This is a genomic window from Bacillus sp. FSL P2-0099 (genome assembly GCF_038007445.1).
Lineage (GTDB): Bacteria > Bacillota > Bacilli > Bacillales > Bacillaceae_G > Bacillus_A > Bacillus_A mycoides.
In genome coordinates this window covers 2,673,987-2,731,657 of sequence record NZ_JBBOXE010000001.1, presented here as the reverse complement: position 1 = coordinate 2,731,657, position 57,671 = coordinate 2,673,987, and the positions used below count along the sequence as shown (strand labels likewise).

The 57,671-nt window shown below is 32.5% G+C and carries 52 protein-coding genes, 6 pseudogenes, 2 riboswitches and 1 other annotated feature (2 of these 61 cut by a window edge); of the genes and pseudogenes, 47 read left to right on the top strand and 11 right to left on the bottom strand.

Annotated features, from left to right (window positions below):
• The 4 genes and pseudogenes from MKY90_RS13830 to MKY90_RS13815 all read left to right on the top strand — a co-directional run.
• Positions 1-64: the final stretch of a YhcN/YlaJ family sporulation lipoprotein gene (locus MKY90_RS13830; protein WP_341091604.1), read on the top strand. The gene continues 533 nt to the left of window position 1, outside the view; the window shows 64 of its 597 coding nt (coding positions 534-597); its start codon lies beyond the left edge, outside the window; it ends in the stop codon at positions 62-64.
• A 104-nt stretch (positions 65-168) separates the two neighbouring features.
• Positions 169-525 (top strand): hypothetical protein, encoded by a 357-nt coding sequence (locus MKY90_RS13825; protein ID WP_215599565.1) that lies wholly within the window; start codon positions 169-171, stop codon positions 523-525.
• Positions 526-552: 27 nt separating this feature from the next.
• Positions 553-1,050: pseudogene (locus MKY90_RS13820) on the top strand (GNAT family N-acetyltransferase).
• Between the two features lie 164 nt (positions 1,051-1,214).
• Positions 1,215-1,751, top strand: a complete 537-nt coding sequence (locus MKY90_RS13815) for a DUF1697 domain-containing protein (RefSeq protein WP_002013095.1) — start codon at positions 1,215-1,217, stop codon at positions 1,749-1,751.
• A 41-nt stretch (positions 1,752-1,792) separates the two neighbouring features.
• Here MKY90_RS13815 and MKY90_RS13810 read toward each other — a convergent pair whose 3' ends face one another.
• On the bottom strand, positions 1,793-2,197 hold the full coding sequence (locus MKY90_RS13810) for a hypothetical protein (RefSeq protein WP_016120322.1): 405 nt from the start codon (positions 2,195-2,197) through the stop codon (positions 1,793-1,795).
• Positions 2,198-2,406: 209 nt separating this feature from the next.
• Between MKY90_RS13810 and MKY90_RS13805 the strand changes: the two genes are divergently transcribed.
• Positions 2,407-3,576: a ParM/StbA family protein gene (locus MKY90_RS13805; protein WP_002013097.1), complete on the top strand. Its 1,170-nt coding sequence runs from the start codon at positions 2,407-2,409 to the stop codon at positions 3,574-3,576.
• Positions 3,577-3,587: 11 nt separating this feature from the next.
• Positions 3,588-3,923, top strand: a complete 336-nt coding sequence (locus MKY90_RS13800) for a hypothetical protein (RefSeq protein ID WP_002085171.1) — start codon at positions 3,588-3,590, stop codon at positions 3,921-3,923.
• 279 nt (positions 3,924-4,202) lie between these two features.
• Here the strand turns inward: MKY90_RS13800 and MKY90_RS13795 are convergent, their stop codons facing one another.
• Positions 4,203-5,060: an alpha/beta fold hydrolase gene (locus tag MKY90_RS13795; RefSeq protein ID WP_002127689.1), complete on the bottom strand. Its 858-nt coding sequence runs from the start codon at positions 5,058-5,060 to the stop codon at positions 4,203-4,205.
• Between the two features lie 236 nt (positions 5,061-5,296).
• Between MKY90_RS13795 and MKY90_RS13790 the strand changes: the two genes are divergently transcribed.
• Positions 5,297-6,223, top strand: a complete 927-nt coding sequence (locus MKY90_RS13790) for an NADP-dependent oxidoreductase (protein WP_002168245.1) — start codon at positions 5,297-5,299, stop codon at positions 6,221-6,223.
• A 55-nt stretch (positions 6,224-6,278) separates the two neighbouring features.
• On the opposite strand, the gene MKY90_RS13785 is transcribed toward MKY90_RS13790, so the two are convergent.
• Entirely contained in the window at positions 6,279-6,983 is a 705-nt protein-coding gene (locus MKY90_RS13785; RefSeq protein ID WP_341091601.1) for a class I SAM-dependent methyltransferase, read from the bottom strand.
• Positions 6,980-7,882, bottom strand: coding sequence for an SMP-30/gluconolactonase/LRE family protein (locus MKY90_RS13780; RefSeq protein ID WP_341091599.1), 903 nt, complete (start codon positions 7,880-7,882; stop codon positions 6,980-6,982). Before MKY90_RS13780 ends, MKY90_RS13785 begins: the two co-directional genes overlap by 4 nt.
• A gap of 149 nt (positions 7,883-8,031) precedes the next feature.
• On the opposite strand from MKY90_RS13780, the gene MKY90_RS13775 reads away from it, so the two are divergent.
• On the top strand, positions 8,032-8,202 hold the full coding sequence (locus MKY90_RS13775) for a DUF2197 domain-containing protein (protein WP_341091598.1): 171 nt from the start codon (positions 8,032-8,034) through the stop codon (positions 8,200-8,202).
• A gap of 78 nt (positions 8,203-8,280) precedes the next feature.
• Positions 8,281-8,537: a binding site (T-box leader), on the top strand.
• Positions 8,538-8,620: 83 nt separating this feature from the next.
• Positions 8,621-10,174, top strand: a complete 1,554-nt coding sequence (gene lysS / locus MKY90_RS13770; RefSeq protein ID WP_341091596.1) for a lysine--tRNA ligase — start codon at positions 8,621-8,623, stop codon at positions 10,172-10,174.
• A gap of 59 nt (positions 10,175-10,233) precedes the next feature.
• On the opposite strand, the gene MKY90_RS13765 is transcribed toward lysS, so the two are convergent.
• Entirely contained in the window at positions 10,234-10,662 is a 429-nt protein-coding gene (locus MKY90_RS13765) for a cell wall hydrolase (protein ID WP_001128405.1), read from the bottom strand.
• A 159-nt stretch (positions 10,663-10,821) separates the two neighbouring features.
• Here MKY90_RS13765 and MKY90_RS13760 point away from each other — a divergent pair, with 159 nt between their 5' ends.
• The 4 genes from MKY90_RS13760 to MKY90_RS13745 all read left to right on the top strand — a co-directional run bounded on the left by MKY90_RS13760 (position 10,822) and on the right by MKY90_RS13745 (position 14,649).
• Complete coding sequence (locus MKY90_RS13760) at positions 10,822-11,736, top strand: acetamidase/formamidase family protein (RefSeq protein WP_341091594.1); 915 nt, start codon at positions 10,822-10,824, stop codon at positions 11,734-11,736.
• Positions 11,737-11,861: 125 nt separating this feature from the next.
• On the top strand, positions 11,862-12,569 hold the full coding sequence (locus MKY90_RS13755) for a response regulator transcription factor (RefSeq protein WP_341091592.1): 708 nt from the start codon (positions 11,862-11,864) through the stop codon (positions 12,567-12,569).
• Positions 12,566-13,549 (top strand): sensor histidine kinase, encoded by a 984-nt coding sequence (locus MKY90_RS13750; protein WP_341093259.1) that lies wholly within the window; start codon positions 12,566-12,568, stop codon positions 13,547-13,549. Before MKY90_RS13755 ends, MKY90_RS13750 begins: the two co-directional genes overlap by 4 nt.
• 200 nt (positions 13,550-13,749) lie before the next feature.
• Positions 13,750-14,649: a LysR substrate-binding domain-containing protein gene (locus MKY90_RS13745; RefSeq protein WP_341091590.1), complete on the top strand. Its 900-nt coding sequence runs from the start codon at positions 13,750-13,752 to the stop codon at positions 14,647-14,649.
• Positions 14,650-14,723: 74 nt separating this feature from the next.
• Here the strand turns inward: MKY90_RS13745 and MKY90_RS13740 are convergent, their stop codons facing one another.
• Positions 14,724-15,713 carry an aldo/keto reductase family protein gene (locus MKY90_RS13740; protein ID WP_341091588.1) on the bottom strand — a complete coding sequence of 330 codons (990 nt, stop codon included), beginning with the start codon at positions 15,711-15,713 and terminating at the stop codon, positions 14,724-14,726.
• Positions 15,714-16,211: 498 nt separating this feature from the next.
• Between MKY90_RS13740 and abc-f the strand changes: the two genes are divergently transcribed.
• From abc-f to MKY90_RS13710, 6 genes are all read left to right on the top strand, one after another.
• On the top strand, positions 16,212-17,840 hold the full coding sequence (gene abc-f, locus MKY90_RS13735; RefSeq protein ID WP_341091586.1) for a ribosomal protection-like ABC-F family protein: 1,629 nt from the start codon (positions 16,212-16,214) through the stop codon (positions 17,838-17,840).
• A 20-nt stretch (positions 17,841-17,860) separates the two neighbouring features.
• Entirely contained in the window at positions 17,861-18,454 is a 594-nt protein-coding gene (locus MKY90_RS13730; RefSeq protein ID WP_341091584.1) for a GNAT family N-acetyltransferase, read from the top strand.
• Positions 18,455-18,888: 434 nt separating this feature from the next.
• Positions 18,889-19,383: a DUF3267 domain-containing protein gene (locus MKY90_RS13725; RefSeq protein ID WP_002032490.1), complete on the top strand. Its 495-nt coding sequence runs from the start codon at positions 18,889-18,891 to the stop codon at positions 19,381-19,383.
• A gap of 320 nt (positions 19,384-19,703) precedes the next feature.
• Positions 19,704-20,474 (top strand): ABC transporter ATP-binding protein, encoded by a 771-nt coding sequence (locus tag MKY90_RS13720; protein WP_002013124.1) that lies wholly within the window; start codon positions 19,704-19,706, stop codon positions 20,472-20,474.
• Positions 20,449-22,380: an ABC transporter permease gene (locus MKY90_RS13715; RefSeq protein ID WP_341091582.1), complete on the top strand. Its 1,932-nt coding sequence runs from the start codon at positions 20,449-20,451 to the stop codon at positions 22,378-22,380. The genes MKY90_RS13720 and MKY90_RS13715 overlap by 26 nt, the downstream gene beginning before the upstream one ends.
• A 69-nt stretch (positions 22,381-22,449) precedes the next feature.
• Positions 22,450-23,121: a lipoprotein BA_5634 family protein gene (locus MKY90_RS13710; protein ID WP_341091579.1), complete on the top strand. Its 672-nt coding sequence runs from the start codon at positions 22,450-22,452 to the stop codon at positions 23,119-23,121.
• A 75-nt stretch (positions 23,122-23,196) separates the two neighbouring features.
• Here the strand turns inward: MKY90_RS13710 and MKY90_RS13705 are convergent, their stop codons facing one another.
• Positions 23,197-23,538: a DUF3914 domain-containing protein gene (locus MKY90_RS13705; RefSeq protein ID WP_341091577.1), complete on the bottom strand. Its 342-nt coding sequence runs from the start codon at positions 23,536-23,538 to the stop codon at positions 23,197-23,199.
• A gap of 279 nt (positions 23,539-23,817) precedes the next feature.
• Between MKY90_RS13705 and MKY90_RS13700 the strand changes: the two genes are divergently transcribed.
• From MKY90_RS13700 to MKY90_RS13655, 10 genes and pseudogenes are all read left to right on the top strand, one after another.
• A complete protein-coding gene (locus tag MKY90_RS13700) occupies positions 23,818-25,059 on the top strand; it encodes an esterase/lipase family protein (protein WP_002085203.1) in 1,242 nt (413 codons plus the stop codon).
• Between the two features lie 88 nt (positions 25,060-25,147).
• Positions 25,148-26,173, top strand: a complete 1,026-nt coding sequence (locus tag MKY90_RS13695; protein ID WP_341091574.1) for a homoserine dehydrogenase — start codon at positions 25,148-25,150, stop codon at positions 26,171-26,173.
• A 96-nt stretch (positions 26,174-26,269) separates the two neighbouring features.
• Positions 26,270-27,718 (top strand): MocR-like pyridoxine biosynthesis transcription factor PdxR, encoded by a 1,449-nt coding sequence (pdxR, locus tag MKY90_RS13690; RefSeq protein WP_341091572.1) that lies wholly within the window; start codon positions 26,270-26,272, stop codon positions 27,716-27,718.
• Positions 27,719-27,722: 4 nt separating this feature from the next.
• Positions 27,723-28,637, top strand: a complete 915-nt coding sequence (ddlB, locus tag MKY90_RS13685) for a D-alanine--D-alanine ligase (protein WP_002013134.1) — start codon at positions 27,723-27,725, stop codon at positions 28,635-28,637.
• Positions 28,638-28,710: 73 nt separating this feature from the next.
• Positions 28,711-28,816, top strand: a riboswitch (TPP riboswitch).
• Positions 28,817-28,940: 124 nt separating this feature from the next.
• Complete coding sequence (tenA, locus tag MKY90_RS13680; RefSeq protein ID WP_002032475.1) at positions 28,941-29,627, top strand: thiaminase II; 687 nt, start codon at positions 28,941-28,943, stop codon at positions 29,625-29,627.
• A gap of 331 nt (positions 29,628-29,958) precedes the next feature.
• A complete protein-coding gene (locus MKY90_RS13675) occupies positions 29,959-32,340 on the top strand; it encodes a pPIWI_RE module domain-containing protein (protein ID WP_341091570.1) in 2,382 nt (793 codons plus the stop codon).
• Positions 32,341-32,550: 210 nt separating this feature from the next.
• Positions 32,551-33,318 (top strand): DUF3959 family protein, encoded by a 768-nt coding sequence (locus MKY90_RS13670; RefSeq protein WP_002070031.1) that lies wholly within the window; start codon positions 32,551-32,553, stop codon positions 33,316-33,318.
• Between the two features lie 144 nt (positions 33,319-33,462).
• Positions 33,463-33,879 carry a DUF3995 domain-containing protein gene (locus MKY90_RS13665; RefSeq protein ID WP_341091568.1) on the top strand — a complete coding sequence of 139 codons (417 nt, stop codon included), beginning with the start codon at positions 33,463-33,465 and terminating at the stop codon, positions 33,877-33,879.
• Between the two features lie 70 nt (positions 33,880-33,949).
• Positions 33,950-34,240, top strand: a pseudogene (locus tag MKY90_RS13660) (homoserine dehydrogenase); the annotation flags it as partial.
• 1,076 nt (positions 34,241-35,316) lie between these two features.
• Positions 35,317-35,520: a hypothetical protein gene (locus MKY90_RS13655; RefSeq protein ID WP_002085220.1), complete on the top strand. Its 204-nt coding sequence runs from the start codon at positions 35,317-35,319 to the stop codon at positions 35,518-35,520.
• 352 nt (positions 35,521-35,872) lie between these two features.
• Here MKY90_RS13655 and MKY90_RS13650 read toward each other — a convergent pair whose 3' ends face one another.
• Positions 35,873-36,076, bottom strand: coding sequence for a hypothetical protein (locus tag MKY90_RS13650; protein WP_002085221.1), 204 nt, complete (start codon positions 36,074-36,076; stop codon positions 35,873-35,875).
• A 298-nt stretch (positions 36,077-36,374) separates the two neighbouring features.
• Here MKY90_RS13650 and MKY90_RS13645 point away from each other — a divergent pair, with 298 nt between their 5' ends.
• The 6 genes from MKY90_RS13645 (at position 36,375) to MKY90_RS13620 (ending at position 41,723) form a co-directional block, all read left to right on the top strand.
• Complete coding sequence (locus tag MKY90_RS13645; protein ID WP_341091567.1) at positions 36,375-37,379, top strand: DUF1835 domain-containing protein; 1,005 nt, start codon at positions 36,375-36,377, stop codon at positions 37,377-37,379.
• Between the two features lie 145 nt (positions 37,380-37,524).
• Complete coding sequence (locus MKY90_RS13640; protein ID WP_088039497.1) at positions 37,525-37,929, top strand: hypothetical protein; 405 nt, start codon at positions 37,525-37,527, stop codon at positions 37,927-37,929.
• 160 nt (positions 37,930-38,089) lie between these two features.
• Entirely contained in the window at positions 38,090-39,325 is a 1,236-nt protein-coding gene (locus MKY90_RS13635; RefSeq protein ID WP_061675033.1) for a cytochrome P450 family protein, read from the top strand.
• 266 nt (positions 39,326-39,591) lie between these two features.
• Positions 39,592-40,875 (top strand): MFS transporter, encoded by a 1,284-nt coding sequence (locus MKY90_RS13630; protein WP_137076915.1) that lies wholly within the window; start codon positions 39,592-39,594, stop codon positions 40,873-40,875.
• Positions 40,865-41,497: a Vat family streptogramin A O-acetyltransferase gene (locus tag MKY90_RS13625; RefSeq protein ID WP_063218988.1), complete on the top strand. Its 633-nt coding sequence runs from the start codon at positions 40,865-40,867 to the stop codon at positions 41,495-41,497. Before MKY90_RS13630 ends, MKY90_RS13625 begins: the two co-directional genes overlap by 11 nt.
• Before the next feature lie 70 nt (positions 41,498-41,567).
• Positions 41,568-41,723 carry a DUF1540 domain-containing protein gene (locus tag MKY90_RS13620; protein WP_000046092.1) on the top strand — a complete coding sequence of 52 codons (156 nt, stop codon included), beginning with the start codon at positions 41,568-41,570 and terminating at the stop codon, positions 41,721-41,723.
• A 103-nt stretch (positions 41,724-41,826) separates the two neighbouring features.
• Here MKY90_RS13620 and MKY90_RS13615 read toward each other — a convergent pair.
• Positions 41,827-42,253: pseudogene (locus MKY90_RS13615) on the bottom strand (PadR family transcriptional regulator).
• 295 nt (positions 42,254-42,548) lie between these two features.
• On the opposite strand from MKY90_RS13615, the gene MKY90_RS13610 reads away from it, so the two are divergent.
• Positions 42,549-43,705, top strand: a protein-coding gene (locus MKY90_RS13610; protein ID WP_215598873.1) for an IS3 family transposase whose coding sequence is annotated in 2 segments (ribosomal slippage) — positions 42,549-42,801 and positions 42,801-43,705 — 1,158 coding nt in all. Because the reading frame shifts where the segments join, the coding sequence is not laid out codon by codon here.
• Positions 43,706-43,755: 50 nt separating this feature from the next.
• Here the strand turns inward: MKY90_RS13610 and MKY90_RS13605 are convergent.
• Positions 43,756-44,277: pseudogene (locus tag MKY90_RS13605) on the bottom strand (DinB family protein).
• A gap of 257 nt (positions 44,278-44,534) precedes the next feature.
• Between MKY90_RS13605 and MKY90_RS13600 the strand changes: the two are divergent.
• The 8 genes and pseudogenes from MKY90_RS13600 to MKY90_RS13565 all read left to right on the top strand — a co-directional run bounded on the left by MKY90_RS13600 (position 44,535) and on the right by MKY90_RS13565 (position 53,974).
• Positions 44,535-44,837 carry a hypothetical protein gene (locus MKY90_RS13600; protein WP_000717614.1) on the top strand — a complete coding sequence of 101 codons (303 nt, stop codon included), beginning with the start codon at positions 44,535-44,537 and terminating at the stop codon, positions 44,835-44,837.
• A gap of 93 nt (positions 44,838-44,930) precedes the next feature.
• Positions 44,931-45,797: pseudogene (locus MKY90_RS13595) on the top strand (cytochrome P450); the annotation flags it as partial.
• A gap of 114 nt (positions 45,798-45,911) precedes the next feature.
• A complete protein-coding gene (locus tag MKY90_RS13590; protein ID WP_341091563.1) occupies positions 45,912-46,490 on the top strand; it encodes a cysteine dioxygenase family protein in 579 nt (192 codons plus the stop codon).
• 177 nt (positions 46,491-46,667) lie between these two features.
• On the top strand, positions 46,668-47,519 hold the full coding sequence (locus MKY90_RS13585; protein ID WP_063218990.1) for a Cof-type HAD-IIB family hydrolase: 852 nt from the start codon (positions 46,668-46,670) through the stop codon (positions 47,517-47,519).
• Positions 47,520-47,870: 351 nt separating this feature from the next.
• Positions 47,871-49,658, top strand: a complete 1,788-nt coding sequence (locus MKY90_RS13580) for a PAS domain-containing sensor histidine kinase (protein ID WP_061675528.1) — start codon at positions 47,871-47,873, stop codon at positions 49,656-49,658.
• Positions 49,659-49,882: 224 nt separating this feature from the next.
• Positions 49,883-52,009, top strand: a complete 2,127-nt coding sequence (locus MKY90_RS13575) for a peptidoglycan D,D-transpeptidase FtsI family protein (protein ID WP_215599611.1) — start codon at positions 49,883-49,885, stop codon at positions 52,007-52,009.
• Between the two features lie 77 nt (positions 52,010-52,086).
• A pseudogene (gene lepB / locus MKY90_RS13570) lies at positions 52,087-52,539 on the top strand (signal peptidase I).
• A 256-nt stretch (positions 52,540-52,795) separates the two neighbouring features.
• Positions 52,796-53,974, top strand: a complete 1,179-nt coding sequence (locus MKY90_RS13565; RefSeq protein ID WP_215599612.1) for a macrolide family glycosyltransferase — start codon at positions 52,796-52,798, stop codon at positions 53,972-53,974.
• A gap of 49 nt (positions 53,975-54,023) precedes the next feature.
• Here MKY90_RS13565 and MKY90_RS13560 read toward each other — a convergent pair whose 3' ends face one another.
• A complete protein-coding gene (locus tag MKY90_RS13560; protein ID WP_316282197.1) occupies positions 54,024-54,707 on the bottom strand; it encodes an aspartate/glutamate racemase family protein in 684 nt (227 codons plus the stop codon).
• 150 nt (positions 54,708-54,857) lie between these two features.
• A riboswitch (SAM riboswitch) is annotated at positions 54,858-54,973 on the top strand.
• 139 nt (positions 54,974-55,112) lie between these two features.
• On the opposite strand from MKY90_RS13560, the gene MKY90_RS13555 reads away from it, so the two are divergent.
• The 3 genes in view from MKY90_RS13555 to MKY90_RS13545 are tightly spaced (at most 10 nt apart) and all read left to right on the top strand, a layout consistent with a single transcriptional unit that may run on beyond the window.
• On the top strand, positions 55,113-55,661 hold the full coding sequence (locus MKY90_RS13555) for an ECF-type riboflavin transporter substrate-binding protein (RefSeq protein ID WP_002127640.1): 549 nt from the start codon (positions 55,113-55,115) through the stop codon (positions 55,659-55,661).
• A 10-nt stretch (positions 55,662-55,671) separates the two neighbouring features.
• Positions 55,672-57,372: an ABC transporter ATP-binding protein gene (locus tag MKY90_RS13550; RefSeq protein ID WP_341091557.1), complete on the top strand. Its 1,701-nt coding sequence runs from the start codon at positions 55,672-55,674 to the stop codon at positions 57,370-57,372.
• On the top strand, positions 57,365-57,671 hold the beginning of the coding sequence (locus MKY90_RS13545) for an energy-coupling factor transporter transmembrane component T family protein (protein ID WP_341091555.1). It continues 494 nt past the right edge of the window; 307 of the gene's 801 nt are visible here — the first part of the coding sequence; its start codon is at positions 57,365-57,367; its stop codon lies beyond the right edge, outside the window. Before MKY90_RS13550 ends, MKY90_RS13545 begins: the two co-directional genes overlap by 8 nt.

Sequence of the window (57,671 nt, the reverse complement as noted above, 5' to 3'; positions counted from 1 at the left end):
AGATGAAGAACAAGAACTACGAAAAGAACAAGAAGATCAGTCAAATAACCATTTGAAAAAATAGTGAAAACCCCGTACTAAATTGTACGGGGTTTTTCTGTAAGATTAAATATTCAGTTTATTTTCAAGGGAATATATGGTTTAATAATGAGGGGAGGGACAGCCGTTATGATTAAAAAAAGCGCACTCATATTAGGTAGTGTATGCATAGGTTTTAGTATGACAGCGTGTGACCAGAGGAAAGAAGTGAAGAAGAAAACAGCTATGTCTTCTACTATAACGGAAAATAAAAAGCAAGAGACCATTAATATAAATCATTTCTCAAATATTAATGAAGGAATGACTTATTTAGAAGTGAAAGATTTAATCGGTTTTGAAGGGGATTTACTCATAGAAGAAGGGGAAGAACATTCTACACGAATTAAGCAAATTTTTGCTTGGAAAGGAAACGATCCAAAATCATTTGCTAAAATAACATTTTTGGATGGAAAAGTGCATTCTAAAACACAGCAAGGTTTAAGTTAATAACTTGAAGGAATGGGAGAGTTAAGCATGAACATACATACAGGGGAAATACAATTAGTGCCGTATAAGGAGCAATATAAAGAGATAATACAATCATTTACTTTACCAAGTGAATAAGTTCAATTTACGGCGAATCCAGGTGAATTACTGGAGAAAGCGAAAAATGATCGAACGAAAAATGTAGTTGTTATTTTAGACTATAACGGAGTACCTGTCGGTGTATTTATATTACAAACAGGTGATAGGATACAGGAGTTTACAGAAAATAAGGATGCCATACTTCTAACTTCTTTTTCCGTTAATCACAATAAACAAAATAAGGGATATGCTAAAAAATCATTGGCGTTATTACAAGAATTTGTAAAATGTTATTATCCAGTAAAAAATGAAGTGATTCTTGCTGTAAATGAAAAAAACATTCCGGCACAAAAGTTATATGAGAAAGTTGGATTTCAAGATAAAGGGTTTAGAAGAATGGGACCAATTGGACAACAATTCATATTACATTTACCTATAACGAGATAATGAGATAACAAAGCTTACTCTTGAAAAAAATCATGTAGTAAGTTTTTTAATTTGAGATATTTTCCGTACATGATATGTTAGATGTATTAAAGTAAGTATTCGAGAAGCATGAAGGTGCAAAACAATTCGATTGTTAAGCATTTAAATACGTGAGGGGTAATCATATGACAATTTATATTGCACTACTACGGGGAATTAATGTAGGTGGACATAAAGTAATCAAAATGGCAGATTTGAAAATAATGTTTGAATCAATAGGGTTAAAAAGAGTGAAAACATATATTCAAAGTGGAAATGTAGTGTTTGAGTCAGAAGAAGAGATAAGTTTTTTAAAGGAACGAATTGAATGTGAAATTAAGAACGTTTTTGATTTCAATGTTCCAGTCATGTTACGAGCAAATGATGAATTTATTAATATTATTAAAAAGTGTCCTTACGAGACCCATTCGTTATTAGAAGGAGAAAGTGTACATGTGGCCTTTTTAGCTAATCCACTTTCTGAAGAAGACAGTAAGCGGTTACTTATGTACAAAAGTGACATAGAAGATTGCCATATCGAAGGAAGAGTAGTGTATTTATTTTTCAAAAAAAGCATTCGTAATTCTAAACTAATGAACCAGTTTCAAAAATTACATACGCCAGCTACAGTAAGGAACTGGCGGACTGTGAATAAGCTGAAAGCAATAGCAGAAGGTATTTAAACATAAAAAAGTGGTTTTCTGCATTTAGAAAACCACTTTTTTTATTTATATTGTTTGGCGACAATGAGTTCAACAATAGGGAAAATAAGAAAGGAAGAACAGAGTGCAATAAAGAGTGGAAGGTTTTTTACACCATCCAAATTGGAACCCATAGAAAATCCTTCCGAGCAGAGTAATATAAGGAACATAACACCTACAAGCACAAAATACGCGATTTTAAAGCTTTTATATGTAATTTGTTGTCCCATCTCATCTTGACTTTCTTTCGATACTCCGTTTGGATCTCCCCATGTAATATGATTAATTAAATTACTAAGTATTAAAGAAGAAGCGAAAATAGTCCCACCCAAAATTGAACCTTCAGTTATGTATTTGTATGTGCCATGTACAAGTATAGCGATTAAAGATAAAGTTATGATTACAAAAATAATTTTTTTAGTATTCAATATATAATTGCACCTCCACTTTTGTAAAAAACTCTTTACATCCATAGTATAAAATTGGAAAAGTTTTATGTCAAACATTTTTTACATATGAAGTGAATGTTTATGATATTTTGTTTAAAGGATGAAGAAAAAATTACATTACATTTGAATGTAAAAGAATGGGCTCGCATATATTTGGAAGGGATGTCAGATTAATTTAGGGGGTAGTTATGTCTATTCTTTTAAAAGCTGGTGCAGATGCAGGAAATAATGGTTTGAAGTTAATGGTGAAAGGGCAGGAACCTATTTTTATTCCGAGTATTTATTCCTTATATATAGGTGAGTCTACGGGGTTGTTAGATGAGGGTGAAGTTTCATCGTCAGAATTAGAGAATCACATTGATGTGACCATTAGTTCTCCATCGCTAATGTTAAATAATGTACGATACATCGTTGGAGAAAAAGTGATTCAAGATCAATTAAAAGGTACTGAAGTGGAGAAAAAATCAAATAAATCTACTGATGAGTTAATGGTCATTACAATCCTTTCAGGTTTAGCGATAAGTGCTATGCGTCAAAGCCCTACTTCAAGTCATATTAATATTCGTTATGATTTATCTGTTGCTCTTCCAATGCAACTTATTACACAGGAAATTGCTGCTGAAAATGCGAAACGGTATATGGGTAATCACAAGGTCATATTCCATTATCCAAATGGACGCGATGTTACGATTAATGTTTCTATTGAGTTTTGTAAATGTCTACCTGAAGGCGCTTCTGGGACGTGGGGGATTGTATATGATGAGGAAGGAAATGTTGTGAAACATAAAATAGAATGTGAACAAAATCAAGTTTCAGAAATTGATTTTGTAGATAAAACTTTATTGTCTTTTGATATTGGCGCGGGGACAACGGAAGAAGTTGTTTCATTAGGGGTAAATTTCCGTCCGCAATTAAGTAAAGGATTATCGTACGGTGTAAAAGAAACGTTACTACAAATTATTACGAGATGGAATCGGAAATATCCTACAAAAACAATTGATAGCATTACAGAATTTAACCAAATTTATTTAAATGAAAAGCACCCAAGAAATGCATTGTTAGTTGAGGAATCGCAGCCAGCATTTTTAGGTTTAGCAGCACGTGTCGCAACGGATATTATTAACAAAATTGATGATATGAAAGACGATCCATATGTATTTATTTATGGTGGGGGCGCAGTTATTATTAAAAATAGCTTAAAAATGATTTTGAAACAAAAAGGACGCTTGAAAAATGTGATCTTTGTAGATAACCCGTTATTCACCAATGCTCGTGGGTTATTAGTATATACATGCTCGCCAAAATATAGAGAGCATAAGCAAAAAGAGTTAGGGTTTACAAACTTAACGATAAGTTAGTTGGTGGAAGTATGCGATCTAGGCGATATAAACGTGGTGATCGAGTGAAAATTAACATTAATAAATCAGTATCGCCTGAAATGATTGCTTGGCTTAATAAACAATCTAATCCAACTAATTTCTTTTTCTTTGCGGCCCAGCAATTATTTAAACAAGTAGGAGATATTGATGTATCAAAAACCTTGCCAAGTAGCCATGTTTTTTCTTTATATATAGAACCATCATCTCTATTAAAAGTTGAAATGAATCCATTTAAACACGTACCACTAGAAAATAGTAAATCCACCGAAAATGTAAAAAAAAAATCGTGGGAATCTGTTGACCAGTTAGATTGTCCATTTTTTTAAGCATAGAAAAATATAGGTAGAGCCCATCACTATACATACGAATGCAGTGATGGGTTTTTGATATTGTATCGTAATCTTTATAAAGTGAAACTATAATCAGTGGGGGTTTTGTTCATCCCCCACTGATTATTAGTTGAACCAATCGGGCGTTTACGGGCAGTTTATCTCCCACCTAATTTCTTTGCTTCAGCTGAATTTTGAGGTGGGAGTTTTACTGCCCACAAATAGCGGGATAAATAGAAGGGGCAAAACAATTTGTACCCCTTCTAATAGTTGTTCTTATCTTATACAGGATATATGTTCTGAAACTGCTTTAATAATTTTATCCCAGTCATCGGGATGAATCTCGTGCCCTGTACCTTCAAGGGATAATAGCTTTGAGTTCGGAATTTCATCAATAAGTGCGAGTCCATGTTCAAGTGGAAGAGCTGTATCGTCCGTACCATGAATTACTAAAGTAGGTACTAGTAACGACTTTAGTATACCTTCATAAGAATCATCACCTGTAAGGAGGGCGTGATTAAACATACTTAATAGATTGTTAGCACGTTCTATTTCTTGCTTTACTTGTTTTAAAGTTCTTGCTTCATCAAATATACGCTTTGATCCACAGAGTAGACGTGATCCTGTAATTAAATATTTCGCTATAACATCTTTATTTGTCCAATCTAAATTTGCACCATTAGCATGATGTGTCAAAATTCTTTCATCCATTGGAGGCAAATCACGAGTATTGTTATCAGATCCAATAACGCTTGTTGCTAGTAATGTTAAGGTCAAAATTCTTTCTGGGTGTTTTACTGCAGCAATTTGAGCAATCATACCTCCTAATGACATGCCAAAAAGGTGTGCCTTGTCAATATGATACGCATCGAGTACTCCGATTGCATCTTCAGCCATATCTGCTACAGTGTAATTGGAAGTCCCAGGCTCATATGTAACAGAACGCCCAACATCACGGTTATCATAGCGAATGACAAACCTTCCTGTGCTAGCTAACCTTTCACAAAATTCTTCATCCCAATAAACCATTGAACACGTAGCTCCCATAATTAATAATATTGCTGGGTTATTAGGATTTCCAAAGCTTTCTGTACATATATCAATACCGTTTACTTTGAAAACTTGTTCACTCATAGCACACTCTCCGTTTCATTTAAAGGTCATTAATAAATAAAGAGAAATATAACTTTGGGTGTTTCTTAGGCGTAAATTAGATTGTATTTAAGTGAAATAAATGTTTTTTGCACTCATGATGCTTAATTAGTAGAGTAGCATAAATATCACCTCCTAACATATTTATTGTCATCCAAGGCGGAAAATTTTGAAAAATAATTGTTTGTTATTACAATAAACAACAAGGAGGAGAGGAAATGAAAGCAATTGTTATTAATCAATATGGTAGTGTTGAAGCATTACAAGAAAGACAAGTTCCTAAACCAGTTGTTAAATGTAATGAAGTATTAATACGTATACACGCAACATCTGTCAATCCTGTTGATTGGAAAATAAGAAAGGGAGACTTACAAGAAAAGTTGCGATTTTCATTTCCAATTACATTAGGATTAGATGTTGCTGGAATAGTTGAAGAAGTTGGAGAAGATGTGAATCATTTTAAAATAGGAGATAAAGTGTTTACGAAACCTGAAAATACAGGGAAAGGTTCTTATTCTGAATACATTACAGTGAAATCAAATTTAGTAGCGCAAATGCCTAATAATCTTAATTTTGAAGAAGCAGCATCTATACCTCTTGCAGGACTTACAGCTTGGCAAAGTCTTGTCGATTATGCACAAATAAAAGAAAATGACCGAGTATTAATTCATGCTGGAGCGGGCGGAGTAGGGAGTTTTGCAATTCAAATCGCAAAATCATTTGGGGCTTTTGTCGCAACAACTGCAAGTAGTAAAAATGAAGAGTTTTTAAAGTCTTTAGGTGCTGACCTTGTTATTGATTATAAAAAAGATAAATTTGAAGAGCTACTATCAGATTATGATATTGTGTTAGATACAATCGGCGGAGAAGTACAAGAAAAAAGTTTTCAAATTATTAAATCTGGTGGTGTTCTAGTTTCTATCGTTCATGAACCACTTCATGAAGTAAAGGGTATAAGATCAGGATTTTTATGGTTAAAACCAAGTGGAAAGCAATTAGACGAATTAACTAGTTTGATCCAAGCTGAAAAAATCAAACCAATCATTAGTAAAGTTGTGCCGTTTAATGAAAAAGGCGTTAGAGAAGCTCATATTTTGAGTGAAAGTCAGCATACTAGAGGGAAAATTGTAATTACGATGGAATGATATTTACATAAATATACGAGTGGTGACTTAAAAAAATTGTCACCACTCATATAAACTACAATTTTTGCATGACAAAAGTAATCGCATTCGTATTTAATTGAATGTGTGTACCGTTTCGTACAATATTATACGCTAAATTTTTTATTTCAACTTTTACTTCTTGCCATTCGGTATAAACGCCTTTTAGTGTCCGTATCATTTCTTCCATAGAAAGGTTAATTTCAATTAAAGCATCTAATTCTTGATTCGTTTCCAAGTCAATTTCTTGAATGTTAGAGTTAACTATTAAACAATTGATACCACCACTCTTTGTCCCATTTTTCATAGAGTGAAGCACTTTTTTAAAATCGTCTATTGATCTGACATGTTCTAAACTTGATACTGCAACGATGTAGTCATAAGTATTAGGAGCAATATAGTAGTTTTCAATTGCTGCTTGTTCCGTTTTTATGTATTCAAATACACCATATTCTTTGCTATAAACTTGTAACTTCATTAAAGCCGAATCAAGTAGATCAATACAAGTAACAGTGCCGCCACTATTCATAATTTTTTGTGCAATCGGGATACTGTTTCTACCGACACCAGAGCCAAGGTCCAGTATTTGTAGGTCTTTCTGTTCTTCAAGATAGTTCAGCATGTCCATAACTGTTTTAACAGGTTTATAAAGCCAAGATCCCACTTCGAATAATTTATATTGTTCATAGCAAAGATCGTGATACTTTTTCTCTTCTTGTCTTATGTAATCGATTCTGTTCATAGTGTTTCAGCTCCAATAGTTTCATGGCGAAATGAATAGGTTGGACAACATTTAACATTCATTTGAATTCGAAATATACCACCAGCATGTGGGTACAGTTTTAATTCCGCATCCGTCATTCTTGTTCTGGCTGTTGTGATATATAAATCGGTCAAATTAGATCCTCCAAATGTACACGACGTTACATATAAAGCAGGAATCGGAATACTTAAAATCTGTTTTCCAGTAAAGGGATTCCATCTAGTAATCTTCGAGCCTCCCCAATGTGTAATCCATAAACAACCTTCTACATCAATTGTCATACCATCGGGTATACCTTCATTTTCAGGGAAGATGATAACATCTGTTGGATTGCTAATTACACCAGTATGTATATCATAATGAAAACGGACTACTTTTTTGGTAGGTGTATCAATAAAATAAAGGTATGTATCGTCAGGAGACCATGCTATGCCGTTTGATGTATTTACATGTGCAACTTTTTTATCTACGTTGAAATTATTGTTTAAACAATACAAGGAACCAGCAGCATTAATACCGTATAAGTCTGTAGTGCCTGCCCAAAAGCGGCCAGCCGGATCGCATTTTCCATCGTTAAAGCGGTTTTCTAATAAATCTGGTTCAGGGTCATAAATATGTGTAAGTATTTTTGTGTCAAGATTAAGAGAATAAAAGCCTTGTTCCATTGCTACTAAAACTTCATCGTTCGTATATGGAACAACACAACCGATTTGTTGGTCGAGAGTGATCACTCGGTTTGTTTTTTTAACAGGATTATAAAGACATAATTTTTTCCCGATAATATCAACCCAGTATAATAATTGTTTCTTCTCATCCCAGCAAGGACCTTCCCCTAAATTCGCCTTAGCATCAACGACTAATTCTATATTTCCGTGCAATATGTTTCACCTCTATTCATTAAAGCTATATATAAAGTTCGATAAGAAGAGAGGTAAACCTTTCACTGAAATGAAATTAAGATTTCCAGTGTAAGAAAAGAGGGCCTTATCAAGTAATTCGAAAATAGCGTATAGCCATGGGTAGGAAAATGCATATGATGTTTTATGAAATTGTCTATTTTTCATGTAAAAATGTATTTCGCGTATACGAAGGAAGCGGAAAATATAGGGAATTCAAGAGAGATCCGGAGGGGAAATATTGTTGTGATGAATGTAGTCATAAAATTCAACTGGAAGCGATAAAACATTTTTTTAGATAGTTATATGCTATTTGTTTTCGTTCAGAAAAATTTGACAAAGTATTTGTTATAAATTATCATATGTAAAAATCAATATTCAAAATGGCATTGAAGAGAAGAGTAGTTAAGAATGAATACATACAGAGAGCTCCGGTAGCTGAGAAGGAGAGGTGAAAATCTTAATGAAAAAAGACTTAGAGCTGCGCAAGGAACTAATTCATTTAGGGATGGTGCGACGGGTTCTCCCGTTATAGAGATAGGGTATAAGCATGTTTTGCCGTACCTGAAGAGGTTAATATGGTGACGTATTAACAAACTGAGGTGGTACCGCGAAGTTAATAACTCTCGTCCTCAAGATGAATAATCTTGGGGGTGGGAGTTTTTTTATTGCATAAAACTGAAAATGTGAAAACAAAAATACAATTGAGGTGAGTAACATATGCATTGGGCGTATGAAGTAGCACATGAATTGATTAGAAAAAATCCAAACAAAGAAACCTTTGTTTGTGCATCTGGAATTAGTCCATCTGGTTCTGTTCATATAGGGAATTTCCGTGAAATATTAACGACTTATTTTGTTGTAAGGGCGCTTCAAGATTTAGGGAAGAAGACTCGTTTTATCTTTTCGTGGGATGATTACGACAGGTTTAGAAAAGTTCCCAAAAATATTGATTTATCTTTTGCACAATACATTGGTATGCCGTACTGTGATATTCCTGATCCGCATGGGTGTCATAACTCATATGCAGAGCATTTTGAAAAAGAGTTTGAGAAATCGCTACAAGCATTTGGGATTGAAGTGGAATTCATATATCAACATGCTGAATATAGAAGCGGAAGGTATAACGAAAACATATTAGAGTCTTTGTATAAAAGAACAGAAATATATGATATTTTAATGGGTTTTAAAACAGGAATACACCGAGAAGAAGATAGAGAAAACTTTTATCCCGTTACGTTATATTGTGAGAGCTGCGGGAAAGATGCAACAACTATTACCCATTTTGATGAAGTATTAAAAACAGTTCGGTATGACTGTGAATGTGGAAATCAAAATAAATTATCCGTATTAAATACAAGTCAAATGAAACTGAATTGGAAAATCGATTGGCCGATGAGATGGATGATAGAGGATGTTATTTTCGAACCGGGCGGAAGAGATCATTCATCGGAAACCGGTAGTTATAATGTATCAAAAGAAATTGCAAGGAAAATATTCAATTGTGAAGCCCCTCAATACGTTGCTTATGATTTTATTGGAATTAAAGGGCATCATGAAAAAATGTCCAGTTCTTCAGGGAATAGTATTACACCTAGCGACTTATTAAAAGTGTATGTACCAGAAGTAATTCTTTTTATGTTTGCAAAATATAGGCCCGGCGCAGCTTTTCACATTGGACTTGATGAAGATGTAATTCGCAATTATACAGAGTATGAGAGATTGAAGGATAGTTATGAAAATAAAACACTCAAAAATGAAGATTTATTTGATGCAATTAAACTTTCTAGACTAGATAGCCGATTTAAAGAATATCCAAAGTTTAATCAAGTAGCAGGAACTTTACCGTTATTAAATTTTGATTCATCTATTTTACAAGATATATTAGAGAAAATAGATAGGAGCTATGCATTACCTGAAATGATAGCGATAAGTAATCGTGCTGAGTATTGGATAAGAAACTTTCAATCTAAAAAATTAATTGCGGTAAATAAAGAGAAAAATACGGAGTTTTATAACACATTGGATGAAAGGCAGAAAAAATGGCTAGTAGAAGTTTGTAAAATACTTCGTTCTAATAACGATCATTCTAAACTAATGGAGCAATTGTATACGATTTGTCATCATGAAAATAAAAAAATAATGAAAGAAAATCAAAAACAATTATTTACCATTATTTATAGGCTCGTTATGAATCAATCAAGTGGTCCACGTATACCGTTATTAATACATGTGGTAGGCATCAGAAGATTCATCACATTATTAGATTTCTAAACTACAGTAAAACAACGCAAGTACTCAAAAAAATAAGTACTTGCGTTGTTTAAGTTTAGTTATCTTGAATACATTTTCGGACATTCATCACCACGTGGTTCATAAAAACAATGGCTTTTAAATTGTCCTGCAAACGGCTGGTTATACCATTCGGGTGGACAAGCTCCAACTGGACGAAAATACCAAAGAGCCCATCGTGCTGGCCAGCGCCATTCACCTTGTAAAACTTTTCTTGCGATTTCTTTTTCTGATTCACGGGCACGTTGATAAAAGTAACCGTATTGAACAGCTTCGAATCCGCCAGGGCTTTGATATACTGCATCACGCACAGATCGAAGCTCTTTAAAATCTAAACAATCACAAAACACACGATTTACGACAACGCAGCCAACAAGTTGTTCACCTTGTCGGCCTTCACCCTCAGCTTCAGCACGGATTAAACGTGCTAATAAATCAACGTCACTTTCGTTGTATGGAATAAGGGGCATTGTAATACCACCTTTCTTTACCTGTTATAGTAAAGAGTGTATGTTTCAAAATGAGCTAAGTGCATTTTTCTTGAAAATAACTACTAATTTTAAAAAGGAGCTTATACAGATAAAAGCTAACTATTATATAGAAGATAAAAACGAAAAAGGAGAGGTATTATGCATCGTATTCATAAAGAACATATCATTTACGCAATGTCACCAGAAAATAATCCATGTATTGAAGTAGAAATTGGGAGCCGTCTTGTATTTGAAACATATGATTGCTTTGAAAATCAAATTGATTCTGAAGATGTTGTGTTTCAAGAGTTAGATTGGAATCGAATTAATCCAGCAACTGGACCTGTATATATTAAAGGTGCAGAACCTGGCGATATTTTAGTCGTAATGATTGAAAAAATTAAAATTGCAGGGCAAGGCGTTTTAACGACAGGTGCGAACCTTGGTGTAATGGGTGATAAGTTAAATGAAAATATAGTGAAAATTGTCCCAATACATAATGGACATGTTTCATTTTCAAAAGAACTGCAAATTCCGATTAATCCAATGATTGGTGTGATTGGTACTGCACCGAAAGAAGAGAGTATTTCATGTGGCACACCGCATGATCATGGCGGGAATATGGATTGTAAAGAGATTAAAGAAGGAACAACGTTATTATTACCTGTAAATGTTCCTGGTGCTCTTTTAGCATTAGGTGATTTACACGCTGCGATGGGTGATGGTGAAATTGGTGTTAGTGGAGTAGAGGTTGCTGGTGAGGTAACTGTAACTGTTCAAATTATAAAAGAAAAGAAATGGCCACTACCGATGGCGATCCAAAAAGAAAAAATAATGACAATTGCTTCAGAGAAATTGTTAGATAATGCAGCGAATCGTGCTGTACGTAATATGGTGACATTTTTACATGAAGAATTAGAAATGTCTAAAGCTGATGCAACTCTTTTATTATCAGCAGCAGGTAATTTAAAAGTATGCCAAGTTGTGGATCCACTGAAAACAGCGCGGATGGAACTAGGAAGGGAATATGTGGAGAAGTTAGGGTTTTCTCTAAGTCAATTTCATATTAAATAAAAAAAATAGAAAAAGGATACTTTTGTATAAAAGTATTCTTTTTCTATTTTACGGATTTTGTGAAAAGAGGTAGTATTTATTTATATAAGTATATTTGAGATTGTGGATCAAAAAGGAGTTCAGAAATGGTTAAAATTATGATTGTAGAAGATGATATGAAAATTGCGGAGCTATTATCAACTTATGTTGCGAAATACGGTTACCAAGGAATTGTTATATCGGATTTTCAAAATGTGTTAGACATATTTTTAGAAGAACAACCAGAGCTAGTTTTATTAGATATTAATTTACCAAGCTTTGACGGTTACTATTGGTGTCGTCAAATTCGTGCGGTTTCCACATGTCCAATTTTATTTATCTCGGCCCGTGAAGGTACGATGGATCAAGTTATGGCGTTAGAAAATGGTGGCGATGATTTTATTCCGAAGCCTTTTCATTATGAAGTTGTAATGGCAAAAATTCGTAGTCATTTAAGACGTGCTTACGGAGACTATGCACCGAAACTAGAAGAACGAATGGTTGAGCAACAAGGTCTTTGTTTATATCCAGAAAGACTTGTGTTAAAACTTAGGGGTCAAGAGATTGATATAACGAGAAACGAAGCTATTTTATTAGAGACGCTAATGAAAAATTATCCACGTGTTGTGAGTAGAGAAGTATTATTAAATAAATTATGGGATAGTGAATCCTATGTTGATGACAATACATTAAGTGTAAATACCACACGTGTGCGTAAAAAGTTAAAAACGTTACAAATTGAAGGAGCAATTGAAACGATTCGTAGTGTTGGATATAGGTTGCATATTACTTGGGATACTGGTATGGAAAAATGATAAAGCTGTTTATACGTGATCATATACCACTCATTTGTTTTACAGCGATCCAACTACTAGCCATATTCCTAGTTTATTGGTTTGATGGGCATAATCATATTTCAACGGCATTATATGCAATGTTTTTAGGTGCTTTTTTTATGGTAAGTTATTTAGTTTTTCGTTATTTTACACATCGTTCTTTTTATGAACGTTTAGCAAATCCATTGCAGTCTTTGGATGAATCTGTTCAAAAATCTGATTTTGCAGTTTTATCTACTGCACTTCAAGATCTGCTTGATGCACAATATCGTCATTATCAAAATCAGCTGCAATTACAAGAGAGAAAAAATAATGATCATTTAACCTTTATGAATCAGTGGATTCATCAAATGAAAACACCTCTATCTGTAATAGAATTAATTACACAGGATGAAGTGGATTCACGTTTTGAAAGTATTAATGAGGAAACAGATCGGTTGAAAAAGGGATTAGAGATGGCATTATATGTCGCACGTTTAGAAGCATTCACACAAGATTTTTATGTAGAAAGAGTACAACTACATAAAGTAGTAAATGATTCCGTGCATGAACATAAACGCTTCTTTATCCGGAATTTTGTATATCCAGAGCTTGAAATTGATAAAGGTATTACTGTAGAAAGTGATGCGAAATGGTTGCAATTTTTAATTGGACAAATTATATCGAATGCGATTAAATACTCATCAGGTAGTAGAGAAAAGATTAAAGTGAAAGCATGTAGGGAAGGTAATACAGTTGTACTTGAAATTATTGATAGTGGCGTAGGGATACCGAAGCAAGATTTGCCAAGAGTATTTAAACCTTTCTTTACAGGAGAAAATGGTAGAGATTTTAAAGAATCAACTGGAATGGGGCTATATCTTGTATATGAAATTACAAAACAATTAGGACATAGTGTAGAAATCCATTCAGAAGTTGATAAAGGTACCGTTGTACGAATTAAATTTTGTAATGTGTAAAAAGTAAACAAGGCTAAAAAACTTTTGAGATAAGTTTTTTAGCCTTGTTTTGTACCCTTGATAAAATTGGAGAATGAAATATTATATACGTAAGAGAAGCAAAACGAATCCGATAAGAATAAATGAAATACTACATACATAAACGCTTTTTAATAATAAAATAGAATCCTTTATAAGTTGCGAATGATAGGGGGCTTGAAATGGATATTCGGAAAATGAGATATTTTATAACGGTGGCAGAAGAATTAAACTTTAGCCGTGCAGCAGAACGTCTTATGATGGCACAACCACCTTTAAGTCAAGAAATTCGTAAATTAGAAGAAGAATTAGGAGTTCAACTTTTTCATCGAACGAAAAGGATGGTTGAACTTACCGATGCTGGAAAAATATTTCTAGAAGGTGCACGACAAACGTTACTTCAAGTAGATAGAACCATTAAAGAAACACAGCTTGCGAATGAAGGGAAGATAGGACATTTAATAATCGGTTTTGTCGATTCTACAGAAACCGTTATAAATGTATTAAAAAAATTTCGAGAACGGTTCCCCAGAATCCAGCTCATATTACGCGAAATGACAACAGATCAACAAATAAAAGCGCTCTATGAAAAACAAATTCATATTGGATTTATTCGTTCCAAGCAGAATAATGAAATATTAACTTCCGAAGTTTGTTCTGTAGAATATTTAAAACTGGTTTTGCATGAAGAGCACCCTTTCGTTTCGTTACGTAAAATTCCAATCAAATCATTAGTGGATGAACCATTTATTTTATTTCCACGTCATTTTGGTACAAATTTTTACGATTTAATTATTAGTTACTTTTGGGAACATGGAGTAAGTTTAAATATTGTTCAAGAAGCGATTCAAATGCAAACGATTGTGAATTTAGTTGCAGCAGGAATGGGGATTTCTGTCGTTCCATCATCAGTGGAAAGTTATAAAAAATCGGGAGTCATATATAAAGAAATTCAAGAAAATACCCCGAAAATAAATTTATATGTTGGATGGAGACTAGATGAAAAGTCTGTTGTGTTAGAGAACTTTTTAACAGTTATTAGAGAGGTTTATACGACTTCACAATGTGAATTTAAAAGATAAAAGCCCATCTTTATAGGATGGGCAGTGTGGATTTGGAAAGGAAAGCTTCTTTATAGGGAGAATTCACTGATGTTTCAACCTGTTTTGCTCGGATCATACTCAATGAAACCTTTTAGTACACTATCAATCTGATCCATAATTTCAGGTTGCAATTTAACACTAGAAGCAATTACGTTTTCTCTTATTTGCTCCGGATTTGAAGCACCGATAATCGCGGAGGAAACAGCTGGATTTTGTAGTACCCAAGCAACAGCGAGTTGAGATAAGGTAAGATTAGTTTCGTGCGCGATGGGATTAAGTTTCTGAATTGCAGTGAGTACATCATCACTCATCCAACGTTGCACGAGTTTTTGGAAAAATGGTTTACCAGCATCAGAGTTAGCACGGGATTGATTCGGCAAGGGTTTACCAGGTTGATATTTTCCTGTGAGAATACCTTGTGCAAGGGGAGACCAAACAACTTGACCAAGTCCCTCACGTTGACATGTTGGTATTACATCAGTTTCAATAACTCGCCACAACATCGAATATTGAGGTTGGCTAGCGATAAGTGGAATGTTCAATTCTCGTGCAAGTGCTGCACCGCGGGTAATTTGTTCTGATGTCCACTCACTTACGCCTAAGTAAAGGACTTTACCTTGTCTTACAAGATCACCAAAAGCTAACATCGTTTCTTCAAGGGGAGTTGTTGTATCAAATCTATGTGCATAATAGACATCAATGTAGTCTGTCTGCAACCGTTTTAATGATGCATTACAATTTTCTATAATATGTTTTCGCGATAATCCACGATCATTTTTTCCAGTTCCAGTCGGATGACATACTTTTGTACATAGTTCTATACTTTCTCGGCGTATACCTTTTAAAGATCGGCCAAGTACTTCCTCGGCTATCGTGTCCGAATAAACATCAGCAGTATCGAACGTTGTAATTCCTACATCTAGTGCGGCTTTCACGCAATCATTTGCAGTATCTTCGTTTACTTTTCCACCATGGTTTATCCAGTTCCCATATGCAATCTTACTTACTGTTAATCCACTGTTTCCTAGTTTGCTAAATTCCATTGTAGAATGCCCCCTTAAAAATGATATCTTTATTATAAGAACTGAAATTCAATATGTATAATATATAATTGATGATAAATTTATATAAAAATTATATAAGGAGGAGTATATAGAAGTTTATAGATAGGGAAATCTAAAGCAAGAAGAACATGAAATTGTAGTTTGTGTTTTATTGATATGAAGTGCAAAGAGGGAAAAGTTTTTTTGCAGTACATATAATAATATTTACGTATACAATACCACTATGGTATAATATGGTTACTAATGACGGAAAGGAATGATGGGTGGACGATGATTAACTAATCTTATTTTTAAATGTTGAAATTAAATAAATTTCAATTTGTAAAAAATAGGATTAGTCTGCCCGATTCCATTCAACGGTATTGCTATTTGATTTGCGTAATAGCTTATTTGGGTATAAATAATGTAACGACTAATCCTGCCAAAATTACTTTGGGAGGATTTTTTTGTTCTCCCTTAATGAAAGGGATCGGTAATATGAAAGAACTTTTAAAATTAAATGATGTTTATGTTGAAATAATGGAAAATACTTTGTTAGAGAAAATGAATGTTACAGTAAAACAAGGGGATGTTATCGGATTAATTGGTAAAAATGGTGCCGGTAAATCAACGTTGCTTCAATTAATAAATGGGAAGATTGAGCCATCAAAAGGTACTGTTGAATGGCAGAAAATGGATGTGACAACAGCATATGTTGAACAAGAAATAGAATCCTTTATTAGTAATGATGTGATTGCAAAAGAAGCAGAACTTCTTGCGAAATGGGGCGTGCCAACGAACGATTTTCTTACGTTAAGTGGTGGTGAAAAGCTGAAAGTTCGACTAGCTAAAGGATTTGCTGAAAATCCTAATGTCTTAATATTAGACGAACCGACAAATCATTTAGATGAGATGAGTACGGAATTTCTCATTAAACAAATAAAAAATATGAAAGGTACCGTTATCGTCGTATCGCATGATCGATATTTTTTAGATGTTGTCGCAACAAAAATATGGTCAATTGAGGATAAAAAATTAATCGACCATAGCGGGAACTATACAAGTTATATGAAAGTTCGTGAGCAAAAAAGATTGACGCAGCAGCGTGAATATGAAAAACAACAAAAACGTATTGAACTTGTAGAATCACAAATAAAAGAATTAAGTTCATGGTCACAAAAAGCGCATGCACAGTCTACAAAACAAGAAGGTTTTAAAGAGTTTTATCGTGTAAAAGCGAAGCGAACGGATGCACAAGTTAAGTCAAAACGAAAACGTCTTGAAAAAGAGCTTGAAAAATCGAAAGTAGAACGAGTTAAAGAAGAGTATGCTGTTGAATTTTCTATTCAAGCGAATAAAAAAGTAGGAAAACGCTTTTTAGAAGTGAAACAATTGAGGAAAGGATTTAATAAACAAATATTATTTGAAAACGTTAATTTTACAATCCAGCACGGTGAGAAAGTTGCGATTATTGGACCAAACGGTTGCGGGAAAACAACCTTATTGAAGATGATTATGGGAACAGAAATGGCTAAAGGGGATATATGGATTTCACCATCTGCAAACATCGGTTATTTAACACAAGAAGTATTTGATTTACCACTTGATAAAACACCAGAAGATTTATTTTTTAAAGAGACGTTTGAAGAAAGAGGAAAAGTCCAAAATTTAATGAAACATTTAGGATTCCAAGCTTCTCAATGGAAAGAGCCGATTGAACATATGAGCATGGGTGAACGAGTAAAATGTAAGCTAATGGCTTATATTTTGGATGAAAAAGATGTGCTTATTTTAGATGAACCGACGAATCACCTTGATCTTCCTTCGCGTGAACAGCTTGAAAATACATTAGCGGAGTATAATGGAACACTAGTTATAGTTTCTCACGATCGATATTTTCTAGAGAAAACAACTAACACGAAACTTGTGTTTTCAAATAATACGATACAAAAGCAGCTAGAGAAACCTATTAAAACAAGAGATGAAATTGAAGAGATTCGTTTAACGTTAGAAACAGAAAGACAAGAAGTATTAGGGAAATTAAGCTTTTTAACTTCTAAAGACAAAGAATATAAAGAACTCGATGAACGGTTTATAGAACTTACGAAGCAGATTAAGGCGCTTTAACGTAAGTAAGGGGGATTAAAATGGAAGAAAAGAGTTTGACTAATATATTTAGAATAGATTGTGGAGATATATACCTACAAGAGTTTACGGTCAAAGATGCAGAGAGTATTTATAAAATATCAAATCAACCAGAAATAGAAAAGTTTTTACCCGACTGGAAATCAACGAAAGAACAGAGGGTTAATTGGATTATCAATGATGAAATACCAGCAAATAGATTGTTTCTTAATGTCGTGAAAAATACGTCTAACATAGAGGGTCATTCTTTACAGCTAGGAATATTTATTAAAGATACAAATGAATGTATCGGATGGTGTTGCACAGGTATTAAAGAAGAACTCCCTTCACCAAATAGAGAAATAATGTATGCTATTTCAAGCGAGTATCAAAGCAATGGTTACGCTACGAAAGCGACTAAAGGGTTAATTGATTATTTGTTTAAAAATACAAATGTAGATGTCCTCAACGCAATTGCTTTAATTAACAACGTACCATCAAATAAAGTTATTGAAAAATGTGGATTTACTTATTTGAGCCAACAGACGATAGAAAACCAACTATATAATCATTATTCATTGAGCAAATCAGAGTGGATAAAAAATATTGCTCTTTAAAAGAATCTATAATGGAATGTAAAAAAGCTTAGAGCTAAAACTCTAAGCTTTTTTACATTCCATTATACCTGTTACCATATCAAAGAGACAATTTGGATGGCTTCTTGCCGGATTTTCTCATCAAAAAAACAAGGGGATTAAGCTGTACATGCGATAATCATTTTATAAAAAATCATATATGAAAAGGGGTTTGGATAATTTTGTCGAATGCATTTGTCTATGAAAACACCACTTTCTTACTCAAATTATCCTAAAAATGAATCATTTTGAGCTCAAATAGAAGAACGAACGGCAAAAGTGAAGGTGAGCGAAGTTTTGCATATAAAACTTACGGTTGAGTGTTAGTGGATTAAAAGTTTTAAGTTATGAAATAGATTAAATGAGGGAGGGGAACGCATATCATAATTTGGTTTCGTCAATTGCGACAGATAAGTATGGATTTTTCAGAATGGACTCCTTTTATTAAGAATAATTGGTATCAAAAGCATTATATGAAGTTTGTATATCTACTTCAAATAATCATTTTTCTGATACCAAATTACTTTGGAGTAGGTTTCACTCATATTAATATATTGTATCTAATCATAATAGGTATCTTTGTCTTCATCATTCACGAATGTCTACACATTTTGGTCATAAGTAACAAAGGTGATATTAGCTTAACATGTAGTGGAATATTTTTTTGGCTAAATACAAATGCAACCCTATCCAAAGCGAGATTTTGGGTCTTTATGAGCTTACCCATAATTGTATTATCGGTAGCCCCTGCATTTATGTCGTTCTATGTATCAGGAAATATTAAATCAATCATATTATTTGTATGTTGGATAAACGCAATAATTTCCGCATCAGATATTTACAATTCATTTTTAATTGCAATGAAACCGAAGAACTCAGTATTTTGCAGAGGATATTATCAAGTGAAATAGTATTAAAAGTATTATTTAATTATATTTCAATTTAAGAAATTAGTTAAAAATATAATATTTGAAAGTAAAAAGACCGATAATACAATCGGTCTTTTTTCATTAATATAATAAAGATTAGAAATAAATAGCATAGTATTTCATACTACCCTGCGAATATTATAAGATAGATATAAATTGATTATAGTTTCAAAGTAGATTTATTATCAGTTTTTTTAGAAATCTTACAAGCGTGTAAGATAAATGAAAGATGAATCAATATGTGCTATAAGACAATTCATTTACACTATATTGTGAGAAGTGCAAATGAAGGGAGAATATAAATGGAAATTCTACATGCAAAAAGTATTAGTAAAGTATATAAAGGGAAAGTACCTTTTAAAGCATTGGTAGATATTGATTTATCAATTCAAGAAGGTGAATTTATAGGGATTATGGGGCCATCAGGGAGCGGGAAAACAACGTTATTAAATATGGTATCTACTATCGACTCTCCAACATCGGGAGAAATATTAATAAATGGTACAAATCCATTCCAGTTGACATCAGATAATTTGGCTTTATTCCGTAGGAAACAATTAGGATTTGTTTTTCAATCATTTAATTTACTTAGCACACTTACAGTAAAGGAAAATATCGTATTGCCGATGACATTAGATGGTGTTTCTGTACAAGAAATGAACGAACGAGTTGAAGAAATTGCAGAGAAATTAAATATTACAGATATATTGAGTAAAAGAACTTTTGAAATTTCAGGGGGGCAAGCTCAAAGAACAGCAATTGCTCGTGCAATTGTTCATAAGCCGCAATTATTACTTGCAGATGAACCAACAGGGAATTTAGACTCTAAATCTTCAAATGATGTAATGGAGATGCTAGATACTTTAAATAAAGAAGAAAAAGCTACGATGATGTTAGTTACACATGATCCGTATGCAGCGAGTTTTTGCAGCAGAGTCATATTTATTAAAGATGGTCAACTATATAACGAAATTTATTGTGGTGAAAGTAGGCAAGCATTTTATCAAAAGATTATGGATGTCCTTTCTTTGTTAGGAGGGAAAAGGCATGACTTTTCGTCAGTTCGCATTTAATAATATTTTTCGCAATAAGCGTACATATGCAGCTCATTTTTTAAGTAGTGCATTTTCTATTATGATTTTCTTTACGTATGCTCTTTTATTATTTCATCCTGATTTACAAGGTGAGCTGAAATCGACAAGTGCAACAATAAGTGCATTTGGTACATTGGGATTTTCAGTTTCGCAAGGCTTGATTTTTGTATTTTCATTTTTCTTCATTCTATATTCAGTTAGTTCATTTTTAAAAACGCGCAAGAAAGAATTTGGGATATTAATGATGCAAGGTATGTCAATGAGACAGCTTAAGAAATTATTATTAATTGAAAATATGTTGATTGGACTTGGCTCAATTTGTATAGGAATTCTCATTGGACTCATATTTTCTAAACTAGTTTTATTGATAAGCGCAAGTGTATTAATGATTAGTAATGGTTTGCCTTTTTATATACCAGTGCAGGCCGTATTATTAACAGTTATCACATTTCTTTTATTATTTTTAATTGTTTCGCTCGTTACATTTAAAATGATAAAAGTAACAGAACTTGTGGAACTTATACAAGCAGAGGAAAAGCCAAAGCCAGAACCGAAAGCATCAATTTTATTATCGCTACTTTCTTTAATTAGTATAGGGTATGGATATTTTTCAGTATTTCGCTTTATCCCAAGTACTAATTTTATTACGCTTGGAATAGGGGTGCTCCTAGTAATTATAGGAACGTACTTTTTATATACACAGTGTAGCGTTTATATATTGCACCTTGCGAAAAGGAGAGAATCTTTCTTTTTAAAGAGAACAAATATATTAACATTTTCTGAATTAATTTACCGTATGAAAGATAATGCAACGATGTTTTTTATAGTATCTATTGTTTCAGCAGTTGCATTTACAGCGATTGGTACAACAGCTGCAATTGGAAATAGGGATTTGGTAAGGATGACAAATCCCTATACATTTTTGTATGGAAGTTTTGAAAACGACAAAGTATTAAATAAAAATCTTTCTATTATAAAAAAACACCTTTCTGATGCTAATATTCCGTATCGAATGGCTTCATCTTCATATATATACACGGAAAATGGTGTAGATGTAATGAAGTTAAGTGAATATAACGATCTTGCTAAAGCACTAGGATATCAACAAGAAACAATAGAAAAAGAAGATGAAATTTTATTAATTCCTGGAGTCGTATCACAAAAACAAGAATTTAAAAATGGCGAGTATAAAAAGAATATAGAAGTCATTCAAGGAGATTGGACAAAGACATTTCATGTGAAAAAAGCTGTAGAAAATTTAGTTTTACCACATGATTCTAGAACTATTTATATCGCTGTTAAAGATCAGGTATATGATGGAATCCCTCTTACTAGTGACCCAGTTAATAAAGACATTCCATATCGTACTTACGGATTTGTTGTAGACGATTGGATGAAAACGAAGGGAATTTCAAACGACTTAATTAGTAGATTTGAGAAAGATACTAGAGTAGGTAATTTTCAATTTCGGGCTTTAACTATAGATTTGTTAAGTGCAAAGCAAACGAATGGATTATTACTTATGGCAAGTGTTTTAGTCGGAATCGTCTTCTTCACATTCGCTGCTAGTTTTATTTATTTCCGATTATATACTGATTTAGATCGCGATCAACAGCAATATAAAATGATTTCGAAAATGGGATTAAGTAAACGAGAATTAAAAAAAATTGTAACGAGACAGTTATTATTAATGTTCTTCTTACCGATTGTTGTTGCAGTGATTCATACTGTAGTCGCTTATACGGCATTACAGCAATTAGTCGATTTTTCTATAATTAATAGCTCTATCGTTATTTTAATTTCATTTATATGTATACAAGTATTATATTTCTTTATAACCCGTTGGCGTTACCTGCAAAAGCTTTATAAGGTTATGGAGCAATAGAGTTTATTAGCTTGTAAGACTACATTAAAGTATGTGGAAAAAATGAACTGTATGATGAAAGGAAACGCGATGAAAAGAACTTTAACTATTTTTATGTTAACGATACTACTATTAATAAGTTTTAGTGCATGTTCTAAAAAGGAGAATCCATTTCCTGCAAACGGTTTATTAATCATTGGAAATGAAAATAAAATTTCACCAATTATTAATCGTTATCAAGAAATTACGAAAGAAAATGAAGTGTTTTCTGTGAAAACAGGTACTTATGGAAACGGACAGGTATTAATTTTAAATGAGTCTACAGGACAAGCATTGATTAAAGCTAAAGTTTTCCGTAAACGAGATAATGGCTCCAATTTTATGCCTGTAAATACGTTACCGAAATTCCCAAAAGAGGGTTCTCTACTGTTTGCACAAGAAGACGAAAAGACTTTGAAAAGTATTAAATTAGAAGGAAAAGAGGTCCCTGTCATATACAATAGTGACGCTTGGATAGGTAACAAGCGTAATTATCCAACGCAATGGTATGTGATTGTATCCAAAAATAATATATATAAGGAAATAAAAGCAAATGAAACAAAAATGCATCTTCTTCAATTAAAAAAATCTTTAGGTGACGAAAAACCTAAAATGTCGACAGATAATACATTGGTTAATGAAAATGTAAAAGTAAGAAAGCTAATTAAAGATTTTGAGGGAGAAGTATCAGTTCAGTTTTTAACGATTGAAGAAAAATCTTAAAAAAGAGTTCAAGGTTGATAAAGTTTCTATCAACCTTGAACTCTTTTTAGTTATAGACCCTTCAGATAACATAGTTTACATGACTTCATTTAATCGAGTCTCGCTCGTTTCTTCAATCGCATTTGAATGTTGAACCGAACCATTTTGAGATTCCTTTTCTTTACGAAATTTCTGTAACATTTCTAAAATCATCCATAAAGGTACACCTTTGTCTTTTAGCATTTTCCATAAGTCTAATTCGCTAAATTTATGATCCGCTTGTTTCATTTCTTGTTCAGGTGTACGAATATCAAATTTGATTAGATCATTAGATTTCTTATCTTCATGCTTAGTAGAAGAGATAGTATTATGCTCAAGATTAGATGGGGTTATTTTAGAAGGTTGAGATAATGTATGAATGTTTAATCCGACTTGCATGCTTTTTTCCTCCTTTTCAAGCAATGAAATTAGTTTTCTTATGATTTTTAAATCCATTTAACATGAGGAAACTATATTTAATTATAAATTCGAATAATCAGATTTACAAGTTGTGTTATAAAAAGTAAATGCTTACTAGAATTAATATTTATCAACATTTGTTTATGTTTTCTATATATACAACGTATATAAAATACTTTACATTATGTTTAAGTTGCAAACTAATTTTGTATTTTTTTTCAAAGATAAATGTAAACGTTTTATTGAGGGGGAGAAAGTATGGGGAAATTATTTTTAAAAGTATGTTTTTTCGCATTAGTGACTGTTTGTTCATTCGCAGCGAAAACAACATACGCTGAAGAGAGACAACAAAATAATTATCCTATCATTTTAGTGAATGGATTTGCTGGATGGGGTAGAGAGGAAATGCTAGGGGTAAAATATTGGGGTGGTGTTCATGATATACAAGAAGATTTAAAAAGAAATGGTTATACAGTACATACTGCAGCTGTTGGACCAGTTTCTAGTAACTGGGATCGTGCATGTGAATTATATGCGCAAATTAACGGTGGAATAGTAGACTACGGTGCGGCACATGCTGAGAAACATGGACATAATCGTTTTGGTAGAACTTATAGTGGATTTGCACCGAATTGGAGTGAAACAAATAAAATTCATTTAGTTGGGCATAGCATGGGTGGACAAACGACAAGAACATTAGTGCAGTTATTAAAAGAAGGAAGTTATGAAGAAAAAGATTATGTGAAAAATCATCCGAATACAAAGATATCACCACTATTTGAAGGTGGCAAATCGTATGTTCATAGTGTTACAACTTTAGCAACTCCTCATAACGGTACAACACTCGCGGACGGAAGTCTTCTGTTGCCGTTCGTTAAAGATTTACTCATTACAGCTGCAAGTTTAGGTGGAAACAATAATTTATCATTATATGATTTTAAATTGGATCAATGGGGTATAAAAAAGAATACTGGAGAGTCCTTTTTCCAATATACGGATCGTATTTTAAATAGTTCAATTTGGGAAAATACAAAAGATATAAGTCAATGGGATTTAAGTACTGATGGAGCAAAGGAGTTAAATAATTGGGTAAAGACGCAATCGGATGTATATTACTTATCCTATAGTGGACATGCATCGCAAGCAGCACCAATAACAGGTTTACATTTACCTCATATAACGATGAATAAAGTGTTAATGGGTAATGCATTTTTCTTAGGTTCCTATGCAAGATATGAAGAGAATCGAACATTAATAGATACTTCTTGGTGGCAAAATGACGGTGTAGTAAATACAAATTCTATGATTGCACCTTCATCTAATATTGCTGCAAATGATAATGAGTCTTTACAGGTTGGAAAATGGAATCATATCGAAACGAAAGCAAATTGGGACCATCTTGATATGGTAGGATTAAGCGTTTCAGACACGTTAGGTTTTTCTAATATTCAAGAGTTTTATAGAACAATTGCAGAAAAATTATCACGGTTACCGAAATAGATAATAATAAAGCGCTCTCGATGGAATTCGAGAGCGCTTTATATTATATTGAAAGAGGGATTTGGTAAAAAAAACATGGGGTGATCTTATGAAAATTCAAGTTGTATTATCGGGGTATGGGACAGTTGGTAAAGAATTTATTAAATTATTAAACGAAAAATATTTATATATAAATGAAACATATGGAATTGACTTAGTTGTTAGTGGAGTGATAGGAAGAAATATTGCAATACATAACGGGAAAGGTTTGCAGATTAATGATTTATTGACGTATGGTGATGGTTCTGCTGCAATTGAAAAATATATCGAACATTATCCAGAGGAACGCGGAACGATTAATATAAATGGTACTGTATTGGTTGAATCAACTGCTACAAATCTTAAAAATGGAAATCCAGGGAAACAGTATATGAAACAAGCTATTGAAAATCAAATGGATATAGTAGCTATTTCAAAAGGTGCACTTGTTACAGCTTGGAGTGAACTGAATACGGCAGCACGTATTTCAGGCTCACGCATTCGATATAGCGGTGCAACTGCCGCTGCGTTACCAACATTAGACATTGGACAACTAAGTTTAGCAGGTTGCCATATTGAAAAAATAGAAGGAATATTGAACGGGACAACAAATTATATTCTTACAAAGATGCATGAAGAATATAAGACGTTTGAAGAAGCATTGCAAGAAGCACAAAATAAAGGAATTGCGGAGACTAACCCGTTATTGGATATAAGCGGGATGGATAGCGCTTGTAAATTATTACTTTTGACGAATAGTTTAATGGGAAACGATTATTCACTCAAAGATATAAAAATAAACGGAATAGAGCACGTTACAACGCAACAAATTCAAAATGCAAAGGAACAAAATAAATCAATTAAATTAATTGCATCAGTATATAAAGACGATAATGGAAAAGTAAACCTTAGTGTACAACCTTGTAATTTAGAGAAAGAACATCCGTTAGCAAATATAAATGGCACGGAAAAAGGAATTACGTTCTTTACAGATACAATGGGACAAGTCACTACAATTGGTGGAGCTTCTAATCCACGCGGAGCTGCAGCAGCTGCTTTAAAAGATGTAATCAATTTATATCGAAATGATTTATAGGCTTTATAACCATACCGCTATTAATAAAAAATACATATGTAGTGGACCTTTTGAGAATGAAATAAATATGCAAAAATAATTGCAGGGGGTAAGAAATTGTTTAAAGATTTTAAAGTTGTAAAAGATCGTCCCGTTTATATTCAATTAAAGGATTATTTAAAAAAGATGATTATGAAAGGGCATTTGTTGGGGGACCAAAAAATCCCATCAACAAGGGAACTGAGTGAATTATTATCAGTGAGCAGAAATACAGTACTCTCTGCATATGCGGATTTAGAACAAGAAGGACTCATTTATGCAGTTAAAGGAAAAGGAAATTTCGTTGCGAAGGTGGATATAAGTAACACCTCGTCTGTTGAAATAGATTGGAAAAATAAACTTAATACAGTTACCACATTAGCGGATGAATTAGACTTAATGAAGCATGGAGTTCGCTGGGAAAAAGGAATGATTGTTTTTAATAGTATAGCCCCGGACGAAAAGCTATTTGATGTTGAAAATTTCAAAAGAGCTTTTCTTACTCGTATGTCCATTGAAGGGGATATCGTATTGAACTACGGATATGCAAAAGGTTATAGACCGTTAATGAATTATTTACTTCATTACATGGAAATGAAAGGTGTAGATATTTCGAACAAAGATATTCTAATTACAAATGGATTTACAGAAGGATTAGATATTGTGCTATCTTCTTTATCGAAGAAATCAGGGCGTGTTATTTGTGAGAACCCAACTCACCATGCTGCATTGAAGCTTTTTCGTTTACATGGACTTGAAGTTCATGGAATTAATATGAATGATGATGGTATTGATACGGATGAAGTAGAAAAAAGTTTGCGTGAAAAGGATTTTGATTTCGCGTATTTAATCCCTTCTTATCATAATCCAACTGGTATTGTTACGAGTTCGGAGAAAAGAACGGAATTGATGAGGTTATTTTCAAAATACAAGATCCCTATTATAGAGGATGGGTTTAATGAAGAATTACGTTATTCGGGTTCACATTTATCGCCATTATTAACTTTTGCAGGGGCTGGTAATAATGTGATTTATATTAGTAGCTTTTCAAAGGTACTTTTCCCTGGTTTACGTGTAGGTTGGATCATTGCAGATAAAGAACTGATACGTTATTTAGAAAGTGTTAAAAGAGCCAGAACCATTCACACATCTACGTTAGATCAAGCTGTTCTGTTTCAATATTTACATGAAGGATATTTTGAAAAATATTTAAAAAAAGCAAGATCTGTTTATAAGAAAAAATATGAGTTAGCTGTTGGGGCGTGTAATCAGTACATTCCGTTTAAAAGAATGACTGGAGACGGTGGACTTCATTTGTTTATAGAGTTGGAAGAAAAAATTCAAGCCCGCACACTTTTACAAAAGTGTTATGAGAAAGGAGTTACTTTTTCTCCTGGAGATGTTTTTTACTCTGATGGAGGAGGAGCGAACACATTCCGATTAGGATTTTCACGTTTGAAAGAACAGGAAATTGTTAGCGGGATTCAAATAATTGGTGAAACTTTAAAAAATGAAACTTGGAGTTGAGAAAATGAGAATTGGCGTTATTATGGGAGGAGTATCCTCTGAAAAACAAGTATCAATTATGACTGGGAATGAAATGATTGCACATTTAGATAAGAGTAAATATGAAATCGTTCCAATTACGTTAAATGAAAAAATGGATTTAATTGAAAAAGCGAAAGACATTGATTTTGCATTGCTAGCATTACACGGAAAATACGGAGAAGATGGTACGGTTCAGGGGACGCTTGAGAGTTTAGGTATTCCATATAGCGGCAGTAATATGTTATCTAGCGGTATATGTATGGATAAAAATATTTCAAAAAAGATTTTGCGTTATGAAGGAGTAGAAACACCAGATTGGATTGAACTTACAAAAATGGAGGATCTAAAGCTTGAGGAATTAGATAAATTAGGATTTCCGTTAGTGGTAAAACCAAACTCTGGCGGCTCAAGTGTTGGAGTTAAGATTGTCTATGATAAAAATGAATTAATCTCTATGCTAGAAACTGTATTCGAATGGGATTCTGAAGTAGTAATTGAGAAGTATATAAAAGGTGACGAGATTACATGTTCAATTTTTGATGGGCAACAGTTACCTATCATTTCGATTCGACATGCTGCTGTGTTCTTTGACTACAATGCAAAATATGATGATACTAGTACAGTTGAAGAAGTTATCGAACTTCCAGCTGAAATAAAGGAACGTGTAAATAAAGCGTCACTGGCTTGTTATAAAGCATTAAAATGTAGTGTTTATGCAAGGGTTGATATGATGGTGAAGGAAGGAATTCCATATGTAATGGAAGTTAATACATTACCAGGGATGACACAATCAAGTTTACTGCCAAAAAGTGCGGAAGCAGCGGGAATTAATTATAGCAAACTATTAGATATGATAATTGAAACTTCATTAAAAGTAAGGAAAGAAGAAGGTTTTTAAGGTAGTTATGTAATTAATTCTTTTGACAGTTCCACGAATTATGCTATGATAATTACAATACGACAACTAAATATTTGTCCACTAGGGGGGCCTTTTATAGGCTGAGATCAGATGAAATTTTGAGACTCTTAGTACCTGATCTGGTTAATGCCAGCGTAGGGAAGTGGGAAAGACGTTGCTATTTAACGAATAAATACTGTCAATTTCACTTTCTTTACGCCTGTAAAGAAAGTTTTTTTATTTTACAGCTTTAATAATTGTGGATAAATACGTATATTTTTTACATTATTTGGAGGGGGTTAAATGACTTTTTCACAATCATTACGTAAAGAAGTAGATTCAATTTGGGAAGCAAGTTTTAACCATCCTTTTGTAAAAAAACTAGGCGAAGGAACATTAGATTTAGCTAGTTTTCGATATTATGTGCTTCAAGATTCTTATTATTTGAGTCATTTTGCTAGAGTACAAACGTTAGGTGCTGCAAAGGCTCTTGAATTAGAAACGACAGCTCGTATGGCACACCATGCACAAAATACGTATGAAGCTGAGTTATCATTACATGAGAATTTCGCAAAGAAATTAGGGATTACAAAAGAAGAAAAAGATAATTTTATTCCTGCGCCAACTGCATATGCATATACATCTCATATGTATCGTGCAGCTTATGAAGGGCATTTAGGAGATATTATTGCGGCTATTTTACCTTGTTATTGGTTATATTATGAAATCGGTGAACGATTAAAAGAATGTCAACCAGAAGAGCCAATTTATCAAGAATGGATTTCTGCATATGGATCTGATTGGTTCCGTACTCTAGTAGAAGAGCAAATCACACGATTAGATACGATCGCTGAAAAAGTAACAGAGGCAGACCGTAATCGTATGAGACAACATTTTATTTTTAGTAGTCAATATGAATATTCATTTTGGGAAATGGCATATACATTAGAAAAATGGCCGGTGAATGAAGAAGTTAAAGGTGTTATTTAATTAAGAGTGTATAAAGGGTATCGCTATATAAAGAGGCGATACCTTTTATTATATTTAGTTTCTGTAATTTTTTTGTAAATCATAGATAAAAAATATAATAATTCATTATAATGATTTTATAATATAAAGTCCCATAAGGAGGTAGTTATATGTTAATAGTTACTTTATATTAATTTGATTTTAATAATGTTTTATTTGTATAAACAAATGTAATTTAGCTATTTCCTTTAATGTGCTTGGTTAAAAATTGATTCGTTAATGCTTAAAAAATTGGTATCTTTTCTAGTATTACTCATGATCAATATAAATTAAGAGAGGAAGTATTAATAATATGGAAAAATTACAGTTATTAGCATTTAAAAATATAGTAGAACCCCTCTATAATGAGAAAGTATCGTATATTTATTTTCCTATTGAATGGCTTGAGATTGTAGAGATACATTATAGAACATTTTTATTAACGAGCAAATTAAAACTTGTAAATGAAAGATTGTATGAAATGTTTTCTGATATATTATTCATTCAGCATAATCCATATATATTAAAGGAAGATACGCCCTGGATTGTAGCAAAAGAACCAATGAAACAAGAACAGTTAGACTATATTTTCCAAAGCTGGTATGAAGTTATTCATGATTGGAAACCTAATAAATTAATAGATCCACCACATTTAGAATGGCAGTATGATTTAATTAGTAATTTACCAGCATTACATGATAAAAAAACGTTTTCTAAATGGGTACCAGCTCTAATTACTCATATTTTTTGCGAACAGCCTTTACGTATGGAAAATAAAAATGAGGAAGAAATATATTTTTCACCACTGCGATCACAACATGTTTCTGAAGCGATGTCTGAGCCAATTAAAGATGAAGAAACACATGATTATTTCTCTTATGTATATCGGTTTGAATACGTAACTCGTGGAGGTGAGAATATTCCGCTATTAAAAGTATCTGTAGGGATTAGGAGGTTTTATCAACAATATAATCATAAAGATATCCCTATACTTTTAGGGCGAAAGCGGAGCCAAATACTGATTTCAACTCCTGAATTTGAATCAAATAATAAAAAGCAAAGATTTGTAAAGTTAAAAGTACAACAAGCTGTAAAAGGAATAAAGTGGATTAAACGTTTTAGAAATTTAAAAGATGATTATAGGATAGGGGGAGAAGTTAAATTAGAGAACATTCTCCAATGTCCGAAAGAGTATATTAGAGGAACAAAGATAAGAGTGCTTCTTCCATATAACGAAAATATATATAAAGTTCAAGGAACAAAAATAAAATTTGGTATAAAAGTAAGAGAAAAAGAGGAACTTTTTAATGAATTCCAACGAATATGCCCATATTTCACGTTACTTCCAGAATGTGAAAATGTATTAACTAATAATGAGAATGAGTTATTACCTTTATTTGCCCCAAAGGGATTAGACTCAATTACGTTAGAAGTATGGTCAGATGATATAGTAATAGAGATAGAACAAGCGTTATTAGATAGCAAAATAGTTTTAGCTCAAAACGGAGATTCCTCCTATGTATTAAATGCAGACAATCCGGTGTTGTTAAAAATAGTAAGATATAACATTAGGAAATTGTTACAAAATCCATATAGAATGCAATATAGCCATAAAAACAAAAAGAAACTAGTAGACGATGTCGTAAAAGCTGTACATGCTACGGCAGGTGAGCAAAATGAAATGAAATTAGCATTAATTGCAATAAAAAATTGTGATGGTCGCGAAAAAATTAATCCAAAGCAAATTATTCGGGAAGGATTCGCTCAAACGGAACGTATTTCAGCATTTATTAATTTATTTATCGGACAAAGTGTATCTAAAAAAGAAATTATTAATGCCATTCTTAGTTTGTTAGAACAAAAGGGATTCTTAAAGTGTAGTTGGAATAAGATAAAATTACCGGGGATAATTGTAAATTTATCAATTGAGAAAATGTCTAAATATGATTTCTTACCTATTTTTTCAAAAATAAATGGGAGAGAAATATTATATAAATTATATGGTCAAGAAGAATGGGGCACAATTGATCATACTTTATTAAATATAGGTAATAATAAAGTGTTTTTACCACAACCATCAAAAAGGAATGATATAGGAGTCAGTTTTAAACAATTTATGTCAGAAACATTAGTTGAAATTTCACAAGATGCACATAAACAAAATAAAGAAGTTTATTTTATTGTAGATGCCAATATGAGGAAATATTGGATAGAGGAATTGCAAAATAAAAGCGTTAATATTGGGGTTTCACCTGAAATAATCCCAAATTTAAAAGAGGATATAAACATAATTAGAATTAATACTAACTCAGATGTACCGAACTATATTGTTAGAGACCAAGAACATGTTATGAATGAAACGAGATTATTTGTAGATCAAATGGGAATTTACTATAGCACGGCTGCATACGAATTAGATTGTAATGAGATAGTACAGCAGTACATACTCGAAGTTATCCCGCTTGGTGTAAAATCTGAAGAGAGAGAAGAAATCGCCAAAATGATACATTACATGTGCTGTAAATCAACCTTGCTCTCAGAACAAAATATTCATAATACGTATGTAATGCATATGGCTAAATTAATTAAAAACTATACTACCGATATTGATTCAAGGGAGTTTAAAGAATTCAATGACGAATTAGATGAAGATGTAATAATTTTAGAAAAAGAAGATACATTGATATTAATATAAATAATATTGTACAAATCCTGCTAGTAATAATGAGCAGGATTTGTCATTTTTTCATGTAAATAAGGCTATCCTTTGTCATGTATCTTTTCTTTTACGTATTTACTTTATTTACATACAGGATTAAGATGTTTTTTAGAAATACAAAAACTACATCATATGGAAAAGCGATTTTTATTAATTGAAAAGAAAATTTGAAAGGAATGGGGAATTGTGAAGAAATTAGATGTATTATTAATGCTACTGAGCGGCCTCTTTCCAATTGCAGGAATGTTAAAGCAAATCCCTCTTGAACAATCTTTATATATTGGAGGACTTTTATTTTTTACTAGTTTCGGTAGTTACTTTGCGAAAAAGATATATTCACGTATATGTAGCTGGATAGCGTATGCACCATTTATAACATTACTGTTAGTTATTTGGAATCAGGATATTTCAATAAGTTCAATAATAGCGAACGCGAAAATCGCCGCTTGCATTGCGTTAATTCCGTGTTTATTCCGGTTTCGTACATACGGGCTTACTTTGGGCTTATTCTCATTATGGGCCGCGTTACTATGGGATATAAAAGAAGTGCAGTCGTTAGTCATACTTGAGCGTATGATGAATTTAATGACAAGCCATTACTTATATATTCTCCTTTTAGTTGGAGGACTTATATTAGGTGGATTACTTGCGATGTTATTACACCGTAAAGAGAAAGACACTAATAAAGAAAATACAAATCTATTTAAACAAAAAAAGAAACGTAAAAGGCTATCATTTAAGATCCGCTTTCCAAGATTACCGAAATTTAAGATGAAATTATTTAAGTTTGGTGGAAAAGGTTCTAAACGTAAAACGCCAGAAATAATGCATGAGCGTAATAACGAAGAACCAGTTGTAACATATGAAATGGCAGAGCAAATAGATCAATATAAAGAAAGTACTGTTCAAGGACAAACTAGGATGGAACGTCGAAAAAATAGGTATAATGCATAATAAATTTCACTAACCCCTTAATGATTTATCGTAAAATTGATAAATCATTAAGGGGTTTTTTATGTAATTAAATATAGATTGCGTATGAAGGATTCATAGCATATTTTAAAGGTAATGATTTAAATAAAATAATGGGAGGACAAAATGCTTATTGTTACATATATTTCTGTTTGCATATTATTCTTAGTTAGTTTTTTACATGTTTATTGGGCTTTCGGAGGTAAGTGGGCGACAAATAGTGTCATTCCAACTAAAGCTGGAGAAAAGGCGTTTACACCAGGTACAGGAATGACATTGTTCATTGCGTTATTATTAAGTATGGCAGCAATGATTTTATTACAACAAGCAAATATTGTTCATTCCGCACTTCCCAATGTTTTTGTTCAAATGGGATCCTGTGTTTGTATGGTTGTTTTTTTCATAAGAGTAATTGGTGAGTTTCATTATTTTGGTATCTTTAAACGAAAAAAAGATACGCAGTTTGCTAGAATGGATACTGTTTTACATGTACCACTTTGTGCATTTTTATCTTTATCCTTCTTATTAGCAATAATAACGTGAACATATAACCAGCATTATTTTAATACTTTATTACAAACTAAACTAGGGATTTATACGGCAACAGAGATGATTAGATAAGCAGTACCCTCTACCATTTGCTTTAAATAACAAGTTATTGGTGCGGTTAGAAAATGAATCTCTTCAAACTATTGATGGTTGTATATCATGTCTACATTTTATGTTAGATATAAATTATGAGAAAATAAAACATTATGGATCGAGCACAAGTAGGTCATTTGTTCCATTATCGCAATCTTCAATTTGTCTTGCTGATTGTGTTTGTTTAACAGGAGTTGTATTGGGGTTACTAGGAACAGTGACATTTGGAGGATTAACGTTATCTGTATGTTCTCTTACATAAAGAAAAAAGGACACCCACTTAAGGTGTTTTTTTTAGTTACTTAGGAGAGCTTTTGAGATAGGAGGGACATGGATTCAAATCTATAGTTACACATTTTTATTGTGTTGTGTAACTCAAAAAGGAAAGTATCAGCAACTGCTTATTTTGTATGACTATAAACATTGGCTATTTTGGAGCTGTAATAGAATGCTTAGAAGGGGGCAAAAAATGGTGTGTGAAATATTAATAAAAAAGGACAAGCAGTCGTACCTACTGTCCTTTAAAGGAGAAAAGTCTTTTGGTTAAGAACTACGAATAAACAGAAAATCTGCTTGTAATTAGTTTTATCCCAAATATACATACCTATACAAAAAGGGATAAGCTCAAAAATACTTATCCCAGGAAGGGATAAGCTCAAAAATACTTATCCCAGGAAGGGAAATCCCAAACACCAAAATGGCTTGTATTGGTATACAGGTTCAAAAGTAGTATATGTCAAACGAAAAATCTCATACAAAAAGCAGACAATCAAAAGTATTGTCTGCCAGAAAGTCGGATGAATTAGCCAACTGTGAAAAATTGCTTTCCCACTTCAAGAAGAGTAAAGGCAACAAATTTGAAAAAAATAACAATCATAATTTATCCTGCGTTATTGATGGGATATTATGTTTTACTTAAGGGCTTATGCGGAAAGTTTGATGAAAAATTCTTTCATTAAAAGTACGATTCCTAGCAGAAACAAGACTTCAATTGAGAACCAAAACATACTTTTGTGAGGTTTTTTAAACTCCATAATAATTGATGAAAATAAAAAAATTGCGATAAGTATGGTGATTAAGAGTCGGATTATATCAACCATTAATAACACTCCTAATATTTAATCAGTACTATTATGTAATCTTTTCCTAAGATGTATAATTCTAGAAATATTCTATTGAAATTTTAATGAAAAGAACAGGTGGTGTTTAGTAGCTTTTTTCTCAAAATCATTTCAAACGTGTAGTGGGAAGTGATAAAAGTGATAAATCCACGTTTTAATAAAAGGATGTAAGCGTATTTTTAGCGAATTATAGATAATTAAGAGAGGCGGTGACACTATGAAGTATGTAAAAGTCAGTATGAATGGTGGAAGTGAGCACAAATTCTCAATGACTTTAGAACGATTTGAAGAGTTTATTACTACAGAGAATGGATTATTAGAAAATAAATTAGTTTGTATTGAAAATGTAATGATTAACCCTACTAATATATCTTCTGTAGTTGAAAAAATTGGTGTACCTGCTAAATTTATGGAAGTTTAAAGGTAATTAGATAAAAAACATCCATGGGGATGTTTTTTGTTTATAAATAAAGCAATTGTACAATGAAAGTATGAGGAAATTTTATTAGTAATAATGTAGGCTATTAAGAATGAATGGATATAGAAAGGTCTTTTCTAGCGTGTTAGTTACTCCAATGTGTATGTATCTATTTGGCATCTAGACATTGTGCTTTCTAGTGCACAATGTAATAAGTATAAGCATATAGTATGTAATAGGACAAGATCTTCGTGTCCTACTAAATACTCAGAAAAAACCTCTAATCACATTAGGGCATCCAATAGCAGGGTGCTCTAATTTTTTATGAAAAATGTAGTTTCACAACGGTTTCGTTTCAATTATAGTTTTCTTTAACGTTAATAAATATTAAGATTAATATGATAGCAATAATTAAATTAGACAAATAGAAATTTTGGTGACACAGTAGTTCAAAGATGACATCGAATGTATACAATAAAGCGACAGCAGGTAATATACAAATAAATATAAATCTCCAATTTTTTAAATAATGTTTATAATTAGTAAGTACTTTCGCCATTAATATTGCTCCTGTATTTTTTATTTTCTATATAATTATACATTTAAATAAAAAGATTTACAAAGTGTTTAAAAATTATTTAGCAACTAATGTGATTTTGGGAGATAAATAAGGAGGAAGAAAAAAATATTATAGATCTATAGATTGAGAGGAACATAGAGAAAGCTTTTGTTAAAAACTTAGATGGCTGCAGCAATCTGTGTAATAAACGATTTGATTTTAAAAAGACTTTTAAACATCTGGGCTAAAATGATACACTATAATCTACGTTATTTTAGAAATGAATAGAGGGATTTATATGATAGATAAAATTAAAAATGTTGTAGAGGATATGTATGAAGATGAAGCAAAACATTTACTTCAAAGTATTCTAATACAGTTAGATGTATTAGACGGGAATTATAGCGAAGATATGATAAAAAATTTAACGAGTATCCCTAAGCAATTGACGAGTCATACAACTCAGGAAAAAAATTTAGAAGAAAGCACACACATTCATATTGCCTTTGATGATTCAACTGCCGGATGTTTAAAATATATGTTGAAACAAGAAGGATTACACGAGGAGAGTGTTGTTTCATACTCTGAATTCTTTTCAATTGGTCCCATACATCAATTACATACGAATGAAGGTCAATTAGCAAGGGCACAGTGGTTATTAAATAACTTAACTTCTTATGATTGTTATTTTGAAGAAGAGTATTTACCAAGATTTAAGGAGACTTTAGAAGAGCTACATTCAATTCCGAATGAAACACCGATTACCGTTTGGAAGGCGGATAATGCCCATGAGCACGTAGGGCTTTGTTTTGCAATTGCGCAATTAAAAGATAAGAAAGATATTCGTGTTCTGAATACTTCTGAAGCGAGTAGAGAAATATTAAAACAAGATTATGATATTCGTGGAACTGGAGAATTATCTCCTGAAAGTTTAGCACTATTCAAAAAAAGTTTTGTGGAATTTCCGTATTTACCTGAAGAGAAGCGAATGAAGTTTGCACATGAGTGGGATAGATTATCGCAAAGCACGGAGTTTTTAAGAGTTTGGAAAGACGATGAAGTGCATTCTGTACAAGAAGATTATTTTGATCAATTCATTATTGAGTGTGCGAAAAATGTAGGAGCAGATAAAGAATTTCATAAAGCTCCGAGAGTAATAGGTGAAGCACTTGGACTTGCGGATCAATTGGTTGGGGATACGTTTTTGGAATATCGCTTGAAAGAATTAATTAAGCAAGAAGTATTTGAATATGAAGGTTCGTTAGATCAAATGCGTTTTTATAGTGTGAAGTTAATAAAATAAAAAATATATTTTGTTTATAAAAAAGCTCGTATTTAAAAATACGAGCTTTTTTTAGATGAATTTAGGCTATACATAAGCTTCCTATGAATGGCGTATCACATATGAATGTTAAAAGAAACAAATGAAAAGAAGGTGATGGGTTATTATGTATAACCAACAAAACTATCCATATGATCAAGAGATGTATTATAATCCACAAAACTACGGTTATGAATCTACAAATGAAGTGAGAGATATTGAACAAGAAGACTATAGACCAGACGATGCGGAAGATGCTCCAACATCACCACCACCGTCACAAGCTCCGTCGTTACCGTCCACATTTGCTTCTCCAGCACAAGCAGGCAATATGAAATCTTGGATGTGTAACTGTCTAGGAAGATGGGGCTATTTACGTTTACATCGACCTGGTCCTTTCGGAAGAGATTTATGGTTCTTTCCAACCGAGGTAAGAAGAAGCGGGGTTTCAGGTTACACTTGGCAAGGTGGTCGTCGTCGTAAAGTAAGTTATCGATATCAACAAATTAATAATTTTATGTGCTTCGCATAATAGGAAGTGAGAGAGTAGAATAATTTTACTCTCTCACTTTTTTATTTTTCAATATACGAAGTAAGATTTTAATTAAAAATTTACAATTTTCTAGTTTTTATTGAAGTATAATTCAAATGTTAGGTTGATTTACACAAATAATTGAGAGTGAGGGAATGTAATGTCAATAAAAAATAAGGTTGGCCGAAAAATAGAGGATGGCATTAATTTAGCTTCTGCTCAGTTTAAAGAAGATGCTTATGAAATTTATAAAGAATCGAGAAAAGTACAGCCTATATTATTTGTAAATCAAATTGAAATCGGTAAAGAATGGCTCATTACAAGATATGAAGATGCTCTGCCGCTTTTAAAAGATAATCGCTTAAAAAAAGATCAGGCAAATGTGTTTCCTCAAGATACAAAGAACATGCATCTTTCCGTTGACAATAGTGATCATTTAACAACGCACATGTTAAATTCGGACCCACCTAACCACAGTCGTTTGCGATCTTTAGTTCAAAAAGCTTTTACACCGAAGATGATTTCACAATTAGACGGAAGAATTCAGAGAATAGCGGATGATTTAATAAGTGAAATAGAGCGAAAAGGTACATTAAATCTTGTGGATGATTATTCATTCCCATTACCGATTATTGTAATAAGTGAGATGCTTGGAATTCCAAAAGAGGATCAAGCGAAATTTAGAATTTGGTCTCATGCTGTCATTGCATCGCCAGAAACACCTGAAGAAATAAAAGAAACCGAAAAACAACTATCTGAGTTTATTACATATCTCCAATATATAGTTGATGTAAAACGAAAAAATCCAAAAGAAGATTTGGTTAGTGCGTTAATACTTGCAGAAAATGAAGGGCATAAACTTAGTGCTCGAGAGCTATATTCAATGATCATGTTATTAATTGTAGCCGGACACGAGACGACAGTGAATTTAATAACAAATACGGTATTAGCACTTCTTGAAAATCCGAAGCAATTACAGTTATTAAAAGAAAATCCGGAATTAATTGATTCAGCTATTGAGGAAGGATTGCGTTATTATTCTCCAGTTGAGGTGACAACTGCAAGATGGGCGGCTGAGCCTTTTCAAATCCATGACCAAACAATTCAAAAAGGAGATATGGTTATTATCGCATTAGCTTCAGCAAACCGTGATGAAACAGTATTTGAAAACCCAGAAGTATTTGATATTATGCGTGAGAATAACCGTCACATTGCTTTTGGACATGGTAGCCATTTCTGTTTAGGAGCTCCACTTGCTAGGTTGGAAGCAAAGATTGCTATTACTGCTCTGTTTAAAAGAATGCCATCGTTACAAATAAAAGGTGAGCGTGAAAAAATTAATTGGCAAGGCAATTATTTAATGCGTTCTTTAGAGGAATTACCATTGTCTTTTTAGAATAGTTATATTGAGACATGCATACACGACAAATGATTAACATAGAGTATGTATGTGTTATTTAAATTCGAAACGGAAGGGTGAAAACATCCCAATGATCAACTAATTCTATTTGTAAGAGATCTTCGTTAAAAAACGAAATATTCTTCTGAATAGGATTAGTATGTGCATGTATAGAAAAGGGATGTGTTTCGCACTGGAATATATAGTCTTTTCATATGATTTGTGCTGCCTCCTGTTCAGAACACGAAATAGGAGGCTTTTTTATGTCGACGACTGCAGAAACGAAACAAAATCATGGAGTATCACAAGTATTAAAAAATCGATTTGTGCAAGGGATTCTAGCATCAGCATTATTTTTACAAGTTGGAATTTGGGTTCGTAACTTTGCGGTATTACTTTATGTTATGGAAATGACGAAAGGTGATGCTTTTGCTATTTCAATGATTTCGGTTGCTGAATTTGCTCCCATTTTTATTTTCTCATTCATTGGTGGAACTTTTGCTGATAGGTGGAAGCCAAAGAAGACAATGATATGGTGTGAGACGTTAAGTTCTATTTCCGTATTCGCTGTATTAATTACTCTTATGTTTGGAACGTGGAAAATCGTGTTTTTTGTGACGCTTATTTCTGCAATCCTTTCGCAGTTTTCTCAACCATCTGGTATGAAGTTGTTTAAACAGCATTTATCAACGGAACAAATTCAATTAGCGATGTCTATATATCAAACAATATTTGCGATTTTTATGGTGTTAGGACCGATTCTTGGAACATTTATTTTTCATAGTTTTGGAATTTATATTTCAATCATCATAACAGGTATCGCTTTTTTACTTGCAGCAGCTGTGTTGTTATTTCTTCCGAAAGATCTTGAGAATGATAATGAGAAGAAAGAAATTACGCTGTTACAGGAAATGCTGGATGGTATTAAATATGTAAAAAAGAAAAAAGCATTAACTTTGCTAGGGTTTTGTTTTATGGCAGCTGGACTAGGTATAGGTTTAATTCAGCCACTAGGCATCTTTATTGTGACTGAGCAGTTAGGGTTATCAAAAGAGAGTTTACAATGGTTACTAACAGTAAATGGTGCGGGAATGATTGTTGGCGGGGCTTTAGCGATGGTATTTGCGAAAAACGTTGCTCCCCAAAAGATGTTAATTGTAGGGATGCTCGGTCAGGCAATTGGAATTGGTATTATAGGCTACTCGACAAATTTATGGGTGACACTTACGGCACAGCTTTTTAGTGGTTTAGCTCTTCCATGTATCCAAATTGGTATTAATACGCTCATTATTCAAAATAGCGATACCGATTTTATTGGTCGCGTGAACGGCATTTTAAGTCCACTATTCACCGGTTCAATGGTAGTAACGATGAGTATAGCTGGTTCCTTAAAGGAGATGTTTTCATTAGGTACGATGTACGAGGGGACGGCTCTACTATTTATAATTGGATTATTGTTTATTTTACCTATATACAATTTAAAGCCAGTAATAGCAGTAGAAAGTGAAATGAATGGTAAAGGAAGTGCTGTGCAACATGAATCCTAATCCAAATGTTAAATACCCTATTGAAGGAAATCAAAACGTTCATTTTATAAAAAATACAATAACGAAATCTAATATATTTGTTGGTGACTATTCTTATTATGATGCGAAAGATGGAGAAACATTTGAAGATCGAGTATTATATCATTATGAATTTATTGGGGATAGGCTTACCATTGGAAAGTTTTGTTGTATTGCAAATGGAGTTACCTTTATTATGAACGGAGCGAATCACCGGATGGATGGATTTTCGGCATATCCATTTAATATATTTGGAAATGGGTGGGAGAAGTATACACCTAGTTTGTCTGATTTACCTTACAAAGGTGATACAGTTATAGGAAATGACGTTTGGATTGGTATGGATACAACTATTATGCCCGGAATAAAAATAGGGGATGGTGCAATCATTGCAGCTAAATCTGTTGTGACTAGAGACGTCGCACCATATACAATTGTTGGCGGAAACCCTGCAAATAAAATAAAGGAACGATTTACAAATACAATAGTAGAAGAGTTATTGCAAATTCAATGGTGGCATTTTGACATTGAAAAAATAACAGAAAATATAGATGGTATTGTACAAGGAGACATTGAACCATTAAGAAAACTAAAAAGGGAATAAAAAATGCATGTCAAAGAGTATCATACCTCCGAATTTTGTTAATGATAATAGAACAAGGAGGTGTGATACTATGGCACAAGACGTTTTATGTGAAGTAAACAACTGTAAATTTTGGGCTAACGGCAATAAATGTAGTGCAGATGCAATTTATGTAGTAAGTAATAAAGGGAAACATGCATCTACTACGGAAGAAACAGATTGCAAAACTTTTGATCCAGAAATATAAAATTTTTGAAGGGTAGCCAAATCGTGGTTGCCCTTTTATTAATTATAGTATTGATAATAAATCTCATTTTCATTCATTGTTTTTAACTTTTCTTTTTATTTTTTCATATTTTCTTCATAAGTGATGTAATCCAGAGCAATTCATGTTCAATACGCGATTTACTAAATTCAATGACTTCTGTAATAAAATTCAATGACTTCTGTAATAAAAGATGAGCTAACATGTAAAGATTGAATAGCAGCAAGCTGTTTATGTAGTACGTCTTGGCGTATTGTTAAAATTTCTTTTCTAGCTTCGTAATCAAGTTTTTCAAATAGCGCGATACGCACAAGGAATTCAGCGTTATTTGTCGCAATCTTTTCGGGAAACTCTCTTAACATTTCATAAAAAATTTCTTCTCCTGTTTCAGTTATGTCGTACATATTTCAATTAGGCTTTCCGACTTGTTTATGTATTTGTTTAATTATAGCCCCCATATTTTCGAAGCGCCGAAGAGCGGGATACAGTGTATTATGGGGTTCAGCCGAGATACGTGTAAAAACGGGTCATAAGCTGTAATATATTTCCATTATTGGTTTTTTAGTTGAAAATATCTACCTCATGATTAACAAAAAGCTGATTACCTATGCGCTATAAATGAACTGCCCCCAATTGTTAAACAAAACCTAGCAATTGGGGCAGTTCATAGTTATCATTTGACTCTTCTAGTGACTTTCTCAAGTAAAGCACCCTTTGGTTTGAAGTGAACCCGAATAGTGGTACATGAAAAAAACACCTCCTGAATTCGCATACTAAGTATGCAAATTCAATGGAGGTGTTTTTCGTTTGAAGACAAGAGTTCATTACCCAGAAGAAATAAAGTGGAAAGTGATTGAGATGAAAAAGGATGGTTATTCAAATCGTACCATTATGGAGACACTCGGCATTAAAAATGTTTCCCAAATTAAGACATGGATGAAATGGTATCGTACAGATCAAACATATCGTTTTCAACAACCTGTAGGAAAACAATATTCTTATGGAAAAGGGTCAAAAGAGCTAAGTGAATTGGAACAGCTACGATTAGAAAATAAACATTTAAAAACAAAATTACTTGTATGGGGAAAGTATCTGGAAATCGAAAGGAGCTGAAACCACATACCGTTATTACCCTATGGAATGAATTAAAAACAAAAATAACCGTACAAGAACTGTGTAAAGTATTAGAGTTACCACGTTCCTCATTTTATCGTTGGTTACAGATAGCCGAACGCCCTAAAGACGAGATAGAAGAGAAAGTAAAGAAAATCTGCCTTAGGCATAAATTGCGGTATGGATATCGAAGAGTGACCGCCACTCTTCGAAAAATGGGACTGTGTGTGAATCATAAAAAAGTATTACGGATTATGAGACAATATCATATACTCTCAAAAGTGCGTCGAAAGAAAAAGAAATATATGAATGGTGCGGAACCAGTGGTAGCTCCTCATCGATTGGAGCGTCAATTTGAAGCATCAGCCCCAAATGAAAAGTGGTTCACAGATGTGACTTACTTATTATTTGGAGAGCGTACCTTGTATTTATCGACGATTATGGATGCCTTTAATCGTGAAATTATTAGTTATGTCATCAGTGAGTCACAAACACTAACATTAGCGATGAAGACATTAAAACAAGCAATGCGAGGAAGAAAAATAAAAGATGTGATCCTTCACTCAGATCAAGGGAGTATTTATACAGCGAAGGAATTTCAAGCATGTGCCAAAGAAAACGGCATTATCACCAGCATGTCCCGGAGAGGAAATTGCCATGATAATGCCGTCATGGAAAGCTTCTTTGGTCATTTAAAAAGTGAAGCTTTCTACTCACAAAAGATAACAAAAGTATCCAACACAACTGTGCGAAAGATTGTGCTAGAATACATTCATTACTACAATTGTGTGCGAATTCAAGAAAAATTAAACCACCTATCCCCTAAAGAATTTAGGGAACAGATGGTTTAGGTGTTTTGATAGGTGTCCCGTTTTCGGGGTTCACTTCAGTTGAATAAGATTTATTTATTCATTCCCATCAATCGCTTAATTGTTCTTATTTGTCCACGATGATTAATTTCGTCTTCCATAACGTGAAACCACAAGTAGTAATTATTATAAGGCACACCATTATCCCACTTGTTTTCCTCGAATAATCAGCTATCTTGTTTTGATTTCAGATATGTTAGTGTATTTTCTCTAACTTGTGATAATTCATTCAAATAATAATCTAAAGATTGCTTTTTTATTCCTTCCCTTGCTTTGTCTCCAAGTTCTAAAGAAATTCGCCACTTTAGATATTCACTTTCAGTTAAATCTCTTTTTTCAAACGAGATAACTTGATGAAGAAACTCCATCGCTGCAATATGTGATAAGAGAGAACCAATAGTGTTTGAACTACCGTTTGGTAAGAAATCTAAATCACTTTGGTTTAAATTGGAGATTTCGCTCAATGTAACATCTCTTGTATGTTCAAGCATTGTTACAAGCTCTCCAATCTTATTTGAATAGTTTTCTTTTGAAATTATTCTATAATCTATCATATATATCCCTCCAATTCATGCTAAGCATAAGTTTACCAATAAAATAAAAAAAACAAAGCCTGGAAATTCATGTAAAATAATGATATAATTTAATTGAATATAAAGAAAAAGGAATCCTGTTTTTATCAGTGTTACCTTATCCAAGACTAAATTTTACCCATACATCATTTTTTTGATGTAGCTCTTGAAGATAAAAACTATTTAATTTTCAAGGAACAGTTATTAACTTAAAACTTATTATACGAGGAGGGTGTATCATGAAAAAAATATGCTTTGTATTAATTGTCGACGCTGGTATAAATTATGGTTCAATATTTTCTCTACCATTTTTAAGGAATCAGGATGATTTGAAGGAATATTTTTCTAAGTATTATGATGTTTCAATTAATTATATTAGGGATAAAAACTCAGTTGACTATTTGGTAGTTCCCAAACCGTGTCCACCTTTTGATAATGAAAATAATCTTCCAATAATTGAAGTACCAGCAATCTTATTTATGGAAAAGGATTTTGAAAAAATAAAGACTTATATAGACAATTATTTTTCTAATAACTCATAAAGAAAATAAAAGTACAGTAAAAAGAAGTCCGATAAAAAACGAGTGGCGTAGAATATTTCTATTAATCATTCGTTTTTTATTATATTTACATATCAGTCTATCGCAAATGAACTTGTACAAAATATCGGAAAATATAGTGAGGTTAATATCGTTGAAGAGTTTGCTGCACCTTTACCTGTTACCGTCATATCCGATTTATTAGGAGTGCCAACAACGGATCGTAAAAAGATTAAAGAATGGTCTGATATTTTATTTATGCCATATAGTAAAGAAAAATTTAACGATTTGGATGTAGAAAAAGGAATTGCGTTAAATGAATTTAAAACGTACCTGCTTCCAATTGTTCAAGAGAAAAGATATCATTTAACCGACGATATTATTTCAGATTTAATACGAGCTGAATATGAAGGTGAAAGATTAACCGATGAAGAAATAGTTACTTTTTCTTTAGGCTTATTAGCGGCAGGTAATGAAACAACTACAAATTTAATTATTAATAGCTTTTATTGCTTTTTAGTGGATTCACCTGGAATATATGAAGAGTTAAGAAAAGAACCTACATTAATTTCAAAAGCGATTGAGGAAGTATTACGCTATCGCTTTCCCGTTACATTAGCTAGGATGATTACAGAGGACACAAATATATTTGGACCTTTTATGAAAAAGGATCAAATGATTGTTGCATGGGTAAGTGCAGCAAATTCAGATGAGAAAAAGTTCTTACAAGCTTCTAAATTTAATTTACACAGAATAGGAAATGAAAAGCATTTAACCTTTGGTAAAGGTCCTCATTTTTGCTTAGGGGCGCCACTTGCACGTTTAGAAGCTGAGATTGCATTAACTACCTTTATAAATGCCTTTGAAAAAATAGAGTTATCTCCATCGTTCAATTTAGAAAAATGTATATTAGAAAATGAACAAACATTAAAATACTTACCTATTCTTTTGAAAACTAGGTAAAACGTTCAGCAAGGTACAAAATTACTGTACCTTGTTTTTTTATTTCTCAATTGTGAATTTTTAGTGGTCTATTTAGTATGGAAGTGTGTGAAAGAAGAGTGGAGGAGGATGCTTATGTTAACGTGTAATGGAAGTAAAACGTTTCAAACATTTATTAAAGCTGTAACGGATTTAATTGATAGTAATTTATTAGAAGATCAAATTGTTTGTGCGATTGAAAAATTACTAGAAGAACTTTTAGAAAAAAAAACATGGCTTCCGCTAGAAAAACAGAAGGCGAATTCGGCTCAATATGCACGGCACTTGTTATATGAAGATCCTTTAAAGCGATTTGAAGTATTAGCTCTTATATGGAAAGATGGACAATCTACACCTTTACATGATCATGATGGTACATGGGGAGTAGAAGGTGTTTTTTCAGGAAGGATAATGGTGCAGAACTTTATACAAACTAAGCAGCTTGAAAATTCACTTGTTTATTTAACCCATACAGGAAATCTTTATTTGGGAGAAGGAGAAACAGATAAAGTCATTCCACCAGCTGATTGTCATATTCTTAAAATAGCTGAATGTGAAAGCGTTGTCACGATTCATATTTACGGAAAACGTTTAGAAAAGTTTAAAGTATATGTCCCAACTGAAGAAAAGAATGTGTATATGTGTGAGACAAAATATATTAGTTATAGTTCATAGTTTAAAATCAAAAGCTTTTCTTTAAAGAGAAAAGCTTTTGATTTTATTTTTAATTATTTCTTGACCTGAAACGCTTTTCATAAATTATAAATAAGAAGTACTTAACGAGCTCAATATGAAAACGATACCTTTTTGTTAAATAGATCTCGTGTATTTATAGAAAGTGGTGAAGAAATAATGAAATTAATAGCAATTGACTTAGATGGAACCCTTCTTTCCGGTAATAAAATGATAAGTAAAGAAAATGCAGAAGCAATTCGAAAATGTCAGGAAGCAGGCCATGTTGTAGCTATTTGTACAGGGCGTTCTATCGTTGATATTGAACGATTATTGTTAGAAGTTAATTTAGAGTGTCCAATTATTGCGGAAAATGGTGCCCTTATTTATAAAGATAAGAAAATGATGAAGAGATATCCAATTCAAAATATGCAGGCACTTGAGATTGTAGAATATCTTGAAGAGAATGGCTTGTATTATCAGCTTTATACTAATAAAGGTGTGTATGTACCAGATTATGGAGTAGAGAGTGTACGTAATGAAATCGAGTATGTGAGGAATGCAAAAGAAAATTTCGATTTGAAAGAGTTAGAAACGATTGCAGCATTATATCTTGAACATACAGCATTTCATAGTACAGAAAGTTGTAAACCAATTGTAGAAACTGATATACATGTGCATAAACTTTTACCGTTTTCTTATGACATAGAGAAATTAAAAAAATTAAAAGAAACGTTTCTGCATAATACAGATTTAGCTATTACATCTTCCTATTGGCATAATTTAGAGATTAATCATCGAGATGCTCAAAAAGGAAATGGATTATATACTTTAGCAGAACATCTTAATATTCCAGTTGAAAACACTGTAGCAATAGGTGATGGCTTAAACGATGTTTCTATGATGGAGAAAGCAAATATATCAATTGCAATGGGAAATGCAGTTGAAGAAATAAAAGTGATGTGTCAATACGAAACGTTAACAAATGAAGAACATGGTGTCGCACATGCTTTATATAAATATGTAATGTAATAAAAAAAGAAAAAAGAATCCAAATAGATTCTTTTTTCTTTTTATTAGGGGTAAGGTATTCTATGTGATTCATAGAAGCCTTATTACACCTAATTATATAGAATATATTGGAATAAATGTTTATATTTTTCATGAAAATTATGAAAAATTTGTGAACTTTATGTTTATTGTATTTTTATAGTGCTGTTAGCAGCGCGTAACACTCCCATATTATTTTCTGTTTTTAATTGAAAAATAGAATTTGTTAGAATAATTATTCTACAGCTATATACCTAGGAGCACTTTCTTCGTATAATGAAGAAGTATGAATTTTGAATTTGTATAATTTTTACATATCGAGGTGAAAAAGGAATGAATGCGCGGCTAATGGAACTTATTGATGTGAGTACAATAGAAACCATGGCAGAACAATTTTATAAATTAACCAACATATCACATCAACTTCTTGATGCTGAAAACGAATGTATATTTTCATTTGGAATTAATGAAATGAAAGTATGTAAACTTCCCAAAATTGAAATCCCCCTTTTCTTATACAATCAATATTTAGGATCTTTTATTGTATGGTCCAAACGAAGCGAAATTTGCAATTGCCAAAAATATTTTGAAATGCTTTCTAACCTCATTATAACTGGGATGAAAAAAGCAGTTCAAAGTAAAAATACATCGTTACTTTCTCGAAAAGAGGAAGAACTACATACGATCTTACAAAACATGCCTGTTATGGTTGATGCGCTTGACTATAATGGAGATTTTGTTTTGTGGAATCGAGAATGCGAGATTGTAACAGGTTATACTGCTGAAGAAATAATTGGGAATCCAAACGCTCTTCAATTACTGTATCCTGACCATAATTATCGCCATCAAATACAAAATAAATTTTTGACTCGTGGAAAAAATTTTAGAGATTGGGAAATGAGTTTAACATGTAAAAATGGTGAAATTAAAACGATAATGTGGTCCAATATATCAGAACAGTTTCCTGTAACAGGATTTAGTTACTGGGCTGTTGGGGTAGATATTACACATTTAAAAGCAATAGAAGAGCAATTAAAACAACAAACGTCTGAATTAGAATTAATTTTTAAAGCTTTACCAGATTTATGTTTTTTAACAGAATATGATGGGACAATTATAGATTATAAAGCAGGATCCCCTACAAAATTTTACGTACCTGCAGAAGCTTTTATGGGAAAAAAGTTTTACGAAATATTACCGTCTCCAGTAGCACAGCAATTTCAAGAAGCAATTCGCCAATTGAAAGAAGAAGGAAAGAATGTAATTGTAGAATATATTCTAACAATTAATGGAAGTATCGATTTCTTTGAAGCTAGATGTTTACCATTATTACAAGATAAAATTATGATCATTGTACGCGATATCACAGAGCGGAAAAAGGCAGAAGAATTGCTAAATAAATCAGATACACTTGCGGCAATTGGTCAATTAGCAGCCGGTGTAGCTCATGAAGTGAGAAACCCATTAACTGTAATTAAAGGATTTATACAGTTATTCCAAATTAATAAAGAAGATCAAGAAAAATATTTTGACCTTATGCTTTCCGAAATAGAAAGAATAGAAGCAATCCTCCAAGAGTTTTTGTCGATTGCTAAAACTGATGAAATAAATACAGAAAAGAAAAATATTTATCAAATTTTTAAAAATGTCGTATCATTAATTAATACAAAAGCAATTATGACAAATATTCAAGTTGAACTATTTACAGATTCCAAAGAGATAATCATTGAATGCTCAGAAAATCAATTGAAACAAGTATTTATTAATATTTTGCAAAATTCAATTGAAGCAATGCTAGATGGCGGGAAAATTTCAATCCATATAAAAGAAATACATAAAAAAGGTGTCATTATTAGTGTAATAGATGAAGGAATAGGAATACCTGAAGAAAGAATTAAAAGATTAGGTGAACCTTTCTATAGTACGAAAGAAAAAGGTACCGGTATTGGATTGATGTTAAGTTATAAAATAATTGAAGGTCATCAAGGAACAATAAGTATAATGAGTGAGGTTGGCGTCGGGACAACTGTAACTATTTACTTGCCGAAAATTCAGAGTAAACAATCTCTATCAAATTGTGATGATAAATGTATATCGATACGTTCTAGTATTAATTCTTAAATAAATGATTAAATACCCAATGAAAAAAGCTAAACTTTTTTCATTGGGTATTTTTATATTTAATTTAGTAAACTTTACCTTTTCTTAACCTTTGTTTTAACTTCTATTAAGTTTTTATCAGTATATTAATATTTGTACAAAGTACTGTATAGAAAATGTGCATTACTTTTAATATATAGATTCAATTATTATTAGAAATACTGTAAGGAGGAGATTATGACAAGGTGAAAAAGCAAGTGAAAAAAAGTGGTAGAGCAATACCGATGCGGTTAAATATTTTATTTCTATGTGTATTTTTATTATTTTCTGCAATGATTATACAGTTAGGTAAAGTGCAAATTTTCGATGGAGAGACTTATAAAAATGAAGTAGAAAAGAGAGAAAATGCAACTGTGAGCCTATCTGTCCCACGTGGGAAAATATTTGATCGAGAAGGGAATCCAGTTGTTGATAATACATCTTTACGCACGATCACGTACACAAAGATGAAAGGTGTAAAATCAGAAGATATATTAAAAACTGCAAGACAACTTGTAGACATAATTGAAATGCCGCAAGAAGATATAGATAAGTTAAATGAGACAGATAAGAAAGATTTTTGGATGCAATTAAACCCGAAACTGGCTGAAAATCTAGTATCGAAAAAAGAAATAGATACATTTAGAGAAAAGGATATTAGCGGCAAGAAGCTAGATAAAAAAATAGAAGAGTTAAAAAGAAAACGGGTTACAGATAAAAATCTTCAGGAATTAACAGAGAAAGATATAAAAGTGTTAGCTATTAAAAGTAAGATGACTTCTGGTTATCAAATGGCTCCTCAAATTATTAAAAAAGATGTTAGTGAAAAGGAATTTACTATAATTAGTGAAGGTTTAGCGAATCTCCCAGGTGTAGACGTATCGGTGGATTGGGAGAGAGTGTATGTAAATGATGGATTATTCCGATCTGTTCTTGGAAATGTTTCTAATTCCGATGAAGGATTACCAAGTGAACGATTAGATTACTACTTGGTACGTGATTATAGCCGAAATGATAGGGTTGGAAAAAGTTATATCGAGCAGCAATATGAAGATGTACTTCATGGTACGAAAAAAGAAGTAAGAAGCGTTGCAGATAAACAAGGTAATACAATTAGAACGGAAACCGTTTCTGAGGGAAAGAGCGGTAAGAATTTAACTTTAACAATAGATATGGAATTACAGAAAAAAGTAGAAGAGAGCATAGAAAAAATATTAAAGGCCTATAAAGGTTCAGAATCGATGTTGGACCGTGCTTTCGTTGTAATGATAAATCCGAAAAATGGTCAAGTATTATCAATGGCAGGGAAAAAATTAGTAGAAAAAGATGGGAAAACAGAAGTTGAAGATTATGCTTTAGGTACGATGACAAGTTCATATGAGCTTGGATCAACAGTTAAAGGTGCGACAATATTGACTGGTTTCGAAACGAAAGCTATAACACCAGGTACTTACTTTTATGATGCGCCTATGAAGTTTAAAGGAACTAAGGAGAAAAAGTCTTGGAAAGATTTCGGGAATATTGATGATCTAAGAGCTTTACAAGTTTCTTCTAACGTTTATATGTTTAATACAGCATTAAAAATTGCAGGTGTAGATTATGTGAAAAATAGTTCATTAAATATTAAACAGGAGTACTTTGATAAAATGAGGTATTATTTCAGGCAATTTGGATTAGGTGTTCCAACGGGTATTGATTTACCGAATGAAACAGCTGGACAAATTGGTAAAAAAGATAATCAACCTGGTTTTTTACTAGACTACTCAATTGGCCAGTATGACACCTATACGCCACTTCAGCTTGTACAGTATATTTCAACAATCGCAAACGGTGGATATCGAATGAAGCCACAAATTGTTCAAGAGGTAAGAGAGCAAACGTCGCAAAAAGATGAGATTGGTAAAGTGGTGCATTCAGTAGAACCAATCGTTTTAAATAAGATAGATATGAAAGAGGAATATATAAATCAAGTAAAAGAAGGATTTAGAAGGGTATTCCAAGAAGGTGATGGAACAGGAGTAAGGGCGTTCCAAAAAGCATCTTATAAGCCAGCAGGTAAAACAGGGACAGCACAGACAGTATACGGTGGAGAAAGTGATATTGGAAGAAATGAAAAAGGTGAGCGAAGAGAATGTTATAATTTAACGTTAGCAGGATATGCGCCGTATGATAATCCTGAAGTAGCATTCTCTGTAGTTGTGCCGTGGGTTATTAATGATAAATCTGGTATTAACTCTGATATTGGAAAAGAAGTTTTAGATGCTTATTTTGAATTAAAAAATAAGCGATTAACTGGCGAAGCACCAAAAACAGATGACTCTAAAGAGAATTAAAATATACGAAACGTCTCTAGCAATTATATGAACTAGAGACGTTTTTTACATACGAATAGATTAGAAATGAGGTATATATGAAGCAATTGATTCTAAAAGATCGGAGAAAAATATGTAGCTATATTTTAATTATAATAGGAATTATTTTTATTAATAAGGCTAGCATCTATTTTTCTTCTTTTCATCATGGTGATGTTGTAATAATAAAAAAAGAAGACTCGCCTACATACTACGTGAAACGAATTATTGGATTACCGGGGAATAACATACAATTAAGAGACGATGAGGTATATATTAACGGTAAAAAGCGTGATGAGTCGTATATACAGTTAGATATGTCACAAGTATCAAATCGTTTTTCAAACTGTGGAGAAATGAAAGTTCCCACGCATAAATTATTTGTGTTAGGTGATAATTGAAATCATAGTAAAGATAGTAGGAATACGCTTGGACTAATTGATGAGTCAAATATAATAGGTAAAGTGAAAATGGTATATTATCCATTTGATCAAATAAAATGGATAATATAATTCTATTAGATATGCACGTTTTATAAAATAAATCATATATTGATAGCATAGGACAAGCAGAAAAGCTTATCCTAACCTCACAGAACACTCCTTATCACAGTCAGGCATCTACATTTTATGTAGATGCCTTTTTCAATGTCTGATAATTATTTATCAACCTAAAGTAGTAAGTATATTGGGACTATTAAGGGAAGATTGCTTGTAATAATAACAGTACGATTAATAAGAAGATTGAATTGTAAGGAGTGAGAAATAAGTGATGAATATTTTAATAGTTAATTTCCCTGCTGAGGGACATGTAAATCCTACATTAAGTTTAGTAAAGGCCTTTACTGAAAGAGGTGATAACGTACACTATATTACAACGGAAAGCTTTAAGGAAAGACTTGAAGTTTTGGGAGCTATTGTACATACTCATCCGGATTTATTAAAGGAGATTTCTATTGATAATGAAACTTCATATGGATTAAAATCTTTCTTTCATGTACATGTTCAAACTTCTTTATACATATTAGAAATTACGAAGCGATTATGTAAAAGCATTAATTTTGATTTCGTAGTTTATGATATATTTGGTGCTGGAGAGTTAGTAAAGGAATATTTACAAGTTCCAGGCATAGTTTCCTCTCCTATATTTTTAATTCCACCAGTATTATTGGAAACCTTGCCTTTTCATCCAAATGCAGAAATACAATTCCAACCCGATGAACTCTCTAAAAAGTTACTGTATCAAATGGAACATGAATTTGGAGTAAAGCCCAAAAATAATCTTCAATTTATGCATAATAAGGGAGATATTAGTCTCGTGTATACAAGTCGTTATTTTCAACCTAATAGCGATTCGTTCGGAGAAAACAATGTTTTTATTGGACCGAGTATTATAAAGCGCAAAACAAATGTAAAGTTTCCACTTGAATTGCTTTCAAAAAAGAAAGTTATTTATATTTCAATGGGAACACTTCTCGAAGGGCTCGAACCATTTTTTAATACTTGTATTGATGCTTTTTCAAATTTCGAAGGGATTGTAGTAATGGCGATTGGTGATAGAAATGATATTTCAAAAATTACGCAAGCGCCAGACAACTTTATTATAACCCCTTACGTACCTCAATCAGAAATATTAAGTGAAGCAGATGTTTTTATTACACATGGTGGAATGAATAGTGTGCACGATGCAATCCATTATAATGTCCCATTTGTGATAATACCGCATGATAAAGATCAGCCTATGATAGCGCAAAGATTAACTGAGCTTGAGGCAGCACATAGATTATTGAAAGAGCATGTTAATGTGCAAACTTTAAAAAAGGCGGTAACAGACGTTCTTTCAAATAAAAAGTATAAACATGGCATTCAAAAACTGAATGAAAGTTTTTTAGAGTGTGGTGGTTCCAAAAGAGCCATTGCAGTTATTGATGCTCTTTTAAATAAATAGCTCGGATAATATAAAAGCATAGAGGCTCTACCTGTATGCTTTTATATTATTATCCAGCAAATTGTACAGCAGTATTCGCATGTAAATAAGCAGTATCAAAAACAGGAACAGATAGATCATTTTGGGAAATGAGCAAAGGAATTTCCGTACAGCCAAGTAGAATTCCTTCAGCCCCATTATTAATTAATGAATTGGTAATTTGTAATAGTTTTTCTTTTGATGTTTCTGAAATAATTCCTCTACTTAATTCATTTAATATGACGTGATGGATAAAAGTTCTTTCTTCGTCATTCGGGATGATTGTCTCAATGTTATATTTTGCTAGTCGTGATGTATAAAAATCTTCTTCCATTGTTTGTTTCGTTCCTAATAATCCGATCCGTTTTATATTCTGTTCTACCATTTCTTTAGCACTTACATCACCGATATGAAGAAGTGGGATTGATATTGCTTGTTCTACTTCCTCAGCAAATAGATGTACAGTATTAGAACACATTAGTAAACATTCAGCTCCAGAGTGTTCTACTTTTTTTGCTACTGCGACTAATTCATTTTTCACTTCTTCATATTGATGATTTTGTAATAATGTAGTTACTTCACCAAAGTCCATACTATATAAAACAAGCTTCGCATTTTGATCATATTGAGAGAGAGTTAGTGTATTAATATGTTTATAATATAACGATGTTGATTCCCAACTTAGTCCGCCAATTAAGCCGATTACTTTCATCATGCATTCCTCCCGTAACAATTTTGAATTTATTATTTCATAATTCCGATAAGAATACAATGATTTAGATGAACTATTTATCGAAAAATAAAAATAGTAAGAAAAGTATTGAAATTATTTATTGTTAGTGCCATAATACAGATTACAAATACATACTTATCCAGAGAGGTAGAGGGAACGGCCCTTTGAAGCCTCAGCAACCCCTATGTAATTACATAGGAAGGTGCTAATTCCGCAGAGGACACTATGTGTCTTTTGAAAGATAAGGGGATTCTTGTACGTGAAAGAAAATGACCTCTTATTTAAGAGGTCATTTTTTGTTGTATAGAAAGGAAGTGTCGATGCATAATTCATTTTCAAAATAAATATAGAGTATTAAAAGTTGAATAATACGAGAGGGGAATTGTAATGAACAAATTAACGACAAAGCTAGTAGTAGCTATTGGAATTGGAGCAGCTCTATACGGGGTATTAGGGCTTTGGGGATTTTCTATCGCACCGAATACATTTATTAAACCCGCATTGGCTATTTTAACAGTTTTTGGAGCGTTATTTGGCCCGGTAGCAGGACTTTTAATAGGACTCATCGGTCATACCGTTACAGATACGATCGCTGGTTGGGGTATTTGGTGGGGATGGGTTATTAGTTCAGGTATTATTGGTTTAGCAATGGGACTCATACAAAAAAGAGTTGGTTTTAGTGTAAAACATGGAACGTATAATAACCGTGATATTTCTTATTTTGCAATTGCAGGGTTAATTGGTATTGTCATAGCAATTATATTTGCTGGAGCATTCGATATTATTGTGATGGGAGAACCGTTTGACAAAATAGTTATACAAGTACTAGGCGCAACAATTGCAGACGTTATCGTATTTTTAGTTCTTGGCTTACCAATCACGATCGGTCTAGCGAAATCAAATAAGAAACATACACATTTAAAAATTGAAAAGTAGGGATGAATACATGCAACCAATTATTTCTTTTGAACGATTTACCTTTCAATATAGGCATACCACGCAGCCTACTTTAAAAGATATTACATTTCAAATATATCCTGGGGAAAAGGTACTTATCGCTGGACGAAGTGGTTCAGGTAAGTCAACATTAGCTCATTGTATAAATGGGCTAATCCCATTTTCTTACGAAGGGATAAGTACCGGTAACATTTTAATAGCTGGAAAGGATCCGAGAAAAGGTAGTGTTTTTGAACAGAGTAAACACGTAGGGACAATATTACAAGATCAAGATTCACAATTTATAGGCCTTACTGTCGAAGAGGATGTAGCATTTGCATTAGAAAACGATTGTGTAAATCAAATAGAAATGAAAAAGATTGTTACGGATTCTTTAAAAAAGGTAAGCATGCAGGACTTTCATACACAAAGTCCGCATGAATTATCAGGAGGTCAAAAACAGACAGTCTCTCTTGCAGGTCTGCTAACGACAAATGCCGATATATTATTATTTGATGAACCGTTAGCTAATTTGGATCCTGCATGTAGTTTGAATACAATAGAACTCATTAAAAATATACATGAGAAATATAATAAAACAATTGTAATTATTGAACATCGAATAGAAGAAATTTTAAACCTTGATTTAGATAAAATTATTTTAATAGATGAGGGAGAAGTTATTGCCGTTGGTTCACCGGATAGTATTTTAAATTCTAATATATTACCAAATATCGGACTAAGAGAACCTATTTATATAGAGGCGCTAAAGAAATTAAATTTTGATAGTAATAATGTTAGGGTATTTCCAATTGAAAATCTTCGTAATGCAGGCGTTCATAGCCTATTAAAGAACTGGATGCATAAGCAAGTTTCATCAAAAAACAAATATATTAAAAAAGCTTTATGCAAGATAGAAAATTTATCATTTACGTACAATAACAAACATACAGCCTTAGAAGATATCAACCTTTCAATAGGAGAGGGAGAAATAGTAGCGTTATTGGGTCATAATGGAGCAGGGAAATCGACATTAGCTCATACTCTTATAGGAATAAATAAAACGAAGAATGGAAGAATAACATTCGATGGAGAAAATATAAATTGTTGGTCTATTCGTAAACGCGGGGAAGTTATTTCTTACGTTATGCAAAACCCAAATCAAATGATTACACAGCCTACTGTTTTAGAAGAGGTTTCATATTCATTAAAATTAAAAAAGGTTTCTAAAGATGAGATTGAGACAAGAGTCGAAAAATCTTTAAAAATTTGTGGATTATATCCATTTCGTAACTGGCCAATTCAGGCATTAAGCTATGGACAAAAAAAGAGGCTTACTATTGCATCTGTACTTATAACAAACCCAAAACTTATTGTATTAGATGAGCCAACAGCTGGACAAGATTATTACCATTACAAACAGTTTATGTCGTTTATTAGAAAACTGGCTGCAAGGGGCATATCCTTTATTATTATCACACACGATATGAATCTTGCTTTAGAATATGCAGATCGAGCGGTAGTTCTGCATGAAGGAAAAATTATTGCGGACAATACTGTATCTGCTGTTTTAGGGGATCAAGGAACGTTACAAAGAGCTAATCTACGGGAGTTTTCATTAATAAAACTAGCTAAATTAAGCGGGATTCCAACTCCAGAAACATTTGTGAAACTTTATATTGAAGCTAATAGGAGGGAGGAATATGCATAATACGTATTTTTATCGTATGGATGGTGCAATTAAATTATCTTTATTTATATTTTGTATGACACTTACTTTTTTATTTTTTGATTTTCGTATATTGCTAATTTTATTTATTGTTGGATGTATAGGCCTCTTAATTGCAAAAATTCAATTGCGTAAAATTATAGTTATTTTCAGCGTTATATTTACATTTAGTTTATTAAATTCCGTTATGATTCTTTTCATTACGCCCACCCATGGATCGGAATTAACGGGATCGTATACCTCTTTTTTTTATATAGGTTATGCAACAATTACATATGAAA

Bases quoted from the DNA above. Each gene is read 5' to 3' on its own strand.
- MKY90_RS13825 (WP_215599565.1), top strand. From the start codon at position 169: ATGATTAAAAAAAGCGCACTCATATTAGGTAGTGTATGCATAGGTTTT.
- MKY90_RS13815 (WP_002013095.1), top strand. From the start codon at position 1,215: ATGACAATTTATATTGCACTACTACGGGGAATTAATGTAGGTGGACAT.
- MKY90_RS13805 (WP_002013097.1), top strand. From the start codon at position 2,407: ATGTCTATTCTTTTAAAAGCTGGTGCAGATGCAGGAAATAATGGTTTG.
- MKY90_RS13800 (WP_002085171.1), top strand. From the start codon at position 3,588: ATGCGATCTAGGCGATATAAACGTGGTGATCGAGTGAAAATTAACATT.
- MKY90_RS13795 (WP_002127689.1), bottom strand. From the start codon at position 5,060: ATGAGTGAACAAGTTTTCAAAGTAAACGGTATTGATATATGTACAGAA.
- MKY90_RS13790 (WP_002168245.1), top strand. From the start codon at position 5,297: ATGAAAGCAATTGTTATTAATCAATATGGTAGTGTTGAAGCATTACAA.
- MKY90_RS13785 (WP_341091601.1), bottom strand. From the start codon at position 6,983: ATGAACAGAATCGATTACATAAGACAAGAAGAGAAAAAGTATCACGAT.
- MKY90_RS13775 (WP_341091598.1), top strand. From the start codon at position 8,032: ATGCATATGATGTTTTATGAAATTGTCTATTTTTCATGTAAAAATGTA.
- lysS (WP_341091596.1), top strand. From the start codon at position 8,621: ATGCATTGGGCGTATGAAGTAGCACATGAATTGATTAGAAAAAATCCA.
- MKY90_RS13765 (WP_001128405.1), bottom strand. From the start codon at position 10,662: ATGCCCCTTATTCCATACAACGAAAGTGACGTTGATTTATTAGCACGT.
- MKY90_RS13760 (WP_341091594.1), top strand. From the start codon at position 10,822: ATGCATCGTATTCATAAAGAACATATCATTTACGCAATGTCACCAGAA.
- MKY90_RS13755 (WP_341091592.1), top strand. From the start codon at position 11,862: ATGGTTAAAATTATGATTGTAGAAGATGATATGAAAATTGCGGAGCTA.
- MKY90_RS13750 (WP_341093259.1), top strand. From the start codon at position 12,566: ATGATAAAGCTGTTTATACGTGATCATATACCACTCATTTGTTTTACA.
- MKY90_RS13745 (WP_341091590.1), top strand. From the start codon at position 13,750: ATGGATATTCGGAAAATGAGATATTTTATAACGGTGGCAGAAGAATTA.
- MKY90_RS13740 (WP_341091588.1), bottom strand. From the start codon at position 15,713: ATGGAATTTAGCAAACTAGGAAACAGTGGATTAACAGTAAGTAAGATT.
- abc-f (WP_341091586.1), top strand. From the start codon at position 16,212: ATGAAAGAACTTTTAAAATTAAATGATGTTTATGTTGAAATAATGGAA.
- MKY90_RS13730 (WP_341091584.1), top strand. From the start codon at position 17,861: ATGGAAGAAAAGAGTTTGACTAATATATTTAGAATAGATTGTGGAGAT.
- MKY90_RS13725 (WP_002032490.1), top strand. From the start codon at position 18,889: ATGGATTTTTCAGAATGGACTCCTTTTATTAAGAATAATTGGTATCAA.
- MKY90_RS13720 (WP_002013124.1), top strand. From the start codon at position 19,704: ATGGAAATTCTACATGCAAAAAGTATTAGTAAAGTATATAAAGGGAAA.
- MKY90_RS13715 (WP_341091582.1), top strand. From the start codon at position 20,449: ATGACTTTTCGTCAGTTCGCATTTAATAATATTTTTCGCAATAAGCGT.
- MKY90_RS13710 (WP_341091579.1), top strand. From the start codon at position 22,450: ATGAAAAGAACTTTAACTATTTTTATGTTAACGATACTACTATTAATA.
- MKY90_RS13705 (WP_341091577.1), bottom strand. From the start codon at position 23,538: ATGCAAGTCGGATTAAACATTCATACATTATCTCAACCTTCTAAAATA.
- MKY90_RS13700 (WP_002085203.1), top strand. From the start codon at position 23,818: ATGGGGAAATTATTTTTAAAAGTATGTTTTTTCGCATTAGTGACTGTT.
- MKY90_RS13695 (WP_341091574.1), top strand. From the start codon at position 25,148: ATGAAAATTCAAGTTGTATTATCGGGGTATGGGACAGTTGGTAAAGAA.
- ddlB (WP_002013134.1), top strand. From the start codon at position 27,723: ATGAGAATTGGCGTTATTATGGGAGGAGTATCCTCTGAAAAACAAGTA.
- tenA (WP_002032475.1), top strand. From the start codon at position 28,941: ATGACTTTTTCACAATCATTACGTAAAGAAGTAGATTCAATTTGGGAA.
- MKY90_RS13675 (WP_341091570.1), top strand. From the start codon at position 29,959: ATGGAAAAATTACAGTTATTAGCATTTAAAAATATAGTAGAACCCCTC.
- MKY90_RS13665 (WP_341091568.1), top strand. From the start codon at position 33,463: ATGCTTATTGTTACATATATTTCTGTTTGCATATTATTCTTAGTTAGT.
- MKY90_RS13655 (WP_002085220.1), top strand. From the start codon at position 35,317: ATGAAGTATGTAAAAGTCAGTATGAATGGTGGAAGTGAGCACAAATTC.
- MKY90_RS13650 (WP_002085221.1), bottom strand. From the start codon at position 36,076: ATGGCGAAAGTACTTACTAATTATAAACATTATTTAAAAAATTGGAGA.
- MKY90_RS13645 (WP_341091567.1), top strand. From the start codon at position 36,375: ATGATAGATAAAATTAAAAATGTTGTAGAGGATATGTATGAAGATGAA.
- MKY90_RS13640 (WP_088039497.1), top strand. From the start codon at position 37,525: ATGTATAACCAACAAAACTATCCATATGATCAAGAGATGTATTATAAT.
- MKY90_RS13635 (WP_061675033.1), top strand. From the start codon at position 38,090: ATGTCAATAAAAAATAAGGTTGGCCGAAAAATAGAGGATGGCATTAAT.
- MKY90_RS13630 (WP_137076915.1), top strand. From the start codon at position 39,592: ATGTCGACGACTGCAGAAACGAAACAAAATCATGGAGTATCACAAGTA.
- MKY90_RS13625 (WP_063218988.1), top strand. From the start codon at position 40,865: ATGAATCCTAATCCAAATGTTAAATACCCTATTGAAGGAAATCAAAAC.
- MKY90_RS13620 (WP_000046092.1), top strand. From the start codon at position 41,568: ATGGCACAAGACGTTTTATGTGAAGTAAACAACTGTAAATTTTGGGCT.
- MKY90_RS13600 (WP_000717614.1), top strand. From the start codon at position 44,535: ATGAAAAAAATATGCTTTGTATTAATTGTCGACGCTGGTATAAATTAT.
- MKY90_RS13590 (WP_341091563.1), top strand. From the start codon at position 45,912: ATGTTAACGTGTAATGGAAGTAAAACGTTTCAAACATTTATTAAAGCT.
- MKY90_RS13585 (WP_063218990.1), top strand. From the start codon at position 46,668: ATGAAATTAATAGCAATTGACTTAGATGGAACCCTTCTTTCCGGTAAT.
- MKY90_RS13580 (WP_061675528.1), top strand. From the start codon at position 47,871: ATGAATGCGCGGCTAATGGAACTTATTGATGTGAGTACAATAGAAACC.
- MKY90_RS13560 (WP_316282197.1), bottom strand. From the start codon at position 54,707: ATGATGAAAGTAATCGGCTTAATTGGCGGACTAAGTTGGGAATCAACA.
- MKY90_RS13555 (WP_002127640.1), top strand. From the start codon at position 55,113: ATGAACAAATTAACGACAAAGCTAGTAGTAGCTATTGGAATTGGAGCA.
- MKY90_RS13550 (WP_341091557.1), top strand. From the start codon at position 55,672: ATGCAACCAATTATTTCTTTTGAACGATTTACCTTTCAATATAGGCAT.